This window comes from Flavobacterium cupreum (assembly GCF_003996965.1).
GTDB lineage: Bacteria > Bacteroidota > Bacteroidia > Flavobacteriales > Flavobacteriaceae > Flavobacterium > Flavobacterium cupreum.
This window is the reverse complement of record NZ_QWDM01000009.1, coordinates 57672-115342: the sequence shown is the minus strand read 5'-3', so window position 1 is coordinate 115342 and position 57671 is coordinate 57672. Positions and strand designations below refer to the sequence as shown.

General features: G+C 40.0%; 37 protein-coding genes, 2 pseudogenes and 1 riboswitch (2 of these 40 cut by a window edge). Of the genes and pseudogenes, 19 read left to right on the top strand and 20 right to left on the bottom strand.

Features of this window, described 5'->3' with window-relative positions; all coding sequences use genetic code 11:
* The 8 genes from D0817_RS15155 to D0817_RS15120 form a co-directional block, all read left to right on the top strand.
* Positions 1-4718 carry the final stretch of a non-ribosomal peptide synthetase gene (locus tag D0817_RS15155; RefSeq protein ID WP_127339226.1) on the top strand. Its footprint begins 5458 nt before the window's first position, so the window shows 4718 of its 10176 coding nt (coding positions 5459-10176); its start codon lies beyond the left edge, outside the window; its stop codon occupies positions 4716-4718.
* 49 nt (positions 4719-4767) lie between these two features.
* The gene (locus D0817_RS15150; protein ID WP_127339225.1) at positions 4768-6573 is read left to right on the top strand and encodes an outer membrane beta-barrel family protein; all 1806 of its coding nucleotides are present in this window, start codon (positions 4768-4770) and stop codon (positions 6571-6573) included.
* Positions 6574-6585: 12 nt separating this feature from the next.
* Positions 6586-7275 (top strand): thioesterase II family protein, encoded by a 690-nt coding sequence (locus tag D0817_RS15145; RefSeq protein WP_127339224.1) that lies wholly within the window; start codon positions 6586-6588, stop codon positions 7273-7275.
* A 21-nt stretch (positions 7276-7296) separates the two neighbouring features.
* Positions 7297-8946: a cyclic peptide export ABC transporter gene (locus tag D0817_RS15140; RefSeq protein ID WP_127339223.1), complete on the top strand. Its 1650-nt coding sequence runs from the start codon at positions 7297-7299 to the stop codon at positions 8944-8946.
* 75 nt (positions 8947-9021) lie between these two features.
* Entirely contained in the window at positions 9022-13467 is a 4446-nt protein-coding gene (locus D0817_RS15135; RefSeq protein WP_127339222.1) for a non-ribosomal peptide synthetase, read from the top strand.
* 14 nt (positions 13468-13481) lie between these two features.
* On the top strand, positions 13482-14117 hold the full coding sequence (locus D0817_RS15130; RefSeq protein WP_127339221.1) for a 4'-phosphopantetheinyl transferase family protein: 636 nt from the start codon (positions 13482-13484) through the stop codon (positions 14115-14117).
* Positions 14118-14142: 25 nt separating this feature from the next.
* Positions 14143-16083 (top strand): alpha/beta fold hydrolase, encoded by a 1941-nt coding sequence (locus D0817_RS15125; protein ID WP_127339220.1) that lies wholly within the window; start codon positions 14143-14145, stop codon positions 16081-16083.
* Between the two features lie 168 nt (positions 16084-16251).
* Positions 16252-16704, top strand: a complete 453-nt coding sequence (locus D0817_RS15120; protein ID WP_127339219.1) for an Hsp20/alpha crystallin family protein — start codon at positions 16252-16254, stop codon at positions 16702-16704.
* Positions 16705-16758: 54 nt separating this feature from the next.
* On the opposite strand, the gene D0817_RS15115 is transcribed toward D0817_RS15120, so the two are convergent.
* The 3 genes from D0817_RS15115 to D0817_RS15105 are packed head-to-tail and all read right to left on the bottom strand — an operon-like array spanning position 16759 to position 20392.
* Complete coding sequence (locus D0817_RS15115) at positions 16759-18333, bottom strand: Na+/H+ antiporter (RefSeq protein ID WP_127339218.1); 1575 nt, start codon at positions 18331-18333, stop codon at positions 16759-16761.
* Between the two features lie 11 nt (positions 18334-18344).
* The gene (locus D0817_RS15110) at positions 18345-19931 is read right to left on the bottom strand and encodes a PAS domain S-box protein (RefSeq protein ID WP_238160886.1); all 1587 of its coding nucleotides are present in this window, start codon (positions 19929-19931) and stop codon (positions 18345-18347) included.
* A 56-nt stretch (positions 19932-19987) separates the two neighbouring features.
* The gene (locus tag D0817_RS15105) at positions 19988-20392 is read right to left on the bottom strand and encodes a response regulator (RefSeq protein WP_127339216.1); all 405 of its coding nucleotides are present in this window, start codon (positions 20390-20392) and stop codon (positions 19988-19990) included.
* A 306-nt stretch (positions 20393-20698) separates the two neighbouring features.
* Here D0817_RS15105 and D0817_RS15100 point away from each other — a divergent pair, with 306 nt between their 5' ends.
* A complete protein-coding gene (locus D0817_RS15100; RefSeq protein WP_127339215.1) occupies positions 20699-21325 on the top strand; it encodes a YciE/YciF ferroxidase family protein in 627 nt (208 codons plus the stop codon).
* A 173-nt stretch (positions 21326-21498) separates the two neighbouring features.
* Positions 21499-21876 (top strand): response regulator, encoded by a 378-nt coding sequence (locus tag D0817_RS15095; RefSeq protein WP_161568439.1) that lies wholly within the window; start codon positions 21499-21501, stop codon positions 21874-21876.
* Positions 21877-21933: 57 nt separating this feature from the next.
* On the opposite strand, the gene D0817_RS15090 is transcribed toward D0817_RS15095, so the two are convergent.
* Entirely contained in the window at positions 21934-22359 is a 426-nt protein-coding gene (locus D0817_RS15090; protein ID WP_127339213.1) for a response regulator, read from the bottom strand.
* Between the two features lie 16 nt (positions 22360-22375).
* Positions 22376-23407 (bottom strand): exodeoxyribonuclease III, encoded by a 1032-nt coding sequence (gene xth, locus D0817_RS15085; RefSeq protein ID WP_238160885.1) that lies wholly within the window; start codon positions 23405-23407, stop codon positions 22376-22378.
* Positions 23408-23494: 87 nt separating this feature from the next.
* On the opposite strand from xth, the gene msrA reads away from it, so the two are divergent.
* Entirely contained in the window at positions 23495-23986 is a 492-nt protein-coding gene (gene msrA, locus D0817_RS15080; RefSeq protein ID WP_127339212.1) for a peptide-methionine (S)-S-oxide reductase MsrA, read from the top strand.
* A gap of 411 nt (positions 23987-24397) precedes the next feature.
* Here the strand turns inward: msrA and D0817_RS15075 are convergent, their stop codons facing one another.
* The 4 genes and pseudogenes from D0817_RS15075 to D0817_RS15060 form a co-directional block, all read right to left on the bottom strand.
* Complete coding sequence (locus tag D0817_RS15075; protein ID WP_127339211.1) at positions 24398-25015, bottom strand: cysteine hydrolase family protein; 618 nt, start codon at positions 25013-25015, stop codon at positions 24398-24400.
* 31 nt (positions 25016-25046) lie between these two features.
* Complete coding sequence (locus D0817_RS15070; protein ID WP_127339210.1) at positions 25047-25880, bottom strand: alpha/beta hydrolase; 834 nt, start codon at positions 25878-25880, stop codon at positions 25047-25049.
* A gap of 343 nt (positions 25881-26223) precedes the next feature.
* Complete coding sequence (locus D0817_RS26640) at positions 26224-26691, bottom strand: sigma-54-dependent Fis family transcriptional regulator (RefSeq protein ID WP_497756096.1); 468 nt, start codon at positions 26689-26691, stop codon at positions 26224-26226.
* A pseudogene (locus D0817_RS15060) lies at positions 26668-28191 on the bottom strand (sigma 54-interacting transcriptional regulator); the annotation flags it as partial. The gene D0817_RS26640 and the pseudogene D0817_RS15060, both read right to left, overlap by 24 nt.
* Before the next feature lie 196 nt (positions 28192-28387).
* On the opposite strand from D0817_RS15060, the gene D0817_RS15055 reads away from it, so the two are divergent.
* The 3 genes from D0817_RS15055 to D0817_RS15045 all read left to right on the top strand — a co-directional run bounded on the left by D0817_RS15055 (position 28388) and on the right by D0817_RS15045 (position 33664).
* Entirely contained in the window at positions 28388-30844 is a 2457-nt protein-coding gene (locus tag D0817_RS15055; protein ID WP_127339207.1) for a sensor histidine kinase, read from the top strand.
* Positions 30845-31304: 460 nt separating this feature from the next.
* Entirely contained in the window at positions 31305-32759 is a 1455-nt protein-coding gene (locus D0817_RS15050) for a catalase (RefSeq protein ID WP_127339206.1), read from the top strand.
* A gap of 47 nt (positions 32760-32806) precedes the next feature.
* A complete protein-coding gene (locus D0817_RS15045; protein ID WP_127339205.1) occupies positions 32807-33664 on the top strand; it encodes an alpha/beta fold hydrolase in 858 nt (285 codons plus the stop codon).
* A 224-nt stretch (positions 33665-33888) separates the two neighbouring features.
* On the opposite strand, the gene D0817_RS15040 is transcribed toward D0817_RS15045, so the two are convergent.
* On the bottom strand, positions 33889-34569 hold the full coding sequence (locus D0817_RS15040; RefSeq protein ID WP_127339204.1) for a metal-dependent hydrolase: 681 nt from the start codon (positions 34567-34569) through the stop codon (positions 33889-33891).
* Between the two features lie 350 nt (positions 34570-34919).
* On the opposite strand from D0817_RS15040, the gene D0817_RS15035 reads away from it, so the two are divergent.
* Positions 34920-35687 (top strand): alpha/beta hydrolase, encoded by a 768-nt coding sequence (locus tag D0817_RS15035; RefSeq protein ID WP_127339203.1) that lies wholly within the window; start codon positions 34920-34922, stop codon positions 35685-35687.
* A 135-nt stretch (positions 35688-35822) separates the two neighbouring features.
* A complete protein-coding gene (locus tag D0817_RS15030) occupies positions 35823-36641 on the top strand; it encodes an alpha/beta fold hydrolase (protein ID WP_127339202.1) in 819 nt (272 codons plus the stop codon).
* Between the two features lie 138 nt (positions 36642-36779).
* Here the strand turns inward: D0817_RS15030 and D0817_RS15025 are convergent, their stop codons facing one another.
* Entirely contained in the window at positions 36780-37565 is a 786-nt protein-coding gene (locus D0817_RS15025) for an SDR family oxidoreductase (protein ID WP_127339201.1), read from the bottom strand.
* 77 nt (positions 37566-37642) lie between these two features.
* Positions 37643-38208: pseudogene (locus tag D0817_RS15020) on the bottom strand (Crp/Fnr family transcriptional regulator).
* Between the two features lie 261 nt (positions 38209-38469).
* Here D0817_RS15020 and D0817_RS15015 point away from each other — a divergent pair.
* The gene (locus tag D0817_RS15015; RefSeq protein ID WP_127339200.1) at positions 38470-40869 is read left to right on the top strand and encodes a TonB-dependent receptor; all 2400 of its coding nucleotides are present in this window, start codon (positions 38470-38472) and stop codon (positions 40867-40869) included.
* Positions 40870-40952: 83 nt separating this feature from the next.
* Here the strand turns inward: D0817_RS15015 and D0817_RS15010 are convergent, their stop codons facing one another.
* Positions 40953-41963: an OmpA family protein gene (locus D0817_RS15010; protein WP_127339199.1), complete on the bottom strand. Its 1011-nt coding sequence runs from the start codon at positions 41961-41963 to the stop codon at positions 40953-40955.
* Positions 41964-42329: 366 nt separating this feature from the next.
* Positions 42330-42429, top strand: a riboswitch (SAM riboswitch).
* A 282-nt stretch (positions 42430-42711) separates the two neighbouring features.
* Here D0817_RS15010 and D0817_RS15005 point away from each other — a divergent pair.
* Positions 42712-43695 (top strand): TlpA disulfide reductase family protein, encoded by a 984-nt coding sequence (locus D0817_RS15005; RefSeq protein ID WP_127339198.1) that lies wholly within the window; start codon positions 42712-42714, stop codon positions 43693-43695.
* A 28-nt stretch (positions 43696-43723) separates the two neighbouring features.
* Entirely contained in the window at positions 43724-45196 is a 1473-nt protein-coding gene (locus tag D0817_RS15000; RefSeq protein ID WP_238160884.1) for an aminotransferase class V-fold PLP-dependent enzyme, read from the top strand.
* Between the two features lie 76 nt (positions 45197-45272).
* On the opposite strand, the gene D0817_RS14995 is transcribed toward D0817_RS15000, so the two are convergent.
* The 7 genes from D0817_RS14995 to D0817_RS14965 form a co-directional block, all read right to left on the bottom strand.
* Positions 45273-45557: a hypothetical protein gene (locus D0817_RS14995; RefSeq protein ID WP_127339196.1), complete on the bottom strand. Its 285-nt coding sequence runs from the start codon at positions 45555-45557 to the stop codon at positions 45273-45275.
* 150 nt (positions 45558-45707) lie between these two features.
* Positions 45708-46220 (bottom strand): DUF421 domain-containing protein, encoded by a 513-nt coding sequence (locus D0817_RS14990; RefSeq protein ID WP_127339195.1) that lies wholly within the window; start codon positions 46218-46220, stop codon positions 45708-45710.
* A gap of 120 nt (positions 46221-46340) precedes the next feature.
* Positions 46341-46727, bottom strand: coding sequence for a hypothetical protein (locus tag D0817_RS26055; protein ID WP_193555362.1), 387 nt, complete (start codon positions 46725-46727; stop codon positions 46341-46343).
* Positions 46728-46755: 28 nt separating this feature from the next.
* Positions 46756-46983, bottom strand: a complete 228-nt coding sequence (locus D0817_RS14980) for a hypothetical protein (RefSeq protein WP_127339194.1) — start codon at positions 46981-46983, stop codon at positions 46756-46758.
* 247 nt (positions 46984-47230) lie between these two features.
* Positions 47231-55795 carry a hypothetical protein gene (locus D0817_RS14975; protein ID WP_127339193.1) on the bottom strand — a complete coding sequence of 2855 codons (8565 nt, stop codon included), beginning with the start codon at positions 55793-55795 and terminating at the stop codon, positions 47231-47233.
* Positions 55796-55797: 2 nt separating this feature from the next.
* Positions 55798-57297, bottom strand: coding sequence for a hypothetical protein (locus D0817_RS14970; RefSeq protein WP_127339192.1), 1500 nt, complete (start codon positions 57295-57297; stop codon positions 55798-55800).
* Positions 57298-57301: 4 nt separating this feature from the next.
* A protein-coding gene (locus tag D0817_RS14965; protein ID WP_127339191.1) for a hypothetical protein crosses the window boundary here: on the bottom strand, positions 57302-57671 show its end. It continues 3116 nt past the right edge of the window; 370 of the gene's 3486 nt are visible here — the last part of the coding sequence; the start codon falls outside the window, past its right edge — the gene reads right to left on this strand; its stop codon occupies positions 57302-57304.

Sequence of the window (57671 nt, the reverse complement as noted above, 5' to 3'; positions counted from 1 at the left end):
CCGGAGGTGATATTTGTTCCGAAAAACTGGCTGAATCGTGGAGTGGTATTTGTGATTTTTACAATAAGTACGGACCAACGGAAACAACTGTGACGTCGATAGAATTTTTATATACCAAAGATCAGCCGTTTTCTATTGGACGTCCGATTTCCAATACGCAGGTGTATATCCTGAACAATGCCTTGTTGCCGACGCCATTGGGAGTTTCAGGTAATCTCTACATATCGGGAGCAGGAGTGACGCGTGGTTACTGGAATAAACCGGAACTGACCGCAGAAAAGTTTATCGAAAATCCGTTTATTCCCGGTACCAGAATGTACGATACCGGAGATGTCGGGCGCTGGCTGCCGAATGGCACTATTGAATTTTCAGGCAGAAACGACCATCAGGTAAAAGTAAGGGGGTTCCGAATTGAATTGGGCGAAATAGAAACCAGTCTTTTACAGTATTCTACTCGTATAAAACAATCGATCGTTCAGGCCAAAGAAGTCAACGGTGAAAAAGTACTGGTAGCCTATTATGTGACTAACGAAGCCATAGACAAAGCAGCGATCAGAAATTATCTGTTAGAAAAACTGCCGGAATATATGGTACCTGCATTTTATCTGGACCTGGATCAGTTCCCGCTAACGCCAAACGGCAAAATAGATCGTAAAGCATTACCCGGTATTAGTGGGGAAGATGCGATTCGAAAAGAATATGTTGCGCCACGAAATGAGACCGAGCAAAAAATGGCCGAAATCTGGCAGGAAGTGCTCGCTGTTGAAAAAGTCGGGATGACCGATAATTTCTTTGAATTGGGCGGACACAGCCTTATTGTGGCACAAGTCATCAACAGGCTTAACAAACAATTGAATAAAACAGTTTCGTTCCGGGACTTTTTCGCTAACCCCACCATCGATGCGCTGGGTAAAACGCTGAACCAAAATGAGTATACAGCCATTCCTCAGGCAGAAATCAGGGAGAGTTACCCTTTAACGGCTTCCCAATACCGATTCTGGATCCTGAGTCAGTTAGAGGGAGGATCGCTGGCGTACAATATGCCGGCAGTCCTAAAATTAACAGGGGAACTGGATGCCGATAAATTTAAGGAAACCTTTCAGTTATTAATTCAAAGACACGAAATATTACGAACAGGCTTCAGGAATACTGCTGAGGGACAACTGCGCCAGTTTATAAAAAGCACAGCAGATATTGTTTTTGAAGTAACAGAAATAGATTTCAGCAATAAAGCAGGGCAGGAGACACTTGTTGCAAACTATCTGAAAGAACAAAATGCACTTGTTTTTAATCTGGAACAAGCTCCTTTACTAAGAGCTTCCTTAATTAAAACACGAGAAAAAGAACATCTCTTTTCACTTTGTATGCATCATATCATCGGTGACGGATGGTCAATGCAGCTAATCGTGTCCGAAGTGGTCAAAATATACAATAGCCTCGTGCAGGGAATTCCGGTTGATTTACCGCAACTGAACATCCATTACAAAGACTATGCGGTGTGGCTTAATGAAGCGGTTCAGCAGGAAAAATACCAGAAATCCAAAGAGTTCTGGTTAAACGAGTTCAAGGGACAATTACCGGTACTGGAACTTCCGAGTTTTAAGAAAAGACCGTTGGTTCAAACCTATAACGGGGATCATAAGTCGCATCAATTCTCTGCAGCACTTTTAGAAAAACTAAAAACGTTTTCCAAAGCGCAGGACGTGACCTTGTTTATGACCTTAATGGCCGGTATAAAAACGTTATTGCACCGTTATACCCGTCGGGAAGATATTATTGTCGGTACGCCAATAGCAGGCAGAGAGCATCCGGATCTGGAAAACCAATTAGGATTGTATCTCAACACACTGGCCATTCGGACAAAGTTTGAAGAGGAAGATGACTTTTTGGCTATTCTGAACAAAGAAAAAGAAACCCTTTTAAATGCCTACCAGCACCAGGAGTATTCATTTGATGAATTAGTAGAAAACCTGAACCTGAAGCGCGACCTGAGCCGCTCGGCTTTGTTTGACGTGCTGGTAGTGCTTCAAAACCAAAACCAGTTGAAAAACCTGGCAAGTCCCGCCGCATTAGAAGGCATAGAAGTTTCCGGTTTTGATTTTGAAAATAAGATCGCCAAGCTGGACATTACCTTCACTTTTGTCGAAACCGACCAGCTGATCCTGAACATTGATTATAATACGGACATCTATGACGCCCTGTTTATAAATTCCGTATTTGGTCATCTTGAAAACCTGTTAAACGAAGCAATTGACGACCCTAAACAAGCGATAGACGGACTTGATTATCTGACCATTGCAGAGGAAACCAAATTACTGCTGGAGTATAATACGACCTCGTCAGTGTATTCGCAGGATAAAACGATGATTAGTTTGTTTGAGGATCAGGTGGCAAAAACTCCTGAAAACAGTGCCGTTATTTTCGAAAATCAGTACTTCACCTACAAAGAGATCAATGCACAGGCCAATCAGTTAGCGCATTATTTAAGAGCGCATCACCAAATAAAAACCGACGATTTAATAGGCATTAAATTAGACCGCAGCGAGAAAATGATTATCACCCTTCTGGGAATCCTGAAATCAGGTGCGGCTTATGTGCCTATTGATAAATCGTATCCACAGGAAAGAATCGAGTACATCGAAAAAGACAGTAATTGCAAAATTGTAATTGACGAAAACGTACTGGAATCGTTCTATAAGAGTCAGGAACAATATTCTGTATTAAATCCTGAAAGCACTACTAGCGCTAAGGATCTGGCATATATCATTTACACTTCCGGAACTACAGGCCATCCGAAAGGGGTTATGATTGAACATAGAAATGCAACAGCGCTGATTCACTGGGCAGCAACGGAATTTAACAGCAGTAAATTCGAAACCGTATACGCGGTAACTTCGTATTGTTTTGATTTATCTGTTTTTGAGATATTCTATACCCTTTCGATCGGTAAGACTATAAAACTCTTAAAAAACGGTTTGGAAATCAAAAACCATATCGATAAAGACAAGAATGTTTTAATCAATACTGTGCCTTCTGTGGTGAAACAGCTTTTAGATGATGGTGTTTCTTTCGAGTCCGTTAGCATTTTAAATATGGCCGGAGAACCCATAGCGCACAACACCATACAAAGACTGCCTTTAGACCAGATCGAAGTATACAATTTATACGGCCCGTCTGAAGATACGACGTACAGTACCTATTTTAAAATCAGACAAAAAGAGTATCTGTCGATCCCAATCGGGAAGGCAATTTCGAATACACAGCTGTACATTTTAGACTCAAAACTGCATCCGGTACCAACGGGAGTATTTGGTAAAATATATGTTGCCGGAGCGGGTGTAGCCAGAGGATATCTGAACAAACCGGAACTGACAGCAGAGAAATTTACAGCAAATCCGTTTAAGTCCGGCAGCATCATGTATGACACCGGAGATTTAGGGCGATGGCTTCCGGATGGGAATATTGAATTTTTAGGAAGAAATGACCAGCAGGTAAAAATAAGAGGATTCCGGATTGAACTGGGTGAAATCGAAGCCCGCCTGGCAGAATATTCAGAAGAGATCAAACAAGTAGTGGTGGAGGTAAAACAAGTAAATGCGGAAAAGGTATTAGTAGCCTATTATACCGCCCAGTCCGAAATAGACAAAGCGGCGATAAGAAACTACCTTTTAAACAAATTACCGGAGTATATGGTGCCGTCCTTCTATGTAGTTCTGGATAACCTGCCCTTGACTCCTAACGGAAAAACTGACCGTAAAGCGCTGCCCGGCATTAGTGGGGAAGACGTAATAAGAACAGCCTATATCGCACCAAAAAGTGAAACAGAACAGAAAATAGCCGCCATATGGCAGGAAGTTCTGGGTCTTGAAAAAGTCGGGATTACCGATAATTTCTTTGAGTTGGGCGGAAACAGTATTTCGGCCATAAACACCATCTTTAAAATGAACCAGGAATTTTCGACCAGCTATCCGGCGGATTCCCTGTTTCGTTTCAATACGATCGCCGAAATCATACAATATCATCTGACGAACCTTTTTGATTCGGATAAGGATTTTTATGAATATGGAAACCGCCAGGCCCAAAATACCGTTTTTGCCTTTCCTCCAATAGCAGGTTACGGAAGTGCTTACAGGGATTTATTCCGGAATAATGAAGATTCCGGATGTATAGCCTTCAATTTTCCGGAAAACGAAGAGAATCCGGCAGGGTATTACGCGCAAAAAATCAATGAAATTCAGGAAGACGGCGACATCGTGTTATTTGGCTGGTCGGCAGGAGGTATCTTATCCTATGAGGTTGCCGCTTATCTGACAAAGGAGTTCAACCGAAAAGTATCCCGAATCATCATGTTTGATGCCGTAAAGCTGGATGAAGAAAAGCTACAGACAGAACTTGCAGCTGACGGATTTGACCTGGGAACGGAAATCGATGAAAACATGCAGGAACTACTCGCTCAGGCCAAAGAAAAGCGAATTGGGTATATCAATTACCTGATGCGTCTGAATTATGAACGCAAACTACCGTCCGAACTGGTTCTGGTAAAAACAGAAAACAATAATGATAAAAATTGGGAAGAAAATTTTGAAACCGTGCACTATATCACCGGAAAAGGGGAACATCAGAACATGCTGGAAGGAAGTAATCTGAATCACAATAAAAAAATATTAAATAAAATTATTGCAAAAGAAGACATTCTCACCGCCATTTTTCAGGAGTAACTTCCTGAAAATTGGTATTGAAGAATCCAATAAAAAATACAAATTGTACATGAAATATATATTATTTTGCTTGCTGTTCCTTCCGTTTTTCGGCTTTTCACAGACTGGCACTGCTCTGAAAGAACCCAATTCCACAGAAGATTTGGGGGAGTATTTTGGAGGTGCCGTAAAGTCCGTTTACAAACAGCATAAGTTTCCCAGTTTCAACAACAGCATCAATCTGGTCTACAATCGCGGAAGATGGAAAGTCAACTCGAGTATCAGTTACGGGCGGGAGAAATTTTTTCGGGAAAATGATGTCAGTACTTTTTTTTCCGATGCGTCATTTATTGGTTCCGGAACAACCGATTATGACTTTAACAGTTTTGTGACTTTTATAGATGTGCAGTACCAGATTTCAAAAAAGACAAAAATAAATGTCTCTTCCATGAATGATACCTACGAGAATATATTAGATACCAAAACCAATATCGATATCTATAACACTTCGGATGTTTTAGACCGTTATTATACAGGCACCAAGAAATTAATCTCGAATCTGAAAAGAAATTCGCTGAATGCGCTGTTACGACATGATTTTAATGAAAATGAATTTTTAACTATCGAAGCAGACTGGCTCCAAAGACCTTGGGACTACAACCAAAATACCTATGGTCAGGATTATGATGTAAATGGTGCCGCAGTGCCCAATCGCAACTATACCGTTTATCATGACGGCCGCACAGACTTGAATATCTATACCCTGAATGGCTTGTATCATGTCCCGACCAGGCTTTTTGATCTTACCGTTGGGGGCAAATGGATTTATATTGAATCCGATTATATCATCAGGAATTTCAGGAAGTACGATGCGGATTATGTGCAGAATTTAGCGTTGTCGCCCACTTGTACCTATATTGAAAACAGACAAATTGTATTTTCAGATTTCAAAAAGAAATTTGGAAAACTGGATCTTCAGCTGGGGTTTAAACTCGAAAACACCTTAATAAACGGTGATGTTAATGACGTTAATTCTAAAAAAGAGCTGGACGATAACTATATAAAGCTGTTTCCGTCAGCCAGTGCAAGCTACAATTTTGATGAGACAAACAAATTAAGTTTTGCCTTTTCGCAGTATTACAACAGGCCATTATACCGGTTTATAAACCCGTCCCTGGGCATTTATAATGCGTATGAGACGTATTTGGGAAATCCGTTTTTAAAGCCGTCGCTGACCAGCAATTTCAATCTGGTCTATGCGTACAAATCCCAATATGACTTAGGTTTTTCCTATTCGAAAACAAAAGACAATTTCTGGTCTTTACCCAATTATACCGCCGACCATGTCGTAGAACATCAGGTAGTCAGCTATATGGATTTAAATACGTTTCAGGTGGCTGCCAGCGGAGTCTTAAAATATACGAATGCTGTTGAAACGAATTTCCAGTTACAGGGATTCTACAAGCTGAATAAGTCATTGGTATCGGGCATAGAAGATCTGGATGTCTGGGGCTGGTACGGTACGGTCAGCAATCAGGTGTATTTCGATCCGGAGAAAAACATTTCCGCGAACCTGAGTTTTTGGTACCGTTCTAAAAACATCAATCAGGAAGCCCTGATCAGCAAACAAGGCGCACTGGATTTCGGAATGAAATTTTTATTGCTCGAAAAAGCGTTCATCATCGAAGTGAATGTGACCGATATGCTGAAATCAATGAATGAATACAAAGTATCAACAGTAGACAATGTCAGGCAGACCTTCAGGAATTACCAGGATCCAAGAGCCTTTAGGATTTCGGCCACCTATAAATTTGGAAACAGGAAATTAAATTACGCAGAACGAATAGCCGAAAATGCAACCGATCATTCCAGATAAAAACGAAAAAATATGCAGCTTTTTTTATTACACTTTGCCGGAGGAAATGTTTATTCATTTGAATTTCTCAGAAAAGAGATTAAAAATTCCGATTTCATTCCTCTCGAATTACCGGGAAGAGGTAAAAGACACAGAGAAAACCTGGTGACGAATAAAGATCAGGCTATTGAAGATTATTGCCGCCAGATTCAATCCTTAAGAAACGGAGAACCCTATATGATTTACGGCCACAGCATGGGAGCGACTTTGGGGCTTTCCGTAGCGGCAAAAATGGAAAGGAGCGGAGACCGTCCGAAAGCACTTATTGTTTCCGGAAATCCGGGGCCGGGAATCAAAAATAGCAAAGATTTCCTGTACCATGAACTAGATGATTTTAATTTCAAAAAAGAACTGCTGAGGCTGGGCGGAATCTCCACGGCTATAACCGAAAACAAAGACCTGTTCGATTATTTTCTGCCCATCATAAGAGCCGATTTTGAATGTCTGGAAAAAGACTTTTTTTCCGAAAAGGGATTAAAAGTAAACATCCCGATCTATGCGGTAATGGGTGCCGGGGAAGAAACCTGTGACCGGATCGAAAACTGGAAAAATTTCACCAGCCATACGTTCACATCTGAAATATGGAACGGCAATCATTTTTTTATTCACAACAACGCTGCTGCACTGGCCCATCTTTTACAACTCTCATGCAAAAACAAATAATCCATTCAAATACAAACTATTATGTTTAAATTAAAGTTTTCCTATGTTGTTTATCTTTTGCTTTATGCAATACCCAACACGATTCTGAGCTTTGGAATCGTTTATATCATTAATAATGTGATATCCGGAAAAACAGATTTCTTAACAGATTATATGGGTATTGTGTTTGTCTCCACAGTCGTATACACCTATCTGCTGAATATCATCTTTCAGAAAAAAATCAATAAATACTCTTTTGAAGTACTGTATGAAAACGAGAAAAAGATATTCGATAAAATATTAAAAGCCCCGTTAATCACCCTCGAAAAACTGGGTTCGCAGCGCTTTTATACAGCCATAGAAGATTTAAGGATCTTCGCAACTTTTCCCGAAGTGGTCACCCATACGATGAATTCATTGCTGATGTTACTGCTTTGCATGATTTACCTGTTTACATTATCTGTTTCGGCGGCTTTGGTGGTGGTGGGTTTAATCATCCTGATTGCCGTAACCTATTTTCTGGTAATCAGTACGATGTCGCAAAAAGTGGCAACTCTTAGAAAATACAACGAGCATTATTATAAATATGTAGACGATGTCATAAAGGGCTTTAAAGGCTTTAAGCTTAGTACCGGCAGACGGGAAAAACTAATGAAGGAACACTTGTCACCCAACAGGGAAAATGCCAAAGTACTGGACTTTAATATCAACTACGTTTTTTTATCCATCAATTTAATAAGTCAGTACGGGCTGTACCTGGTGATTGGAGCCATCCTGTTTTTATTGCCTGAGATTGGAATATTAAAAAGAGAAGATGTGATCTCGTATGTGGTGATTCTGCTATTTGTTTCAGGGCCTATCAACAACCTGATTAATATGCAGAATGTTTATACCAGACTTACCGTAGCCAACAACAGGATAAAAAATTTCCTAAAGGATTTTGACAGTACAGAAGCAGCCGTAACCCTTAAAACGGCAGACACGGAAGCTTTCACTTCGTTACGATTTGATCAGATTCATTTTGCCTATGAAAATAATGCTGCCGAAAAAACATTTGCCTTAGGGCCTGTAAACCTTTCCATAGCAAAAGGGGAAATGATCTTCATCATTGGCGGAAACGGCAGCGGTAAAAGTACTTTTATCAACATCCTGACCGGTTTGTATCAGCCTACGGAAGGAGAAATAATCGTAAACAACCAACAAAACAGTACCGGAAAAACAACCACACAAAACCTGATCTCAGCAGTTTTTACCGACAATCATATCTATTCCCATAATTACGATCCCTATGCCTTAGAGAATAACAGGGAATACAGGGAGCTGCTGCGAATAATGGAACTCGACAAAGTGATTGCCGATGACAAGGAAGAATCTGCAAGACGTCCATTTTCTAAAGGGCAGGGCAAAAGAATGTCCCTGATTTTTGCACTGCTGGAAGATAAGCCAATTCTCGTATTAGACGAATGGGCCGCCGATCAGGATCCGCATTTCAGGAAATATTTCTACGAAAACTTACTGCCGAAGTTAAAACAGGAAGGCAAAACCATTATCGCCGTAACGCATGACGATGCTTATTTCAAATATGCAGACCGAATCTTAAAATTTGATTACGGAGAAATTGTAAAAGACTTCAACGTAAAAGACGAAGCCCTGCACACAGAAAACTTATGGCATGATGAAGTGCAGCGCTAGAAGATAAATGGGGCAAATGCTGCCATTTCACAGATCGCATTTTTATACTACAGACTATTAAATACCACATTTTTCATGAAACTGACGCTTCCACAACAAGATGTTTATTTCGAACAATTATTGTTTCCCAATGATCCTATTTATAACATTGGGGCCAAAATCGAAATTAAAGGAGTACTAAATACAGACGCTTTCAGAAAAGCCTATACCGCGCTTATTGATCAGCACGATACGTACAGAAGCATACTGGTAAAAGACGGGGAAGAGATAGCAATCAGAGTGCTGGAAGAACATCAGTCACAATTGGGGTTTGCAGATTTCTCCGATCGCGTGAATGCCGAATCAGCAGCGGCCGATTATATGCAAAAAGAGTTTATGAAGCCTTTTGATTTATTCGATGAAAATCTCCTGCATGTTTTTACGCTGGTTAAGGTGAAAGAAGATTTCCATTACCTGTTTTCGGTGTACCACCACATCATTACCGATGGCTGGGGCACGTCCTTAATGTTTCAGAGACTGGTACAGAATTATAATGAAATCTATGAATCCGGAGATGTTATAACTACCTATCCTTTCAGCTATAAGGATTTTATGGAAGATGATTATGAGTATCAAAATGCCGAAGCTTTTTTGGAAGATAAAAAGTATTGGGTGGAGAAATTTAAAGTACTGCCGGAAGCGCTGCTGGAAAAAGAATTTTTAGCTGATGGACCAGAAAATAAAAGCAGCCGTAAAGAGCTGGTTATTAAAAGAAACATGTACAATCAGTTAAACGAACTGGCGGCAGAAAATAAATGCTCTTCCTTTCATGTCATTTTAGCCGTTTTGTATACCTATTTCGGAAGAAAACACCAAAATAATGACTTTGCCATAGGGCTGCCGGTTTTAAACAGAAGCAAAGCGAAATACAAGAAAACAGTAGGTCTTTTTATGGGCATCTCGCCTTTGCGAATGGCACTGGATTTCGAGACTACTTTCGAAGAATTAATCACGCAGATCAAAAATCAATTGAGGAACGATTACCGTCACCAGCGTTTTCCGTTAGGCAAACTCATACAGGAACTTCAGGTTTTTACGGAAAAAGAAAAAATATTCAATATTACGCTGTCTTACGAAAAGCAAAATTATGCTACGGATTTTACGAACACCCAGACCCGTGTGATTCCGCTTACGCACCAGTCAGAGCGCGTAGCACTGGCGATTTATATCCGCGAATTTGATGAACTGGAAGACGTGAAAATTGATTTCGATTACAATCTGAACTATTTTAATGAGTCCCGGATCACACAAGTGGTGCATCATTTTGAAAACCTGCTGCAGCACATTTTGGTCCAGCCCGGCAAAAAGTTAAAAGAACTGGACTATGTAACGAATGACGAAAGAAATCAGGTTTTACAAACATTCAATGCAACAAAAACAGCGTATCAGAAAGATATCACCTTTCTGGACTTATTTCAGCAACAGGTAGAAAATTTCCCCGGTAAAGAAGCTTTAAAAGACGAGTACAGATCGTACTCCTATGCCGAACTGCATAAATTATCGAACCAGATCGCGCAATATCTTATTACCACCTATGGGAAAAAAGACAAATCGCCAATTGCCGTTTTATTGGAACGATCGGCCAATATGGTGGTTGTTTTGCTGGGGATATTAAAATCAGGAAGGTCGTATATTCCGCTAGATCCCGCTTTTCCCGAAGACAGGCTCAATTATATCATTGGCAACAGTCAGAGCAAAATACTGATAAATGAAAAAGACTATAGGCTCAATACAGCTGCTGATGTACGTGTCATAGCCTTAGAAAACATTTTGGACGGAATCGAGATCTTCAACGGGACTCCCGGAAAAGCAGTTTCGCCTGAAGATACGGCCTACATCATCTACACCTCAGGTTCGACAGGAAATCCAAAAGGAGTAGACATTGGGCATAAAGCATTGCTTAATTTTTTAATCAGCATACAGCAAAAACCGGGTGTTGGATTACATGATACTTTCTTTTCGGTAACGACCTATTCCTTTGATATTTCAATATTAGAGTTTTTCGTGCCCCTGATATCGGGAGCTGCTTTATATGTGGCGAATCAGAATGTTTTGTCCGATCCGAATCTGATTATCGAAAAAATAAAGGAAATACAACCGACAATCATTCAGGCGACACCAAGTTTTTACCAGATGCTGTTCCATGCCGGATGGCAGGGCGGCGAGCGATTGAAAGTACTATGCGGAGGCGATTTATTAAGTGAAGCACTGGCAGAAAAACTAATCAGCAGCACTTCAGAGTTGTGGAATATGTACGGGCCGACAGAAACGACGATCTGGTCCAGCATCAAAAAAATCAGTCATTTTAAAGAGGCATCAAACATTGGAAAACCCATAAACAATACGCAGTTTTATATCCTGGATGAATTCTTAAGCCCTAAACCTGTCGGAACGCCCGGTGCCATTTACATAGCAGGCGACGGACTGGCGAAAGGATATTATAAAAATGAAGAATTGACCAGACAAAAATTCATTGCAAACCCGTTTGACAGCACCAGTTTGCTCTACGAAACCGGAGATGTCGGAAAATGGAATGACAACGGAGAGATCACATTTTTAGGCAGAAATGACAATCAGGTTAAAATCAGAGGGTACAGAATTGAACTCGGGGATATTGAGTCGCAATTGAATCAGATAGAAGGGGTTCGGAATTCGGTTGTAATCGCTAAAAAAGGAGAACAGCAGGAAGCTTTTTTAGTCGCTTACTTTTTAAAAACCGAAGAAACGGAGGTAGAAAAAATTCATACCACATTAAAAATAAACCTTCCGTATTATATGGTTCCTAACGTGATTATTCCTCTGGAAGAATTTCCGCTTACGCCCAACCAGAAAATAGACCGAAAATCTTTGTCACAAAGAGCCATTCTGCAGGAAACCAATTATGATGATTTTAAAGCTCCCGTTTCGGTCTTAGAAGAAAAACTAGCCGGATACTGGAAACAAGTATTAAACAGCGCAGCACCGATAAGTGTAAAGGATAACTTTTTTGCCTTAGGCGGACATTCCCTCAACGCAGTTAAACTGATTGGATTAGTAGCCGCGGAACTTTCCCTGACGATTTCCCTGAAAACTATTTTCGACTATCCAACAATCGAATTGCTGGCGCATCATTTACAAAAACTCGTTCCCAATTCAGTGGTCGCACTGCCAAAATCAGAATCTAAACCTTTTTATGCGGTAACCCCGCCTCAGTACAATATCTGGCTGGCCTCCCAGCAGGAAAACACGGCAGCAGCCTACAATATGTTTGCCGCTTACAGTGTCGAGGGAATTGTGAATTTGGACAAGATTTCAGCTGCCCTGCGCAAAATCATTCAAAAGCATGAAATCCTGAGAACCAATTTTATTGAAATAAACGGAGTGCCGCATCAAAAAATTAAGGCGTTCGAAGACGTAAAATTTACCCTTTCTACTGCTCAAACAACAACGGAAAAAGCAGCTGAAATCATAAATGAATTTAATGCCAAAACATTTGATTTAGAAAAAGACCTGCTGCTACGAGTACAGCTACTTCAGACAGGGGAAAATAAATCGGTATTGCTTTTTTGCACGCATCACCTTATAATGGATGGTTTATCGCTGGAAATTTTCATTACTGAATTTATTGAAAATTATAAGGAGGGCAGTTCTTCGAAAACAACAAAAGAAAACGATGTACAATTTCAGTTTAAAGATTATTCGGAATGGTTTATTAAAACAGCGGAAGATATTGCTGAAAAAAATGAAATATTCTGGAAAAAATACCTTCAGGATTATCAGCCTGTAGCTTCATTTGAAAGGGATTTTGACAATAAGCAGAACGGGCAGGGAGGAAGCAAATATGAGTTTGAACTGACCACAGACACTACTTCGGCTTTAAAGAAACTGGCCCTTGACGAGCAGGTTACTTTTTATACCGTTTTGGCAGCAGCATTGAATGTGCTGATCTGGAAATTTTCGGATCATACTGACATTTGTATCGCCACCGCCAACTCAGGCAGAACTCTTCCGGAACTCCACAACCAAATCGGAATGTTTGTGAAAACCCTTATTGTAAGGACACAACTGGAGCAGGACCAGACCTTTCTGGACGTATTGAAGCAAACGCAAAGTAATATATTGGCGATTAATGACTATCAGAACGTTCCCTTTGATAAAATACCCCAATCTGTTTTTGACACCATGCTGGTGTATCAGAATCCGGAGTTTTCCTTTGAAAATATCAATGCATTAGGCGATTTAAAACTGACTTCTTATCCTGTCGAAAGCACGTACAGCAGAATGCCGCTGGTGTTTAATTTATATGAGAGCGACAACAGGCTGAAAGGAATCATAGACTACAATTGTGATTTATATGACAGGGATACCATTCAGATGATTGCTGTTACGTACACAATTCTCTTCAATGAAATAGTTAAAAATCCGGCAGCCAGACTGGATTCAATCGATACTAAAATGGAACTGGAGAAAAGTACGGTACCTGATTTTGATTTTAATTTCTAATACCCGCTACAGCTTTGATTAATATCTATTATTCGTATTTGTCGGAAGGAAATCACGAAAGCCTGTTAAGAAACCATCTGCCGGATTTTCCGGAAAACTATCAGGCTAAGATCAGCCGGTTTCGGAGGTGGCAGGATGCCCAGGCATCAGTTCTGGGACGGATATTGCTGTTCACGGGCCTGAAAGAAGCCGGATTTTTAGGCCCCGCTGACAAAGAGCTGAAATACACCAGTTATCATAAGCCCTATTTTGAAGATCATCCCGTGCAGTTTAACATCTCACATTCCGGAGAAATTGTGGTTTGTGCCTTAAGTGATGAGGGTGAAATAGGAATTGACATAGAAATCATAAGCGATATCCTAATCGATGACTTTAAGTTCCAGATGACCGAAAATGAATGGGAAAGAATTAGCACTTCCACGAATACAAAAAATGCCTTTTTTGAGTACTGGACACAGAAAGAAGCTGTTATAAAAGCACATGGCCACGGATTAACAATTCCGCTGCAATCCTTTGAAATCACTGACTACAGCACAATAATCCAAGGCGAAAAATTTTATCTGAAAGAAATAAACATAGATAAAAAGTACCAATGTGCCCTTTCATTAAAAACAACGATTAAGGATGTTGTGTTGAAACACCTGTCGTAAGCAATAATTAACTAAAAAAACAAAAATGAAAAACCTATTACTATTATTTTCACTGCTTGGTCTGTTGCCCGTTTGTTTGTTTTCCCAAACAGATGTTTTTAAATACGAAAAAACAACCACTTTTTTCCCCGAAGCAGCAGCTATCAATAACGAGAATATTGAGTGGGGATACCTGACAGTTCCTGAAAATTGGGACCAGCCTCAGGGTAAAAAAATCAGGATAGCCGTGGCTATTCTAAAAAGCACCTCAGCAAAAAAAGACGATCATCCTGTTCTTTATATTGAAGGAGGGCCAGGTGCCGGAGGGATTAAAGGAATATGGGGCTGGCTTAAAAATCCGCTACGAAATAACAGTACCATCATTTTTGCAGATGTAAGGGGCACGGGTTTTTCGCTTCCTAAATTTTGCCCCGACCTCGGAAAGAAGTTCCTGGAAATACTGGCCAAAAACCAAAATGCCACTCAGGATGAACAGCAAAAAACGATTGCAGCAATGGCCTGCAGGCAGGACCTGTTAAACAGGGATATCGACATAAATGCCTACAACAGCAAAGCAATAGCCAAAGACCTGAATGCTTTAAAAAAGGCTTTGGGGTACTCCAAATGGAACACTTACGCTGTTTCGTACGGAACCTATACGGCCCAGGTCTATGAAAATGATTTCCCTGAGGACATTCAGTCCCTGATTCTGGATTCTTCAATTTCGGATATTTCCGGCTACTATAACCAGAATACGACAAATTACATCAATAGCCTTGAAAAAGTCTTTAGTGCGTGTAAAGATGACCCAAATTGCAATAAACAGTTTCCTGATCTGGAAAACGTTTATTATGAGACTATAGAAAAATTAGAAAAACAACCCATCACCGTTAAAGTAGATGAGAAGGTCATTCCCAGTGGTGAATTTACCTATAATGTGGAAGATTTTAAAATTGCCATCCAGCAATCCCTGTATCAAAGGAAATTAATCGAAGTACTGCCCTTGCTGATTACCGAATTTAACAGCGGCAATAAAAACACTTTAAGTGCACTGGTCGCGTCTTTTTCAGGTGCCCTTGGATTGGACTACGGACAGTACTATTGTGTGAGCTGTAAGGAAACTGTTCCGTTTAATTCGATGGCAGCGTTTAATGCAAATTCAGATAAGTATAAAAAATTAAAAGGCGGGCTCTCCTTTTATAAATCAGATTTTTTAGTCTGTGACAAATGGAATTTAGGGGCAGCAGGTGCGCCCGGTACCAAAAATGATTTGTCGAACCTGTCTGACCTGACAGCTCCTGTTTTGGTGCTTGCGGGAGCATTTGATCCCATTACTCCGGCTTCAAACGGAAAGGTAACGGTCGGGCGGTTTAAAAATGGATTTTTAGTAAATGCCCCTGTTTACGGGCATGCGCCGGGCTTTTCTAAAATCGGGGGTGAAATTATAGCCGGTTTTGTAAGCAATCCGAATAAAAAACCGGATGTAAACGGATTCCAGTCCCTTAACAAAGTAAATTTTATAACAGATGTAAAATTGAACGGAGGGGTTTCAAATTTTGCCAATAGCCTGAATGGCTTTAACCTTTTATTTTTTGCACCCTTGCTTATTGCCTTTCTCATTTTACTGGTGGCTGTTTTTGGATTGCTGTACCTCTTCATCAAAAAAGAAATCGCGACCAAAGCCAATAAATGGATCAGGGTTTTAATTGTAATTACTGCCTTATCGGGACTGTTTACTATGATAGGATTTGTACTGGCGGTCAATGATACCGCAAAAGACAATTTTTATATACTGGCCTTCGGAATCCGCAGCCAGTTTGATTACCTGTTTATTGTACAGTGGTCTTTTATTGTATTTACGATCATTTCCATACTTTATTTTGCTCTTAAAATTAAATCCATTTCAAATGCAGCCGTTCTGTCGACAATATTGTTTTCTTTGGTTATTCTGGGAGTTTACTTTCAATATTGGGGATTTTTGCTTTAACAAATAAGCGGCTTAGTAGACATAAAAATGACAATTTTTCAGACTCAAAATGAAAAATTGTCATAAAAATGCGATATAAAGCGTTTGGCATTTATTTTGTTTTTCTATGACTGCACAACAGGTGCAAGTTCTAAAATTTATGGTATAACAATTTTAAAAATTAAAGTTATGAATCTTATTAAAAGAAACGGAAGCCGCTTACCGGCTTTACCCAGAGTATTTTTTGATGATGTTTTTGGCCAAGATCTTTTCAATTGGGAAAACAGCAATTTTTCAACAACAAGAACCACGCTGCCATCAGTGAACATCAAGGAAACGCCGGAGCGCTATGAAGTGGAAGTTGCAGCACCGGGTATGAACAGGGAAGACTTTAAGGTTACCCTGGAAAACGGACAGCTGCTTATTTCTTCCGTGAAAGAAAACGAAGTGAATACGCAACAGGAAAATTTTACCCGCAGGGAATTTAGCTATCAATCCTTCCAGCGAAGTTTTGTACTGCCTAAAAATGTAGTGGACGAGGATAATATAAATGCTCGTTATGAAAACGGAATTTTAGTATTGTCGATTCCTAAGCTGGAGCAGGCAAAACAAAAAGAACCAAAGCTGATTGCCATCTCTTAACGTTTTAATTACTTATTTAAAAGCTGCTTTTTTAAGCAGCTTTTTTTATAAGATTTAAATATAACGCAATTTCTCTTCTTCAATATCCAGATAATGCATTTGCCTTCTGATGACCGATTCGTCTAAAGACTGATCTTCTTTGTTTTTAGTAATTAACCATTGTCTTTGGTGGTTTAATAAATCAAGGTAAATGACTTTAAGTTCCTGTCCGATAGATTCATCATCGACTCCGTTAGTATGCTGTTCCCATTTTTGAATTAACTGTTGCAGGGAAGCATTACTTTCGAGCTGATCGCTGTACGTAGTCCTTAAATAATCGGAAGCATGTTCGGCTAGTTCTTTTCGCAGGAGATGATACGCTTCATCGCGCGGTACTGCATCGTCGAAAGTGGTAAAGTTAATTTTTCGGATAAAATAGGGCAGTGTCAGTCCCTGAATTAAAAGCGTCAGCAGAATAACAATAAAAGTAATAAACAGAATCAGGTTGCGCTGCGGAAAACCATTACCATTATTCAGGTAAACCGGTATAGATAAGGCCGCTGCCAGCGAAACAACACCGCGCATTCCGGTCCAGCCCAGTATAAAGGGCGTTTTTAAACCGGGATTTCGGCTATCGGCAACAGTGATAAAATTGCGGGCAATCAGCGTCACAAGTACTGCACCGTAAGAAGATAATATCCGGCTGACGATCAGGACAAATGTAATCAGTACTCCATATCCAATAGCGGATAAAAGGCTCACTTCTTCAAGGCCGCTGGTAATTTGTGGTAAATCTAATCCGATGAGCATAAACACCAGACCGTTTAATATAAAACAAAGGCTTCCCCAGACATTTATGCCCTGCAGGCGGGATTTGCTGCTCAGGAAACGATGCCTGTTATTCGCTAAAAGCAAACCACCACTGACCACGGCTAAAACCCCGGAACTATGCACTTCTTCGGCGGCCAGATAGATGATATAAGGCGTAAGCAATGATAAAACAATATCTGTATTGGCATCGGTAGGCAGATATTTATGCGCTTTCATGAACAGCCATCCGATGAGTAAACCAATGGCCACACCACCAATAATCATCCAGCTGAAACTCATTGCGGCTTTGTAAAATATAAATTGTTCCGTTGCAACGGCAATCATGGCAAATCGGAAGATAATTAAGGAAGAGGCATCATTCAGCAAACTTTCTCCTTCTAAAATAGAGGAAATAGTTTTGGGCACCTTCACAAATTTCAAAATAGCACCGGCACTGACTGCATCCGGCGGCGAAACAATTCCTCCCAGTAAAAAACCTAATGCCAGCGAAAAGCCCGGAATAACATAATTAGCCACTAATGCTACCGAAAGTGCCGAGAGAAAAACGACTACAAAAGCAAAACTGGTTATGATGCGACGCCAGCGCCACAACTCTTTCCATGAAATTGTCCATGCCGCTTCATACAATAAAGGAGGAAGGAAAATAAAAAAGATAAGCTCAGGCTCAATATTGATAACGGGCACACCCGGAATAAAACTGATCGCCAGTCCTCCCAAAACTAATAAAACAGGATAAGCCACTTTTATTTTATTAGCCAGCATAATCAGCAATAAAATAACGATCAGTATACCGACATAAAAAGGAAAGTTTTCAAGCATTTTTTTTTGGTTTAGGAGAAAGGAAGATAAACTGTAAATTCTGTTCCGACGCCAACTTCACTATGAACAGTTATGGAACCGGAATGGTTTTCAATAATTTTCTTGCACAATGCCAGACCGATCCCGGTTCCGCTTTGTGTTGAATTTAATCGTTGAAAAAGCTTAAAGACCTGATCGCTGTATTTTGCATCAAAGCCAATTCCGTTATCGCGAAAAATTAGCTTTAGATACGTTGTACCCTCTTTCAGATGAAACTGTTTTTTTTCCTCTTCCGTATAACTGGTACTGCACAATATCGATATGGTACCGCCAATGTTCGAATATTTTAAGGCATTGGTCATAAAATTGGAGAAAAGCTGGTGCATCTGAATGGACACAGCGTTTATTACAGGAAGATCATCGTGGACTATAGAGATATTTTTTTCAAGGATCCAGAGCTCACAATCTTCCTGGACATTCTTCAGAATTTCATTCATATCCGTTGGAACAAACATTTGGTGGCCCTGGGCAATTTCAGAATAGGCGAGAACGTCCTTAATTAGCATGGTCATTCGCGTGGCAGATGATTCTATCTTTTTAATATCGCGCAGGGCATCCTCATCTTTAATTTTATGCGAAAGCATTTCAGCAAAAATTCGGATTTTACGTAACGGTTCCTGAAGGTCATGCGAAGCAATGTGCGCGTATTCCTCCAGTTGCTTATTTCGAAATTCGATATTGATCGCATTTTCCCTTAGCTGATCCTCAAGCTGTTTTCTTTCGGTCAGGTCCCTTGTTACTTTTGAAAAACCTATAATATTATTATCGTCGTCATGCAGGGCTGTCAGAACGACAAACCCCCAGAATTTTTCGCCATTCTTTTTGAGCCTCCATCCCTCATGCATGGCCTTGCCTTCACTGGCAGCCCGCTGTATAAGAGTTTGCGGCAGCTGTCGTTCCCGGTCTTCGATAAGGTAAAACAAACTAAAGTTTTTGCCGATAATTTCTTCTTCCGTATAGCCCTTAATTTTTTGGGCCCCGAGATTCCAATTTTGAACATTTCCGTCAGGATCGAGCAGTAGTATGGCATAATCCTCAACTTCCTCTACCATTTTATGATACCGGTCCTCGCTTTTTTGTAAAGTTAAGGTTCTTTCGATCACTTTTTCCTCCAGCAAATCCTTGTAGATTTCCTTGGTGTCCGTGAGTTGTTTTTCGTGTTTACTTTTGTCGGATATATCGACCAGCATCGTAATAGCTCCTGTTATTTCACCCGCACTGTTAAAAATCGGATTTGAGTGTGGCAATACATATACGCGGTCTCCATTGGGTTTTTCAATCACAATTTCTTCTCCCTTTACAGCCCGCCCCTCTTTTAGTGCAAGGGTCATCGGATATTCCTCAATAGTCAAAAGAGTTCCATTACGACGGTATACTTTCCATGAGCCGCACCACATAGCAATACCCCGCTCTGGCTGTTGTCCCCAGAGTAGAGTGGCAGCCTGGTTGAAAAATGTAATGATTCCCTTACTATCGCAGGCATATACTGCAGTAGGCAAGGACTCTAAGAGCTGGTTGTGATTGTAATATTCTGTTTCTGAACTGTTTAAAGTATTCATGATTGCCATATAAAAGTAAATATAAGGCAATTATTAAAATTAAACAACTGTTAAAATTACAAGCTCAGTCGGTAGCCGGAAAGTTTACCTTCAAAAAAGGAGGTAAGTATAGACACTAATTCATTAAGACTCGTTGGTTTTACAAGGTAGTGCGAGGCACCAAGATTCAGCGTATCTTCAATATCCTTTGAATAAGAAGAAGTCGTAAAAATGATAATCGGAACAGTATCTAAACGGGCTTGTTTCCTTAATTCAGACAGACAGGCACGCCCATCCATCAAAGGCATATTAAGGTCGAGGAAAATATAATCAGGAATAAAATCAGATTGTTTTCTTAAAAGATCTAAAGCATCTTCTCCATTAGTGGCTGTAATACAGTTACTTTCAGCATTTGCCTTTAGGAGGGCCAATGCGAAAATATCTCTGTCATCTTCGTCGTCATCAATTAAAAAGCACTTCATACGCAGTTTTGTAGTAATTAAGTTAAGATTTGCAGGGACAAAGATATAAAATCAGAACATACATATGCTAATCCTGAGACGAAATACTACGTTGTTTTTAAGAGGAGTAAAACCGCGCTTTTTCGCTGCATCCGACAGGTTTAATAAAATAACAGTGTCCATTTTTTATAGCCGGTAAGAGCCTTTTTGAATATATGCTGATTTATAGAGGTTTAATATTTGAATACTGTAAAAATATTGGGATATTCTGTAAAATAATCACTTCGGTGATTTTGTAGATTTGATTTAACTTAAAAAAATAAATTTATGAAAACTGCAACTAAAAATACAACAGCTACAAAAAGTAAAAGTACAACTGCAACAAAAAGCAAAAGTACCACTGCAACAGCAGCAAAAGCAACTCCTAAGGGAACAGTAAAAGCGAAACCTTCCGCAGCGGACGGACTAAGAGAATTATTTGTAGATTCCTTAAAAGATATCTACTGGGCTGAAAAAGCATTAACCAAAGCATTGCCGAAGATGGCTAAGAATGCGACTTCTGAAAACCTGATTAAAGCAATTAACGACCATCTTGCCGTAACACAGGAACAGGTATTAAGACTGGAAAAAGTATTTAAATCAGTTGGAGAAAAAGCAGCAGCCAAAAAATGCGATGCTATGGAAGGTCTGATTAAAGAAGGAGAAAGTATCATGGAAGAAACAGAATCAGGGGCTGTTCGTGATGCCGGTATTATCGCTGCATCACAGAAAATAGAGCACTACGAAATTGCTACTTATGGCACTCTTGCTGCATTTGCTGCCACATTAGGCGAAGATGACGCTGTATTGTTGCTGGAAAAAACGCTGGCCGAAGAAAAAGAAGCCGATACCTTATTGACCGAGGCAGCTTACAATACAATCAACTTCGATGCAAGTGAAGAAGATCAAAAATAAATTCAAATTGAAAATCCAAGAGTAAGTTTGATTTTGATGGAGACCTGTACCATTTTTTTGTAAATGGTGCAGGTTTTTCCTTGCCTTATTCCAAATAGACAACCACGAAACGTCATAAGTGCGTTTATTCGAATAACTGTATGGAGGTTCATCCGTACATTTTACAAAGATTTATGTTATATAAAAGTATATTGCTGATCGATGATGATCTGGACGATGCTGAGATATTGTTTGAAGCAGTTAAGTCCTTAGAAGAAAAAGTTATCTGCCGTATTGTTACCAGTCCCGTAATCGCAATGGAAGAACTGAAAAATGGGCAAAATCTGCCGGAACTAATATTTCTGGACCTGAATATGCCGGTTATCAGCGGACCTGAATTTTTACAGCAGCTCAAAAACGACGCCGCCCTGGAGCAAATTCCCGTTATTGTATATTCTTCGCATACTATAGAAATCATGCAAAAATTAACGCAGCAGTTTGATAAGGTGCGTTGCATCAGTAAACCTAATGACTATAAGGAACTCGTTTGTGTACTTCAGGATATTTTATAAAATACCGAAATGTGGGTTGGGTGATTGCTAAATAAATAGCGCCCCCGATTTTAAAATTTAAGTGGTACTGGTAGGTGTAAGGCTTGTAATCCAGTACCTCATTATATTCTCGATCGTCTCTTTATAATCATTGAAATCGGCTTCTTTCCTAAAAAAGCCCTGTACATGACAATCGTAGGCTTTACTAACATTTTCGGGACTTTTTGAGGTAGACATAAAAATATAAGGAACACATTTTTTGCTCGTTTCCGGACGGGACAAAATCTTGTTCCGAAGTTCAAAGCCATCCATTTTTGGCATATTGATATCCGACAATATCATAAACGGATAAACAGCGGGACTTGACAGGTAATCCAGTACAAGCGTCGGATCTTCAAAAAAGACCAGTTTGTTAGGGTATTTCAGGCTGTCAAAAATATCCTGAAGGAATATTCTGTCGTCTTCGTCGTCTTCGATTATAATAATATCTGCTTTTCTTCTCATAAAATAAAGGTAGTAATTATTTAATAGGTTTCTTCGCTGGCGGCAGTTTTATTTCATCAATTTCAATCCACACGGGTGCATGATCACTGCTTTTTTCCCATCCGCGAACATGCTTGTCCACCCCGGCGGATTTCAGTTTCTTTGCAACCTGCGGACTCAGCAGGAAATGGTCAATGCGAAGTCCGGCATTACGGGAGTAGGCATTTCTAAAATAGTCCCAAAAAGTATAAATTACTTCATCAGGATATAATTTGCGTATGGCATCGGTCCAGCCCTGATTGACGATATCGGCAAAGGCCTTGCGTACTTCAGGCAGAAAGAGTGCATCTTTCAGCCAGCGCTCGGGCTTATATACATCAAGTTCAGTGGGCATCACATTAAAATCGCCCAGCAGGATCACCGGTGTTTTTAAACTCAGCAGCGTAGAGGCGCGGTGGGCCAGACGTTCGAACCATAACAGTTTGTACTCCAGTTTCGGACCCGGAGCGGGATTTCCGTTGGGGAGGTACAGGCAGGCAATTACGAGACCATCAATAAGGGCTTCCATATAGCGGCTCTGCACATCGTCTTTGTCGCCGGGAAGGGTCCTGGTGATTTCTTTGATTTCCCTATTGCGCGCCAGGATCGCCACGCCGTTCCATTGTTTTTGGCCGTGCCAGATGGCATTGTATCCTGCGTTGTTAATGGCTTTTTCGGGAAATTTATCCTGCGGTGCTTTCAGTTCCTGAAGGCAGACAATGTCTGGTTTTGTTTCCTCAAGCCATCTGAGCAGTACCGGAAGACGTCCGTTGACCCCGTTGACATTATAAGTAGCTATTTTCATTACTTTGCTGTGATTTAAAGCTTTTAAAATTAATTCTTTAGTTGGAATTTTTCTTATACGAAAAAAGGGTTTTGTTATTAAATTTACACAGCATCTGTAACCATAAAAGCAAATAGTCGATTCATTCAGACAGAAAGAGATAAAGTTGACTATTTGGAAAAAATAGTAAAAGCCAAATACACTTTGTTTGAAAAATGTACGGAATGTAGATAATCCTGTAAACAACACAACCAATAATCAATTATCTTTGATAGCACATTAATGAATACAGTAAGGGCGAAAAAAGCCCGTATAATTTTTAAAAGTGAAATCATGGAAAACTTAAAAAAAGCGTATATAGCCGGTGGATGTTTTTGGGGTATGGAAGACCTTTTTCGGGTACGCCCGGGGGTAAAAGATACCGAAGTGGGATACTTAGGAGGACAAAATGATAATCCAACCTACCAAAATCATCCGGGACATGCTGAAGGCATAGAAATTACCTACGACAGTACCGTTACAAATTATAAAGAGCTGCTGGACTACTTTTTCAGGATGCATGATCCAACAACAGTAGACAGGCAGGGCAATGACAAAGGTTCAAGCTACAGATCTGCCATTTTTATTCAGAATGAAGATGAAAAACAGATCGCCGATGAAGTAATTAAAATCGTTGATGACTCAGGAAAATGGCCCGGGGAAGTTGTTACCACCCTTGAACCCTTTACAAAATTCTGGGTTGCTGAAGACTACCATCAGGACTACCTCGTTAAAAATCCGAATGGCTATACCTGTCACTTTGAAAGGTTCGGTACTTTTTTGTAATATGTTGACAAAGAATATACTGTTTCTTCTGGTAGAGCAGGGAAGTATACGTTATAAAAATTACAATTGAATTTTAAAATAGGCAAAGTGAAAAGGCCCGGATGGAATGTCCGGGCCTTTTTGGCTTTATACCGATAATTTCACGACTGGAACTATAGTTTTTCTGTGTGAAAGTAAAAATGAAAATCAGGTTTCACACACTTTCTGTGTGAAAATGAAAAATAAAATCAAGTTTCACACACTTTCTGTGTGAAAATGAAAAATAAAATCAAGTTTCACACAGCAATAGGAGCAACATAAAAGCCCTGTATTCATTATTTTTTTTAAAGTAACTAACTCCTGCTAAAGTGACGTTTTAAAATGCAGTATTCATAACCGAAGTCATAATGCTTTCGATCAGCCTTTCGATAATTAAAGGTTTATTTGTTGTATAAATTCTTCCGTACCATACAGAGCATGTCCGTAATTAGGAAAATTTGTTTCAACAGTAGCTTTTATCTCGTCCCAGTTAAATGCGGCTATCGCATCTTTTATAAGCGTAACATGATACCCTAATTCGACGCCATACCGCGCTGTTGAATCAATGCACGTATTGGCTTTCATCCCCGCAAGCACTATGTGTTCAATACCGTGCTGACGGAGCAGAAAATCTAAATCGGTATTAGCAAAACCACTGGCTGTCCAGTGATTTTGTGCCAGTAAATCACCTTCCTGCATCATAAGCTCAGGATGAAACCCGGCACCCCAAGATCCCTTTTCAAAAAGAGTAATGTTGCTGCTGCCCTGATGCGAAGGGGATAAAAACTTCCAGTTCAGATAATCCCCCTTTTGGGTATTATGATGCGGTGCGTAAACAATCCGGATCTTTTTTTCTCTTGCAGCAATTAGAAGTCTTTTGATATTTCTGACAAGTCCGGTTTCTTCCACAGTTTCTTTAGTCAAAGGAAATAGTTTCCCTCCTTCAGAAAGGAAATCATTAAAAGGATCTATCAGAATAATTGCCGTTTTTTGTAATGGATATAAACTCATGATTTTTAATTTTTAGATAGTAATGTTTCAATCAATAAATTGTATTTGACAGTACTTTGCCAACCGTATATTTTGGGTCAGGCAGGACAGCATCAATCCAGCAGAGAATATAGTCGGCATTCTCTTTCCAGGAATCTAAAAGCAGTACATTGTGATTAGTCCCTTTAAATTCCTTGTAATCAATAACAGAGCCATTTCGCCTGTATTTGTTGAAATTTCGTGTGATCAGATGCGGGGATAGAAACTGGTCTTTGCTTCCCGCCACAAACAATAGCGGAGCATGATTTTTCTTAAAGTCAACAGCTGCATCAGCAGTTAGTCCGCCTCTCGCTACTGTTTTCGATTCCGGAATCACATATTTTTCGTATGCTTCTTTTTGAACGCTTAATGGCAATCCGTTTACAAAAGCATATTGAAATTTAGGAAAAGACATCAGGTACGTTTTTTTTACCGAACTGAAGAATCCCAAAACTTTCCAGCCCGATTTTAAAAAAGTAAATTCATAAGGGATTACACCCAAAGGAGGCACCGAATGTACTGCAATTCCTGCAGCTGCCAAATCGCGATTTACCAGTATCTGTGCAATCATTCCGCCCAAAGAATGACCAATGATGATCGGTTTCTCCGGAAACGATTTTGCTATACCGGCATAGTAGTCAATAAGTTGTTGTAAGGTCAGCATGGCCAGACCAATATCATAGGGCTGACGATCCCGAAGTTCCTTTGCAGTGCCATCCTTAAACGGCCAGGGCGGCGCGAGAGCGTTATATCCTTTTTCACCGAAGTATTTGATCCATTCGTCCCAGCAAGTGTGGCTTACGAATGCACCGGTAATTAACAGTACATTTTTAGAGTTTGCTTTCATACTATTTAGTTTAGTCCCAGGCATATAGAAAGATTGATTTTTTCATAATGCAATTGGTTTTGGTTGTTAATAGTATAACAGAAACCAATAGGCATGCCAGTCGATAAAACGCAGTAATTCGGCTGTATTGCCCTTTTTTACGTATTATATTTCGCTAAAAAAAGAGGTTTGTTTGTGAGATTTCGCAATAAAAACGCCATACAGGATTTGGATTAATCCGTAATTGTAAGCGACAAGGTTTATTGCCTTATCGTGATTAGAAAATCTGATTCGGCGCTTGTGTAGTTAAGGCCATACGTAAAATAGTAGTGATATAGGAAGAGAAATGTTATTGCAATAGCTACTAATCTCTTTTAATATCCAGTTTCCTGATTCTTGAGTTTAATGTCGAAGGGTTGATATCAAGAATTTCTGCGGCACCGCCAGCGCCTGAAACTTTTCCATTGCATTTTTTTAGGATATACGAGATGTAATCCCTCTCGTTTTCGATAATAGTTTTGATTGAAAATGATTCAGCTGCGACTTCAGCATGCATTTTGGAGGAAGAGAAAAGCTCTATTTCCTTCACCATATCACTGTCATTTAGCAGTACGGTACGCTGTATCACATGTTCAAGTTCCCTAATATTGCCGGGCCAGTTATACTCTATAAGCTGCTGTAGTGCTGTAGCCGAAAGGACAGGTGCTTTTCTGCCTGCTTTCTGACTGTACATCTCAATAAAATGCTGGGCCAACTTAGGAATATCTTCTTTTCTTTTCTCCAGCGAAGGAACTAAAATCGGAAAGACCAGCAAGCGATAATATAAATCCATTCTGAATCTTCCCGCTGCCACTTCGTCTTCCAGATTTTTATTAGTGGCGGCAATAAGGCGCACATCAATTTTCATGGGGGAATGTGACCCGATACGTTCGATTTAATTTTCCTGCAAGACCCGCAGTAATTTTACCTGCAGTGCAGGGGACATTTCACCAATTTCATCCAGAAAAATAGTGCCCCCGTTGGCAAGTTCGAATTTACCTATACGTCTTTCAAGGGCTCCGGTAAAGGAACCTTTTTCATGGCCAAAGAATAACGATTCTGCCAGATTTTCAGGAATGGCCCCACAATTGATTATGACAAGAGGTTTGTCCTTGCGACTGGATAAAGCATGAATATTTTGTGCAATTTTCTCTTTGCCTGTACCGCTTTCTCCTAAAATTAGTACAGAAGTGTCGGAAGGCGCCACACGTTTTATATAATTAAAGACAGTAAGCATTTGCGAACTGTCGCCAATAATTCCCTCAAAGCCGGTTTCTGCAATTTTTGCCTCTTCTTTTTGTAAAGGCTTTATCTTCTTGACATACGATTTCTGTTCAATGGAATAAAAACGGGCTATTAATTGCGACAGCGAACTTTCTAAAGTAGCTAATAACTTCAGATTTTCATCAGAGTAGGCATTGAAATTTCTACTGTAAAAAGTAAAGGAAAAATGATTTGAATCTCCGATTGAAAGCGGGAAAACCAAATACGATTTTATTCCGAAATTGTGTGAGATTAAACCTTTTATCGGTGCAGCCTGAAAATTTTTAATTAAAGATTCTTCGCTGTACACCCCTGGTACAATAGCTATAGAAGATTTTCTGTAGGTTTCATTGAGTTCTTTAAGCGGTATTTCAGTAATTTGCGAAAGTTTCTGAACGGTAATAATCTGATATTGCCCGATATTTTTACGGATGATTCCTAAATTCGAATATTGGTCCGTATTTTCAAAACCAACTTCCAGGTAATCAAAGGTCACAAAGGTCTGTATGATTTTTGCAAACGCCGGCAAAGCGTCTTCAATATTTAAGTTGGAACGGATCAGGTCTGTTATATTGTTTTTTAGTTCTGACTGCTGCAGCAATTGCGATTCAAGACTGTAATCGAGGCGGAAAAAGGCAATTTCCAAAGTCGTCAGGATATCCTGTTCCCTAAAAGGTTTTACAATAAATCCGAAAGGATGGGTCGTTTTGGCTTTATCCAGGATCTGTTTGCTTGAATTGGCTGAAATAAAAATAAACCCGATACATTTTTTTCGCAGGATATGGGCCAGCTCAATTCCGTTTTTATCTCCTTTCAGCATGATGTCCAGCAATACAAGATCGGGTTTTTGAGTCTCCAGTATTTCCAGGGCCTGATCTACCGATCGCACAATTCCGATCACCTCATAATTGGCTTTTTCCAGAATTAACTGCAAATCATGTGCTTCAATAAATTGGTCTTCCACAATTAAAATTCTCTTATGAACTGTCGTTTTATAAGAGTCCGCAATTTCTTTAAAAGGCGTTTCCATCGGTTAGCAGCAATTATGTTTATGTTTTTAAAGAATGTAAAATTAATTAATTATTACTCTTAAAATGCTAAAAGTATCAGGTTAAATTTATTAAAATCAAATTTAGGGTAGATTTTATTCAGTATAGTTCTTAAAATCATGCGTTTTTGTTTTTATATTTGCTTCGTTTTAACCAAAAATTTAATACGATCCTGTCATGAAACAAGCGCTTCTCCTGTGTTTTAATCTCTTTATTGTAGTACAAGGCTTAGCGCAAAGTGCCGCTGTCAATAAGTATGATCTAAAGAAAAAGAGGCTTTTAATTCAGGCCTGCTCGATGTATTTGTACAATGCAAACCAAGGAGCAATAGATGTAGACAGTTCCGTAGTATTAGCTTGTCAAGCGTATAAAATTCCGGTTTCATTAGCTTACGATGAAGGTTTTAACAGCGGGTCAGGATTGATTGGAAACGATTTGATTGCAAAGGGCAATACCATTTCTGCCCAGAAGTTTTTGGCAAAAACCAAAAATGAAGACCGGATTAAATTGTTACTGCAACTGGGTAATTTGTATCTTTTTAAGCCCGGTACCCAACCGGAAGACCTTCAAAAAGCACTGAAATATATTAAAGAAGCCGTAGCGCTAAGTAAACAGCTGAAGATGAAGAAATTGGAACATCAGAGCGTCGTGCTGTTGGCCAAATATTATGCGCAGGCCAATAATCCGGCAGAAAGTAAAAAGTATTTTACAGCCGTAATCAGTGACTGCCGCAAACAAAATGACAAACCGGAACTTGCCGCTGCCCTGGATGCGCAGGGAATGCTTTTGTCTAATTTGGATCCTGAAAAAGAAAAGAATCTTGAAGAAGCACTTTCCATCTACACAGAATTGGGGATGGAAGAGAAAAGAATCGAAATCTATATGAAGATTACCACCATTTATTTCTGGACGGGAAAAATAAACGAAGCCAAAAAAAGACTGTATCAAAACTTAGCCGACCTTAGAAAGATTGGGTTTACCCACGAACAATTTGGAGAAACAACGATTTCCTATATTGAACTCAATATGCATAATGTCAAAAGTGCCTTATATTATGCCTTAAAAAGTGTAAAAAGAATGGAAGCTGAAAAAGATTACACGCTTGCAGACATTTTTTATACCCGCCTCGGTAACGTTTATAATACAATTGGCTACAATGAAGAAGCATTAGAACTCTATAATAAAAGCATAGAAGTGGGGCAAAACACCCTGAATAGCGGTACCTGGTATAAAAGTTTTTTCAGCGCAGTTGCAGCGTTGTCGATGAAAGGAAAAAACAAGGAAGCTCTTGCCTATCTAAATTCAGTTACCTTGAAATATCCGCCCACAAATGCATTTGATAAAATGTCGGTTGCCTTTAACAAAGCCAACTGTTATATTGCTTTAAACAACACTGTTCAGGCTGAAAAATGTTTTAAGGAAATGGAAATTTATGCCCGGCAGTTAAATACTCCGGAAACTTTCAGGGAAGTCGTCCATGGATATACTTTAATGGCTTTGTTTTATGCCGAAAGCAACCGTCCGAAGCTGGCTAAACTTTATACGGATAAAGTTTTGGGACTGCGCACCAAATTCAATAACAATTATGACTCGGATCTTCTTCAGTATTTATTGTTTAAGAATGATTCTTTAAGCGGCAACTATGATGGTGCTATGAGACATTTTCAGAACTACAAAAAGATAAACGATTCGATTCTTGGCACTTCAAAAAAGAAGGAAATTGAGGAACTGAAGATTGCCTATGAAACCCTGAATAAGGAACAAAAAATTAAACTTCTAAGCGAACAGACCAAACTACAGGAAAGTAAATTGCAAAAATCAAAATTGTTAAATACGGTATCAGTGTGGAGTTTAGTATTGCTTTTAGTAATCATTGGACTGCTTTACAACCGTTACCGCTTAAAGCAGCAAAATCATTCGAAACTGGAGCTTAAAGAAAGAGAAATTAATCTGAAAAATATCAATCTGAGGCATTTGTTAGATGAGAAGGAATGGCTTTTAAAGGAAGTCCATCACCGTGTAAAAAACAACCTGCAAACCGTGATAAGCCTTTTGAATTCGCAATCAGCCTATCTGGATAACGATATGGCCCTGTCGGCAATTAAAAACAGCCAGCACAGAATTTATTCCATGTCGCTGATTCACCAGAAATTATATAAATCAGATAATATTTCAACGATTAATATGCACAGTTATATTATCGAGCTGGTTGAATATTTTAAAGAATCCTTTAGTACAGGACAAAGAATCCGTTTTGAAGTAAAAGTGGCCCCGTTAGAACTCGATGTCGCGCAGGCGATACCCTTGGGACTTATTTTAAACGAAGCGATTACCAATGCTATAAAATATGCATTCCCGGAGGAGAGAACCGGTATGATTTACATTACACTGGAGGAAAGTATAAACGGCCATTATTTACTGACCGTTGCAGATAACGGAATCGGAATTGAAAACAAAGGAACAGAAACTAAAATTAATTCTTTTGGAATGAGGCTGATTCAGGGTCTGAGCGAAGACATTGACGGAGATTTTACGATGGAAAAAGATAACGGAACTATTTTGAAAATTAACTTTTTACCCGAATTTCCTATCAGCAAAAAGTTTGAAGGCCCGGAGCAAAGGAGGGAAGGTTAGTAAATTTTAAAACTCCAATTCCAAATTCCAATTTTAACCGCAAAGCACGCAAATTTTTTTGCTATTCTTTGTCTTAAAAAACGCAGGGATCGCAAAGTTTATATCGTAAACTTTGCGATCCCTGCGTTTTTGCTTGCGTCTCTCGCGGTAAAATCACTACACACGGTTCGCGTTTTTTTTCGTAAGCAGCTCCCGCTAAAACTGTTGGTTATCATATTTAGTAAATGTCAGGTGCAATTTAGTGAAATATAAAAACAAGAGCAGGTATTATGTTGTTTAAACTGTTGATTTTCTTATGGTTATTGAAATGGTATACAAATTGTTTTTCTGAATTTAGAAGTGATACTAAACACAAAAAGGAATCAGTTGCCAATTTAGTGGGGCTGGAATACAGCAATACGCTGAAGTTTAGGCAATCATTAGATACCAAATTCAGAAAAATAAATTAAAAATTGTAACCATGGAAAACAACAAACTAACCACCTCCACAGGAAGTCCTGTTTCGGATAACCAAAACATTCAAACAGCGGGAAAGCGAGGGCCTGCATTGCTTCAGGACGTTTGGTTTTTGGAAAAACTGGCCCATTTTGACCGGGAAGTTATACCCGAGCGACGTATGCATGCAAAGGGATCAGGAGCCTACGGGGAATTTACCGTTACGCACGACATTACACGTTTTACCAAAGCCGATATCTTTTCGGAGATTGGAAAAACCACGCCGCTTTTTGTGAGATTCTCCACGGTTGCCGGCGAGCGCGGGGCTGCAGATGCAGAACGCGACATTCGCGGGTTTGCCATCAAGTTTTACACCCAACAGGGAAACTGGGATCTGGTAGGCAATAATACGCCGGTATTTTTCCTGAGAGATCCGCTTAAGTTTCCGGACCTCAACCATGCCGTAAAGCGCGATCCTAAAACAAATCTCCGCAGTGCCGATAACAATTGGGATTACTGGACCTTATTGCCGGAGGCCCTTCATCAGATCACCATTAATATGACCGACAGGGGACTGCCTAAATCCTACAGGAACATGCATGGTTTTGGAAGTCATACGTATAGTTTTATAAATGCTCAAAACGAAAGGTTCTGGGTTAAATTCCATTTCAGGACAGAGCAGGGCATAGAAAACCTTTCTGATGAGGAAGCTGCTGATGTAGTCGGCAATGACAGGGAAAGCCATCAGCGCGATCTCTTTGAAAATATTGAAAAAGGCAATTTTCCGCAATGGAAGTTTTACATTCAGGTAATGACTGAAGAACAAGCCTGTAATTACCATATTAACCCTTTTGACCTGACTAAAGTTTGGCCGCATGGAGATTTTCCGCTGATCGAGACAGGGAAATTTGTCCTGAACAAAAATCCTGAAAATTATTTTGCAGAGGTGGAGCAGGCAGCCTTCAATCCGGCAAATATTGTTCCCGGAATCGGTTTTTCACCGGATAAAATGCTGCAGGGCCGTCTTTTTTCATATGGTGATGCCCAGCGGTATCGTTTGGGCGTCAATAATGCCCAGATTCCTGTGAATGCTCCAAAATGTCCTTATCACGCTTTTCACAGAGATGGCGCCATGCGCGTCGATGGAAACTACGGCGCTGCCAAAGGTTACGAGCCTAACAGCTTTGGCGAATGGCAGGAGCAACCCGGGTATAAGGAACCGGCACTGCCTGTATTTGGTGAGGCCTGGCAGTGGGACCATCGGGAAGATACGGATTATTATTCGCAGCCCGGTAATCTTTTCAGATTGCTCACTGTAGACAAAAAGGAACTGCTTTTTTCAAATACGGCCAGGGCTGTGGGCGGTGCGCAGAAGTTTATTCAGATCCGCCACATTCAAAATTGTTACAAAGCCGATCCTGATTACGGAGCAGGTGTTGCCCGGGCGCTGGGAATAGCAATGAGCGAAGTACTATCCTAAGTGAAGAAGCACAGTATCGATTTATAAACAAAACAAAATAAAATTTTATGACAACTACTAAAACCAATGTAGAAAATTCGGCACTAGGGAGCGTAACGCAATATGCCGAACTAGAAGGAAGAACACTCGCATACCGCTCTATAGGAAAGGGTGCGCCTCTAATTTTGAGTAACCGTTTCAGGGGAACACTGGATACCTGGGATCCTTTATTTTTGGATTCACTTGCAGAAAATAATCGTGTGATCACTTTTGATTACACGGGAATTGGCTATTCAACCGGTACACTTCCAACGGATTTGGCTGTTGTAGCCGAAGATGTTAAGGACCTGGCCTTATACCTGAAGCTGGAAAAAACAGCTGTGTTGGGCTGGTCATGGGGCGGGCTGATTGCACAGGTTGCTGCTCTAAGCTATCCCGGGCTGATAACCAATGCAGTCGTGATCGGTTCAGTACCTTTAGGTAAAAGGACAGTCGAGATTGCTCCTGCCTTCCTTCATGCCGCTGTAAAGCCGCTTAATGATTTTGATGATGAGATTGTTTTGTTCTATGAGCCAAAATCCCAGCGATCCATTGATGCAGCGAAGGAATCGTACGAAAGGATTTCCAAAAGGCTTGACGTAACCAAAATACCATCGACAATGGAAGTTTTCCAGCTTTATTTTCAGGGAGGGGGAGCTGCCGCGGAGGATAAAGATGAACTGAGAGAAAAACTAAAAACAACGGCTGTTCCAATTTTAGTGATTTCAGGGGATAATGACATCAGTGCGGCAGTAGAGAACTGGTTTCCGTTGCTTCGGGATCTTCCCACCACGCAGTTAATTATTCTCCCGCATGCCGGTCACGGTCCGCAGCATCAGGAACCCCTATTGACTGCCGGATATATAAAAACGTTTCTTGGCCAATAAGCCATTCACTTGGAAGTAAAAAGCGCTTCGTTTGTCATTTCGACCGAAGGGAGAAATCACATCCAGATGCAACATTCTGTCGATAGAGAGTATGATTAACTTCTTCTGTAAATCTCCTTCGTAGAAATTACATTGAGTTAGAATTAATCCAAAAAAGCCGGAATTATTAAAATTCCGGCTTTTTTATTGGAATTTGGAATTTAAAAAATTTGGAATTTAAAGAATCACAAATCTATAGTATCCCCAATTTTGGGCAGGAAAAGCTGAAGACCTGCATTTTTAAAACCCGCTTCTGCTTTTTGATGGTCCATGACAATGAAACCGAAAGTGTCGTAATGAACCCCCAATATTTTAGTGACCCCCACTAAATTAGAGGCTTCAACAGCTTCCTGCACACCCATGGTAAGTCCGTCGCCAATAGGAAAAACGGCAAAGTCGAGTGTGGTGAATTTTGGAATCAGCTGCATGTCCAGCGTCAGGGCAGTATCGCCACTGTAATAAAAATTTCCGTCGATAGTCGTCAAAACAAACCCGCAGGCAATGTCGCCGTAGCTGCCATCGATAAAGCTGCTGGAATGCTGGGCAATCACGCATTTGACGGATCCGAAATCAAAGTCGTACTGGCCGCCGGGATTGATAGGGTGTGCATTTTCGATTCCATTTTTCAGAAGCCAGTTGTAGATTTCAAAATTGCCAAGAACTTTAGCCCCTGTGTTTTTGGCAATTCGCTCCACATCTAAAATATGATCATAATGGGCGTGGGAGATAAAGATGTAATCGGCCTTTATGGAATCAACATCAACCTCTTTTGCTAATTCATTTGGTGTAATAAAGGGATCAAATAGAATGTGTTTTTCATTCGCATACACCGAAAAACACGAATGTCCGTAATAAGTTACTTTCATAGTACCAGGTTTAAAAAATTTATAATTCTACATAAAACAGAAAATTTACAGTCAAGTAATATGCCATTGATTTTTGCGGCACCTCCGGAAACAAATACAGTGGTCATGATTGGTTCATTTCCCAGTGTATAAAACGTTTTTGTGTCGTGGATGCTTCAGAGAATGAAAAGCTAAAAATACATTCTGTAACAGCTGACTTTTTATATTTCATCATAATGGCATTATTTAGTGAAATATAGCAAATGAATAAAGTTAATAATTTTGTAATCAATTGATAGTTAATTATTTAGTATTTTAGCATAGTTGTTGTCTTCAGAATTCTGCTCTATTAATAACTAAATATTTAATGTATGAAATCGAAAAGTATTATCCTTATACACGGGAACTTTGTGAACGAAACAAGTTGGGCAAAGTGGAAAGACTGGTATGAGCAAAAGGGATATACCGTTTACACTCCGGCAAACCCGGGCCACGACGGGAATCCTTCTGCTTTGAGAAAACAGGTTCATCCTGATTTGATTAAGACAGGCTTTATTGATGTGGTCAGCAACATCATAAAAATAATAGACAGTCTGCCTGAAAAACCGCTGATTATCGGGCATTCCATGGCGGGAATGGCAGCCATGAAATTACTGGAACTGGATAAGGCCGCAGCGGTAGTCAGTATCGACGGAGCTCCCCCAAAAAATGTATTTCCACCCTTTACGACATTAAAAGCAGTATTACCTGCCTTTGGTTTCTTTTCTTCCGAAAAATATTTTCTGGGCAGCCGGGAATGGTATGATAAATGTTTTTTCAACACCTTGCCGGAAAAAGACAGGGAGAAAGCTTTTGACAGTTTTGCTGTTCCGGAAAGTTATAAAGTAAGCCGTGAACTGGTCTTGAATTCATTTTCTAATATCGACTTCGCTAAACCGCACAAACCTATTTTATTTATTGGCGGGGGCAGTGACCATATTTTTCCATCTTCTCTCACGACTACGCTTGCAAAAAAATACAAAGACAAAAACAGCAGGACAGACCTGAAAATTTTTCAGGGCAAAAGCCACTTTATTTGCGGAGAAGAAGGCTGGGAAACGGTAGCGGACTACATCATAGACTGGTATGAAAATTTATAACGAGCTGAAAAAATATTTTAAAACGATGGTTTCTTTACTAACAGGCAGGCTTATGAGTAAACCTTTATTAAAGTGATCGGGAAGTATATAAAAATTCAATTTTAAAAAGAGTACTAACAAACAAAAAAAAGCAAAATGGATAAAATTACAGTAAAAGACGGAACAGAACTCTATTACAAAGACTGGGGAACAGGACAACCTGTTTTTTTTCATCACGGCTGGCCATTGTCGGCAGACGACTGGGATGCACAAATGATGTTTTTTTTAGAGAAAGGCTTTAGGGTGATTGCCTATGACAGAAGAGGACACGGACGATCTACCCAAACCTTTACCGGAAATGAAATGGATACCTACGCAGCAGATGTAGCAGAACTCACCGCATTTTTAGATTTGAAAGATGCCATACATATCGGGCATTCCACCGGAGGCGGTGAAGCGATCCGATATGCGGCAAAATATGGTAAAGACAGAGTGTCGAAAGTAATACTCATCAGTGCAGTTACGCCATACATGGTAAAAGACGAAAATAATCCGGATGGGGTACCGATTGAGGTGTTTAACGATATTCGTTTTAACACGGCAAACAGCAGACAGCAATTTTATCAGGACATCACTTTTCCTTTTTACGGATACAACAGGGAAGGAGCGGACATCAAAAAAGGCATTCAGGACAACTGGTGGCGTCAGGGAATGATGGGCGGCATCAAGGCACATTTTGATTGTATAAAAGCATTTTCAGAAACCGATTTTAGCGAAGACCTGAAGAGCGTTGATGTACCGGTACTTATACTGCATGGTGAAGATGATCAGATCGTTCCCTATAATGTTACGGCACTGCGCGCAATCAAACTGGTTAAAAACGGAAAGTTAATCACCTATCCCGGTCTTTGTCACGGAATGCCCACAACAGATGCCGAAACGATTAATTCCGACATACTTGATTTTATTAAGTAATGGAGTTATTGCGGTGTGCTAAAGGTTTACAATATATCTGATAAGACCAGGCTCTGCTGGAGCTGACAGGCTCTCTCAAAAATTACAAACCTCCAAAGTCATTTGATTTGGAGGTTTTTTTGTTTATGAATCTGCGGTTTACCACGGAATTTCGCCTGTTTGCGGATTGGTTTCTTCGCTGAAAAATTTGCCCGAAGGCCCGTCTTTGTCAAGTAAGGCGTATTTTATAATCCGTTTTGCGGCTTCTTCAACGTTTCCTCCGTTGTGGTTGGTGAAATCGGTTTTTGTATAACCCGGACAAACTGCATTTATTTTAAAAGCCGTATTACGCAATTCATAAGCCAAATGAACAGTGTACATATTCATAGCCGCTTTTGATGAACCATACACGGCATACTTTGCATAGTCATACGCCGGCCATTCCGGATTGCTTTGCAGCGAAAGAGAACCGACACTGGTACTCACGTTTACAATTCTGGGCGCTGCCGATTTTTGCAGTAAGTCCATAAAGGCCTGCGTAACCCGTGCTACCCCAAATACATTCGTATTAAATGCCGCCATAAACTGATCTGTCGATGCCTCAAGTGCCGTATAGGGCATACCGCCGTTGATGCCGGCATTATTGATAAGTATATCTAATTCACTTATTTTTTGACCAATCTCTTCGCGCGCAATTTTTACCGATTTTTGATCTGTAACATCCAATTGTACGGCTTCTGCATGAATAAGTCCTTCCGATTTTAATTTTGCAACCGCGTCCCGTCCGTTTTTTAAATCACGGCTTCCTACAAAAACATAAAAACCTTTTTGCAGCAGTTGTTTTGCTGTTTCAAAGCCTATACCTTTATTGGCTCCTGTAATTAATACCGATTTGCGAACTTCTTTTAATTGGCTTTTCTCGTGTTCCTGATTCTTTGTATTCATTTTTATTATTTTTACGTTAACAAGGCAAAATTGCAACGTAGAAAAAGGAAACCCTTTACCATTTGGTAAAAACGCAATCAGCGAATATTCTTCCTGATTCTGCTTAAGGATTGTTGTGTAACGCCGAGGTAGGAGGCAACATAAGCCAGCGGAACACGATTAAGGAGATTGGGATAATTTTTCATAAATTCTAAATAGCGGGTGGTGGCATCCTGGGAAATAACGGGCCCTTTTCTGGACTTTATATAAAGACAATTTTGAAACATCTTGTTTTTAATACTATCCCAACCCACTATGGTTTGCGAAAGCTCTTCCCAATCCTCTTTTGAAAAACAAGCAGCTTACAATTGGTAGCAGCCTGTAAATATTCGGAAGAGTGGGTGTTTGCTTCAAAATTGACATAGTCTACCACCACACTGTTTTCGTTTATAAAACAACGTGTGATTTCCTCTCCTTTATTGTTGTAATAACAGCCCCGAATAATACCTTCGAGAATAAAACCAACCTGACCCGGAATTTTTCCCGCTTCAGAAAAATAGTCCTCTTTTTGAAGTTGGATTTCCATTGATTTTTTCTCAATAAGCGCTAATTGCTGGCTGTTTAAATTTCCAAACTGCAAAATATATTCATTCAGTTCCTTCATACAGCCAAGTTCCTGAAAATTATTCTTTTTTCATTTATCATTTGGTAAAAAATAATGATAAAGAAAATTTTGCCATTTAATTTCATAATTAAAGACACCTTATTCCTAAAAAAAAATGAATCTTTCTTTTTTTAATTAAAAAAAATGTCAAATAAGAGGTTAAACCGGTTTCATGTTTCATTATCTGGAATAATTATAAATAATTTGGTTTATTTTAACACTTCGTATACATTTGCGCTATTAAAAACAATTCTAAATAACATGAAAGTAAAAATATTTCTTCCGCTACTGAGCTTCTTTATGGTGTTGCTTACAGCTGCCACTTCATTTGCACAAACGGGAACTATTAAAGGTACAGTGGTTTTATCTAATGATGAAATTGCCGATAATGTTTCGGTAACTATTAAAGGAACCCACATCGGAACTGTTACAGATGCTCAGGGAAACTACGAGATCAAAAACATTAAGCCGGGGACCTATACACTAAAGGCAGCTGCAGTAGGATTTTCATCGAAAGAAAAAAGTGTTACTGTTACTTCTGGAAGTGAAGTGACAGAAAGCTTTGCTTTGGTAACTACATCTGAAGCACTTACTGAAGTATTTGTTAAAGGAAACGCAAACAAATACACCAAGTCAGAAAGTGAATACGTGTCGAGAATGTCGGTTAAAAACCTTGAAAATTCGCAGGTATACAATGTAGTGACAAAAGAATTAATGAAAGATCAACTGGTAACCAACCAGGATGAAGCGTTGAAAAACGTTCCGGGTATCTACCAGTTATGGGGAGCTACGAACCGTGCCGGTGACGGAGGTTCCTGGTACTCACTACGTGGATTTATTACGCAAAGTTTAGTAAGAAATGGTGTTGCCGGAAAGGTAAACAGCAATTCTGATGCTGCAAATTTAGAGCGAATTGAAGTAATTAAAGGACCTTCTGCTACCTTATTCGGAAACGTACTTTCATCTTACGGCGGACTGATTAACCGTGTTACTAAAAAGCCATACGAGAATTTCGGAGGTGAAATTGCTTACCAAAGCGGAAGTTACGGGGCTAACCGTTTAACAGCTGATGTTAACACTCCTCTAAACGACGATCACACCGCATTATTCAGATTGAATGCTTCTTACAATACAGCCAATACTTTTCAGGATTTCGGCTACTCAAAAAGCTATTTCGCAGCACCCTCTTTCTCTTATAAAGTAAATGACAAGCTTACCCTTTCTGTCGATGCCGAAATTGGGAATCAGGATAACTCAGGTATGCCTTTAATTTACCTTGGCGGAACACCGGCTGCTATCGGAATCAGCAATGCAAAAGATATCAACATCAACTACAAAAGATCATTTTTAGGAGATGAGTTTGTGACCAATACCAAAACATTCAACGTTTTTGCACAGGCCAGTTATAAAATCTCTGACGAATGGACTTCACAGTCTATATTCAGCAGCAATTCTAATAAAGCGGCAGGTCCTCAAACCTGGTTCTATCTTTTGCCAAACGAGCAGTTATCAAGAAATGCCTGGAATACCAACGGAAAAGACAATGCACTGGAATTCCAGCAAAACTTTAATGGAGACTTCGTTCTTTTCGGAGCATTAAGAAACCGTTTATTGGTAGGTGGTGACTTGTTTTACGGTACGAATAAAATCGGATTTCAGAGTTTTCAAAATTATGCCCCTTACGACGTAGTAAATTATAACGGAGCCACTCCTAATTATTACGATTTCAACCCGATAAACGTAAATGCCAGGCTGGTTGGAAATGGCAGTAATGCCCTTTACCTGAGTTCTGCATCTATATCAACTTACAGTGCGTATGTTGCAGATGCCATTAGCGCAATAGATGACAGATTGATCCTTTCGGCAGCAGTTCGTTATGACTATTTTGAAAATAAAGGAACATTTGATGCGGCTTCAGACACGAAACCGGACAGCTTCTCACAGAATGCATTCTCACCAAAGTTTGGTGCAGTTTTCCAGATTATAAAAGATCAGTTGTCTGTATTTGGTAATTACCAGAATAGTTTTACCAACAAAGGATTCTTAAATGCCAATGTTGGCGGTACTCTTGTGATGAAACAATTTGATCCTGAAAAAGCAAATCAGTTTGAAGGGGGTATAAAAGTGAATGCTTTTCAAAATAAAGTAAGCGCTACCGTTAGTTACTATAACATTAAAGTTAAAGATATTGTAACATCAGACCCAACGTTACCAAATGCAAGCATCCAGAATGGTACGCAATTCAGCAAAGGTTTTGAGGTGGAGGTTACAGCCAACCCAATTCCGGGATTGAACCTTCTTGTAGGTTATTCTAAAAATGAATCTGAATTAAACGATTTACGACCTATAACAGCAGGACCGGAGAATTTGATCAACTACTGGTTCAGCTATAACCTTCAGGCGTCTAAGCTGAAAGGATTAGGTTTAGGATTTGGAGGTAATTACGGAGATGCTACATTTATCTACAACAATGGTCCGGGACAGACTTTTGAACTTCCATCGTATTCTGTTGTAAATGCTGCATTGTACTACGATCAGCCTAAATACAGAGTTTCGTTGAAAGTAAATAACCTTACAGACGAATTGTACTTCAACGGTTACAGCACAGTCAACGTTCAGGCTCCACGCACCATGATGGGAAGTGTAACGTATAAATTCTAATCGAATTTAAAAACAGCTAATGACAAAAAAAGCCTTTTCGTGATGAAAAGGCTTTTTTATTGTTTTCAGGTTTATTTTTTATATTAGATTTTAACCAGTTCTACTCTTCGGTTTTCGGCTTTATTTTCTTCTGTATTATTTTCTTTCAAAGGCTTTTCAGAACCAAATCCGGCGGCTTTTAAACGTTTGGTATCAATTCCTTTTGCTGCCAAAGCATACATGACGGTATTGGCCCTGTCACTGGAGAGTTTTTGGTTTTTAACAGCGGTGCCAGTGTTATCCGTATGGCCTTCTATTGATAATTTAAGGTTTGGATTAGCAGTAAGCAAGGCGAAAATTTCGGCTACAATTTTTTCTCCATCCGGCTGTAAAGTAGCTTTGTCCGTAGCAAAATTGATATGCAGAATGGCTTTACCTGTTTTGTCAATGTCACTTTTCATTTGTTCGGCTGAATATTTTTTGATGGTTTGTTCAAAATTTTTGAGTTCCATGATAAAAACATTTCCCTGTGCCGAATTGGACTGAACGTTTACCATATATTTTTTACCCCCGTTTTTGAAAGCGTAAACAGCAAACGGGGCATCACTTTCCCTTAAAAGGCCACTGGTACCGTGCTTTCCGGTCCACATATTTTTTTCCAGTTTTGCTCTTTGATTTTCATCCTCCGGAAAATCACCCTGGTATATTTTTTTCGCACCTATTTTGTCAAGGTAGTCGTAAACACTTTTATCAAAAAGTTTTTGATTGAAATCTTTACCTTCTGCATCTTCAAAAGCTAAAATTCCCAATTTACCCTCGGTAGTATAGATGTTATTTCCAATAAAATTTTCCATTGTTTCGTACTCAAAAAACTCAGAAAGGCCCTCTTTTGCGTGGGCTATCCGAAGTCCGGCAGGAGCAGTAATAAAAGGGAAATTGCCAATATTTTGTAAGTCGGGAATCTCATCCCAGTTTATTTCCGTTGACGCTGCTTCGTTACCGGTGGCTGGCGTAGAAGGAACCTGCGTTTTTGGTTCCGTGTTTTCAATTTTTTCTTCTTTTTTACAGGAAAATAAAGTGATTGCTAATAGGGCAACAAGGACTGTTTTTTTCATTTTTAAATTATAGTTTAGATGCGCAGAATAGAGTATACTAACTTCTTGTTTTAGGCCATAAAAAAAATTCAGTTATACTGTTTCATGCTGATTTTAAATAGTTTTCATTTTTAGTATAGCTAATATAAAACTATTTATCAGAAGCTTTATTGTTTTTTAAGGACAAACTATTCCTTCCGTAGCAATTTTTCAACGAAATCATTCTGGAAGCAGAACTGTTTTTTATTGAATTGTAATGTGTTTAATTACACTGTTTTACGATCCTAAAGAGGGTGATTTTATACAAAAACTAAAAATATTTTAAATTAACTCTACTAAGTTTATAGAATTTGTATATATTTGCAACAGCAGAAAAAAATTCTGTGTGACTTATCCAGAAAGACGGAGGGAATAGGCCCGATGATGTCTTAGCAACCTGTTGCCAAATAAGGTGCTAAATCCTTCCGCTGTAGCGGACAGATAAGAAAGATTGCTTCAATCTGAATAAGGTCATCATTGTAAAATTATTTATTATTTAAAATGAAAACCAACTCCTGTTTTTTAAATACCAGTTATGAGTTTTGAATTCACTTTTCGACGAAAACAGTCTTTCCGGTTTCCGAATGCGAAAGCACTAATTAATTCCCCAAATTTTTAAAAGCATTTGCTAAAGGCCTTTTGACATGGCTTGCAGGAATTCTTTTTCCCAACTTAAACTAGAATAAAATAAAAAAATCGTATTCAGCGTTTCACTTAACCATCAAAAAAAATGAAAAAAATACTAGCAGGTTTTGCCTTATTTCTTGGAGCAGTACAGATTCAGGCACAGGAAAGTAATTTACAATTAAAAGGAACTGTTGCCGATACAGTGGTGTCGTATGTTTATCTGCAAAAGTTTCACAATAAAATGTTTACCACAATAGATTCTGCAAAAGTCAAAGACGGAAATTTTAGTTTCAAAACTAAAGTCAAAACACCGGAATTATATGGTTTAAGTGTCAACACAGCAGAATCGCCCTTATATATTTTCCTTGAAAGAGATCCCATTACCGTACAATTAAGTCCGAAGAAATATTATTATACTTCTGTAGTGGAAGGCTCTGAAAGCCAGAATTTGTTTGATGCGTACCGAAAAGCGAAAGATCCCGAAATCAGTAAATTCATTACAGAGCACCCTAAATCAATAGTTTCAGCTTATGTTTTGTACAGAAACTGGTCGTACAGATTAACACCGGAACAAATTACCGGAAACATTGCTTTACTCGATAAAAGTCTACAAGGCACCACTTACGTGAAAGAGCTCAAAGAACTGGTTACGGTTTTAGACGGATTGGCGGTTGGAAAAAAAGCGCCCGATTTTACAGCTAATGATCCACAGGGAAAACCGGTTCGTCTTTCTGAAAACCTGAAAGGCTATACTTTAGTAGACTTCTGGGCTTCCTGGTGCGGACCCTGCCGAAGAGAAAATCCAAATGTAGTCGCAGCTTACCAGGAATTTCACGACAAAGGCTTTAATATCGTCGGCGTTTCGTTGGATAAAAAGAAAGAAAACTGGATTAAAGGAATTCAGGAGGATCATTTAAGCTGGCTGCACGTTTCCGATTTATTGTTCTGGAACAGTGCGGTGGCCAAATTATATGGTGTAAGAGCCATTCCCGGGAATTATTTAGTCGACTCAAAAGGAATTATCGTAGCAAAAAACCTTCACGGGGAAGAATTACAGACCACGCTTCAATCGCTTTTGAACAAATAAAATTTACTTAATTTAAATGATAAAGGAAATGAATGTTATTGAGCCAACAGAAAAACCAATTGAATTAGAGTGTTATTTCTCTCAGTTTAGAGCAAATACAATAGGAGTACACCATTGTTTTAAATCCGTTTATGGAAAACAAAACCTGCTGTATGCAGATTGGGTGGCCAGCGGAAGATTATACGCTCCGATTGAGGACATTATGCTTACTAAAATTGGTCCGATGATTGCCAATACGCATTCGTTTTCCAGCCAGACCGGAAAAGCTTCGACGTATGCCTACCAGTACGCGAGGGAAATTATTAAAAAGTCGGTTAATGCCAATGAAGCTGATGTTCTGGTGACCACAGGAACCGGAATGACAGCAGCCTTATCAAAACTGCAAAGAATAATGGGGTTGAGAACCAGCGATGAAGAAGACAAACCTGTTGTTTTCATCACACATATGGAGCATCATTCCAATCAGGTTCCCTGGTATGAAAGCAATGCTGAAGTTGTAATTTTACCTCCTGGTGAAAATAATCTGGTTGATCCCGAAATTCTTTCCGCAGCAATTAAAAAATACGCGGGCAGAAGCTTAAAGATAGGTTCGTTTACGGCTTGTTCGAATGTGACGGGAATTATTACGCCGTATCATGAATTGGCTAAAATCATGCACCAGCACGGCGGACTTTGTTTTGTTGATTTTGCTGCTTCGGCACCCTATGTAAAAATCGATATGCATCCCAAAGATCCCGAACAACAGCTGGACGCTATTTTCTTTTCGCCGCATAAATTTCTAGGCGGACCCGGAACTTGTGGTATTTTGGTTTTTAATGAGAACTTATACAAATCTGATTTTCCCGATAATCCCGGAGGAGGAAATGTCAAGTGGACGAACCCTTTGGGCAAATATTGTTACAGCGATGTCATAGAAGTACGGGAAGACGGTGGAACTCCGGGGTTTCTTCAGGTGATCCGGGCTGCCCTGGCATTGGAATTAAAGGAAAAAATGGGCGTGGAAAACATCAAAAAAAGGGAAAAAGAACTGCTGGATCATTGCTTTTCAAGACTTCAGAAAATAAAAGGGCTTTCTGTCTTGGGGGATCTGCAAACGGAACGAATTGGATGTGTTTCTTTTGTCATTGAAGATATTCACTATAACTTAATCGTACGGCTTTTAAATGACCGGTTCGGCATCCAGGTTCGTGGCGGCTGGTCCTGCGCCAGTACGTATGCGCATTATCTTTTTAATATCAACGAGAAAAAATCGGCAGAAATTACCAACGAGCTGCTGGAACGAAACCAAACCAATAAGCCGGGCTGGGTGCGTTTGTCACTGCATCCGATCATGAGGAATGAGGAACTGTCATTTGTCTGTGATGCAATTGAGCAGGTGGTTCTACATTATAAAGAATGGCAGAAAGAGTATCAATATAATCCGGCCACCAATGAATTTGAAAACCATAAAATCAAAGAAACCATAGCTGATGAAGTAAAGACATGGTTTACGTTAGCGTAAACCTAATTGGTATAAAAAAAATAAACCTGATAACTTTTTAAAAGCTGTCAGGTTTACTTCTGTTTTTATTTCAATTTTAGCTCATCATTATAAAAGTTCCGGGCTCCTCGTCACTTTCTTCTTTCCTCTCCTCATCGGATTCCTCTTCTTCCCAGTCATTTTCATCATACTCCGATTCGAAATCATCTTCAAGGTCCTCTTCCAGTTCTCCAAGCTCTAAGTTGTAATGATTACTGGCTGCTAATGAAGATGCAGCACCGCCTTCCAGGTAATCATCATAATGCAGGAGCAACTGTTCTTCGTAAGAGGTAAGATCACCTGCAGATTCATCAAATGTGTATAAGTAATTTTGGGATTTCATATATATCAGTATTAAATTAATTGCTTTTCCAGTTGCCTGACCTTTGTATTAGGCACTTTTAAAGGTACAGTTTATACAAGGGGTGCATTTATATAATTTTTGCAAATGATTGTTTAATTTTCATCACAATCGCGTATAAAAATGGATTGCCTAAGGTTTAATATCATCTAAAGAACTAATTCCGTTTCCTTCTGATTTCCGCACTACTGTGATTTGTCCGTTCAGTTCCATGACAACAGCTTTAACGTCTTCAATCTGATCGATGCCCGAATTTCTAATTGTTGAAAATACTTCCCCTTTTGTTATGGCTTCTTTGGCCATGGCTTTTTCTATGAAGTTTCCATCATAGAAAATCAGGCTCGGCATTGCATTAATAAGTTTTTCCATTTTCCGGGACGAACGTGCTGTTTTCGCAAAAATGTATTGTAATATAATAATCAGGAACAGCACAATAGCACCCTCTATGAGAGGTACAATGGCCAGCATCATATACGACAATGTCGATCCCAAAGCGACTGTTACTACAAAATCAAAGGCATTAAGTTTGGCCAGGGTACGTTTGCCTGAAATCCTGACGAAAAAAAATAACGTGATAAATGCAATGACGGTAGCAAGGACAACATGCCCGATGCTTTTCCAGTCTTTAAAAAATAGTTCTTCCATATCCTGCTCATTAATTGCTTCGCAAACAAATTTTCCAAGTCATAAAAATGAAAACCCCGGTAATAGTTACTACAGAGGTTTTCTTTATATAATTCAATTATACTAGTGCTTTGAAAGTGCTTAGTCTATTTTCAGACTGTCATCCGTAAAGGTTTCCGGTTCCGGTTCACGGTCGTTTTCATCATAGTCTTCTACAAGATCATCGTCCAGATCATCTTCTTCCAGATCATCTTCTTCTAAATCATCTTCTTCTAAATCGTCTTCTTCCAGTTCACTATCATCGAAATCCTCTTCGGTATCTTCCTGATCGTCTCTTTCTAGTGCATTGGAGAATTCATTATCGAGATAATCACCACTGGCTGCATCGCCATTGGAATCTAAAAATTGCTCTTGTTGTGTCTCTTCGTCGCCAAGCTGCTCTTGTTGGTACTGGTCTACATAGCTTGGGTTGTTCTCATTGAAATTAGGTTCGTTTGAATCATAATCTCTGTTGTTATCTGTAATCATAGTATTTATATTTAAGTAGTTAAAAATCCTAACTGTTAGTTGCTGCGCTTCCGGTACTTCCGGCGCCGCCCGAATTGTTGTTTCCTTCTTCTTCTTCATGACGATTCGGATCTGTTCCGTCTTCATGACGTTCGTCTTCCCAGTCGCCGGTGTTGGCCTGTTCACTAGGGTTGTTATCGTCTGCCTGACTTGCCAGTTGTGCATGATATGGGCATTTTTGAAGTTCTTCGCTGGTGTAATTGTTTACATTTTCCATGACTTTATATTTTTTAGTTTTTTTAATATGCTAAAATTAGAGCATGACTACAGATTTCGACTTACAGGAAAAGTAGGATTTGTTATCAAATTAACATGCAGTGTGTCATAACTTTAAGAGGGTATGGTTACTCATATTCGGTAATTTACCAATGATTTGAATTTATTATAAAAGCAGGAATCCCGGATATAGACCCGGGATTCTTTTTTATTTCTGCTTTAATTAAAAGTAAAAAAAAAAACGTTTATTATGGTGTTATAGCCGTTAGCGGCAATGTAAACGGAATTTGCAGTATCGGCACATAACTGTCTGTTACGGAATAAGCGGTTAACATAAAAGTGAATGTTCCGGCATTAGTTTGCGGATTATTGTTTTCGATCCAGCTGTTTATTCCGTTAGTAATGAGATCGGCAATGCTTTTTCCGTGGTCAGCTATGGTCAGTTCAGTAGGAGTGACCAGCAATACCGGCACGTCTATGGGGAAAGTTGTTTCCGGAATGACATAACTGTAATCACATTGCATTTTTATGGTAAACTCCGTAATAGCCTCATTTATGTTTTCTGTTAAGGAATCAAACAATGCCAGCAGCTGTACATTAAGCGTACGGGTTGGCGCTACCGGATAGGCAGTTGTTCCGATGGTGTTGATCGCTATAGCACTATTGGCATTTAATAACGGAATCAGTTTGTTGTAGAACATCACCTGAGGCGTCTGGTAGATAAACAACGGATTGGTGGTCTGCCATGTTCCATCTTCATTCTGTAACAATTCTTCGTTTCTGATCACGGCAACACTGCTCCAGGCGTTTTGTGCACTTAGAATATCAAGTCCGTTCAGCAGAACGGTTCTTGACGGATCGTTATTTCTGTCCTCGTATAAGAGGTAAATACGATTTCCATCGTTGTCCAGAGTGTAATACAGATATTCATTTTCTTCGCCTTCAACTCCTTCACTTGTGTACCCCGCAATGGCAACATTGATAGCAACATCAGCAGATTGTTCGTTATTAGAAACAATGCTTACCACTAAGTATTCTGTTGCTTCCTGTGCACTTTCTGTAATGGTGTACGCAAGCGTATAAGGCGGCGCGGGAGCAGTAGCGCCTGTTTTAGCCTGTAAAACCGGTTTTCGTGGGTTCACCTGATTGGTAATGGACCATTGCTCCGCGACCTGATCTATAATATCAATAAAGGCGAGCATAGCATAACGTGCGTTGACAGCCAATGCAGAATCAGCATTTAAAGTGGCAGGCGTAAGAAGGGCAAGGCAATTATCAAAATCAGCATTAATTAAAGGATACGAATCAATAAATTGTGCCAGTGCCTGATACAGGTTTACATTAGGAGTATTTGCACTTGCATAAAAACTTTGGTTTTCATCGGTAACGTTAAATTGAATTTCCGTTACAATAGTATCCTGTGCTGCCGAAGGATTTTGGTACGTGTAATAATACTCCCATAAACGGGCTTGCTGTACGGTGATCGGTTTTCCCTGGTTTGTTTCATTGACCGGATAATCAAAGTTCTGTGCCGATATTGACGGTGGCGTCGGGTAGGCGCGCAATGGCACCGGAATTGTTGTTTCGCCTACATCACTCATCCCGGCAAGCGGGCTTTCTTTCTGGTCAACATCGCCATCAAGCGGAATAATAAACGTCAGCCACGAAGAAGCAAGATAATCGGCCAGATCGGGGATTTGTGTAATATCAAATTCCAGATGGCTTACGCTATATTCCATATCCCCAAAAGAAAAACTGCGGCTTTCTGCGGCATCTTTGGCTTCAAACATATACGTTAGCCATGAGCTGCCATCGGCGGTCGGGACTTTTGCTGTTGACAAGGAATACTCGGTTGATTTCGGAATAGTATCCGATCCGGCCATCGAAGGATCAAGGCCCAGCATTTTTCCGTAAAGGGAAGGAACATAAGGATATTGCGGCGGTACATTGTTTGAATAGGCATAGGCAGTACCTTTATAAGATGAACTGATACTCGCAGTAGTCTGAACAGAGGCTACATAACGGTAGGCGTTGGCAAGTTGTATAAGGATCTGCTGTTTCCATTTTTCCTGTGCATTGCCAATATTTGACGGTTCTTTTCCACCGCCGGGTTCTATAATAAAATCAATAGTCCCTTCAATAGCTTCTGCCAGTTTTTGTTTAGCATCCAATATACGCTGCAGGTAATCAGGATCCCCCTCAAATACAGCATTGGCAGTCAGTAGAAAGGCAGGGACGGCATATGTAGGACTCAGGAATTTATCCACGGCCTGTAAAAACTGCAAGCCCCAGCTGTCCATATCAATACTGCTGTAATTTTTGGTAACACCATTGTCTGCCGGATAAGGCTGGCCTTGCTGGTAAGTGGCTATTTTAGCAGAGAAAGACTGTAAACTCGTCGCGAGTGGAATAGGGGCAAAGTAATACACCTGTTCCTTATTAAAATCAAATTTAAGGCCGTTAGCGCCCGTACTGTCAAAACGTACCATCCAGAGCGGTGCATTTGCTGTAGTGTCACTGTTTCCTTTTGTTAAATTGGCTCCGGTAGCGGCTTTTAGTACGATACCTGTATTCGGCTGGTTGATAAAAGCAGCTTCAAATTGCTGCGCAAAATAAGAAAGGGCCAGCATACCGTTTACGCCGTTATCTGATAAAGGCTGAATGACGGTATTGGACAGTGCTACTCCTGGAACATTGGCAAAATTAGGATCTAAATTCGCAATACGCTGCATCGTCAGACTGGTAGAAATCAGTGAAATTTCAGGTAAGGTGGTGATATTAGCCGTGGTTACATCGGTATTGATGGTATACGTTTGCACCGCAGCAGGCTGCTGACCGGCGATGATTGCTTTTAAATAAGCAATTATTGGATTGATAAAATGAGTCAGCAAATCACTGTTGGCGATGTTATGATCGGTTGCCGTAAGTACGCCTTGAGCATTTGCCTGATCTTCAACTGTTGTAGTATAATGAATTACCATATCAATGTTATCAAGCTGATAATAGATATTCATATACGTAATCATATCAATCTGTGCATTATTTTCTGCTCCGTTTCCTATATAACGGACTGTATTGAAATTAAAATTCAGACTAAGGTTTGGTTTGCCGTTAACCGGGCTAAACAAATAGGATACCGATACGGATGGCCATTGACTGATTGCAATAATGGCATCTGCATATAATAACTGCATGGCTGCATGTAACGGAGTCGTACCATTAGGCGGTACATTTCCAAACATATCCTGCCAGTTAAGTACCATTTGCACCGTCGTTCCGATACCCGCATACGGATTTGGATATTCAGGATCTGTTTCGGCTGACTGTACATATTTGTAGTAAGGTACAACAGCACTGTAATTCCAGTCTTCCGTATCGTCATTAGCTGAAGGGTTTCCGCTTTTGGTATTGGCAATAGCTTCATCATCCATCGAATCTACGGGTCCGGCAGGTGTCGGATTTATATAGTCAGGCAGGGAAGGGACAGTCAGTCCGATCAGGTTGAATTGCGTTTCCAAATAGATTTCATCTTCTTCGATGGTCGGTACCGGTTGTGTGGGCACATATTCCCCCGGATTTTTGCGCGAAACTTCATAACCGACTGTTCCCGGCAATAAAGTGGCAACACGGGTGGTATACTGTTGTGCGATTGGTGCCGTATCCGGTGACTGTACATAAACAGAAGTATTGGAGGTATCAATAGCATCTCCTATGACGACACTGTTTACAAACGGGCTTAAGATTAAATCATCATAGGTAATCACCAATGTCATATTGGCCATTCCGTTACCTGCGAAGAGCGTATCGGGCAATCCTTTATTTTCGCTGTTGTTATAGTAGAAGTAAAAACCACCACTACGGACAATACTGCATTCCCATAAGAGTTTAATAAAGTCTCCGGCATTATTAAGTGTATTGTAATTTCTTTCAGGAACTTCAAGAACAGGATTTCGCAACAACATTCCTTCTGCAGGATTAGTTTCTGTTGAAAGATTGGCCTGTACGATGGCCGTTTTAAGAGCACCATTCGCATCTGAAATGTAGCCTCCTTCGGAATTTTGTGTCGGATCTGGCTGGTACAATACCTGAATCTGCTGAATGGTTTTGCTTCCGTCACTATCATTATTGGTATTCAGGTACGTCAGCAGTTCCTGCAAATAAACAGTTCCCGCATCATCGGCACCGACCAGATTGTACATATTATTGGACAATGGTGTAACCTGTCCGTCTACGGCTGTTATCTTCTGCAAAGAGAAATTAACAACTGTTCCCCAGGTGTAATTTGTTACGTTGGCCTTGCTGGTTCCGGCACTGGTCGTGGTTAAAGTTTTGACATCAAAAAGCCAGTTTCCGCTTTCTGCAAAAATGGTTGTTAAGTTGGAAGGTAATTTCCACAACACAGGTTTATTTGTGATACCGTTGTAATAATCGCCGGGATACTGCCAAAGTGCGGGAGCTCCTAATGAAAATGTCTGTGGGGTATCATTATAGTTGATCAGCGCACTTGGCCCGTACGAAAGGGTTGGCGACAACGTAATCGCTGCCACATCATGTATGTGCTGAATCTCGCTATCATCAATAGTTATGGTGAGGGTGTTATCAGTACCTGAAATCATATTAATCCAGGACACATTTGGATTTTGCAGGAGTACCGAATATTTGTCACCTGCTTTTAAGGTGGAAGGAATAGCAATCTGCTGACCTGTCAGTACATATAACGGCTGCGTTATTCCTTTGGAAGCATCAGGCGGCTGAGGCAATCTCAGACCGTGAAGCATAAAACGGGATGCCATACCTCCAATTCCCTGCACACTGTCTGCTACGGCAGTGGTTACCACATCACTAACTTTTGCTGAAAATGTTTCCTGTTGGTTCAGGTAATCAGACGCTGCCTGCAAGGCCTGTTTGGCAAGCAAAGCGATAAAATCCGTAAACATAAAGGTCGGGAAGGACAGATTATGCTGTTCTTCATAAGTAGGATCCGATACATTGCTGCAATCGGAAGAATCATAATATTCTGCCGTAATACCAGACTGGTAATCCACACCCGAAGAAGCAAGGAGCACCGTTATATCGCTGATATAATTTTGGGTACCGGTCATGTTTTGCGTAGCAAAGTTCACCGCTGTACCGGCAGTGCCGTTCAGATCGGTATTCAGGATCAGCTCAGGTACGACGGGGAAAACGGCTGCATCCATCGTCCCGCTTTGGGTGGCATCAACAGCGCGGATGTTCAGCTCGAAATAGGTGCTGAAAAAAGTCTGTATATCATCGTGTGCCGCATTTATATAATTGAATGGCGCAACATGGTTGGGTCTTGTATTAAAATAACAAAGAAGGGTATCAATCTGATCTGCCGTTATAGTTTGTGCTTTCAGCCAGTCCAGACCTGTATTTTCATTTGTATTTCCAATAAGGGCATTAATAGCCCAGTAGAGTACGCCTTCGGTCAGGGCAGAAAGACTATTGTCGTCTGCGTCTGTGTTAATATACAGCATCGACGCATATTGCGGCCCGGCAGCTCCTGTTTCTCCGGATACCGTAAGTTGAGGGAAAAACAACAGGTCAAGAGGCACTTTTACAGCGGGCTGAATCGGCTGCCATTTCAGGTATATTGGCGCTGCTGCCAGTTTCAGCAGTCTGGCATTTCTGTCGGCCAGTTCGAATGGTGCCGCAGCTCCTAATCCTTTTACAGGACAATAATTCCATGGTGCCAGTGCCGATGTGTCACTGCCGATGATAAACGAGGCACTAACGGTGGCACTAAAGTGTAAGGATACTTTAATGGAGAATAATCCCAGATTAATTTTAACAGTCAGTTTGACGGAAACACCGGCTTCGAAGGTAATCGGGATCGGTTTGTAACTTTCAATAACCATGGTGATATAGGCATAAGCCATAATGTCGAGTCTCGCCGATATAATGGCAAAATTAATTTCACCATAAATATGCCCGGTCAGACCAAAAGTCCCTGTAATTTTATAATACGTTTCATCATGGGTATCTAAAGAGGTATTGGCACTGAAAAAGCCCAGTACACCCTGAAAAATACCCACTGCGGTTAAAGAAAGCCCTGCTTTTAAGATCCCTTCATCAACGGTTTTTCCAACCCCTAACGAAAGCCCTAAACCAAATTCAATAACGGGGTTAAAAACGCCGCAGGTTGTAGTCGGTACATTACTTGAAGTTGCGCCGCTGAGGTAGCCGAAATAGAATCCGCCAAACCCCAGAAAAGGGAATACCTGTACAGAGAACGAACGCGAGAAATCGGTAATGCTGGCAGGAAAGCCAAAGTCAAGGTAAAAATTACCATTGGTATATACTTTTACGCCAATAAGCGGAAGCGTAACAGAAACGGCTCCAAATTCAAGGTGTCGGAACTGGTCCGGCAATTGAAGGTCAATCTGATACATTCCGATAGCATCGTTTATTTTTTTATAAAGAATTTCAAATTGCAGGTTTTTAAAAGCACCTGCATCGGGGCTGACTCCAATCAGCAAACCGTACATGTTAGGGTCGTTGAATACGGCTGCGATGCGATAGAACTTGGCCACTGTAAAATCTGTCCCTATCAGCCAGTTGCTGTTCTGGTCAAATACCAGAGTACCCGGTTTGGTGCTTTCGGAAATTGCCGGTACCGGTATCGCAGTTGAACTGTCATCTGATGAACTGGTAAAGGCAGTCTCTAACGCCGTAATTGCGGCATCTACTGAATCCAGCGCCGGAACATCATACATGCTGACATGCTGTCCCATTGCCAGTAATTTCAGGTCAAAAAACTCGCTGCCCATTCCCGGTACAGCGGGCATTTTTGTAGCATCACTTCCTTTACCGTCTTTTTGTAAGGGAGAGTCATTTTCGATAGGAAGCCCTAAGAACGTACCGTCAATAAAGATATAAACACCGCTGCCTGCAATCGAATCGTCTTTGGTAATTTTGAGCGCTTTTATATTAATGAAGCCTAAATCTACATTTACAGGAATGCTGGCTACAATGCTGCTTTGTGCGGAATCTTTGTAGCGGGTGTAGGTAAATTCGAAACCGGACAGATCGATACTGTTTAATAAATTCCATGGAGCAGGGAGGCTAAAACCGGGACTGAAGGTTCCTACCAGTGTGCTGACGATTTCTCCGAGTGAAATTTTATCAAATTTAATATCGATGATATCATTTTTAGCACCGCTGGTGTAGGTAATGGTACTTGCAAATTCGGGTATTTTTAAATACACTTCGGTATCGGGTGTACCAAATTTATAGCCAACAATAAACGTCAGCCCAAGCATTTTAGAGGCATCGGCTGTACCGGTAATGGTTCCGGAAGTTTTGCCCTCCGTGTATACAATATCTACATTGGCACTCAGGTCTAAATTAAAAGAACTGTATTCCAAATGCCACGCCACATCGCCTTTCACTTTGTAGGTCGATGATTTTGCTTTGTCATCAGGTAAAATATCAGTAAAACTTATATTTTTTATGCTTGGTAAATTGTCTTTTACCCAGCCCGGTATAGTATCGTAACCCATACCAAAAGCCTGCAAAAACGTAACGGCAATATCGCCTAATGAAATCACCTGATCTTTGCCGGTAGTGGCACCAAAGGTCCAGGCTTCTGCATCATAGCCTGCATATATATTCAAATCAACTCCGGAATCGGGTGTAGAAGGTCCAATATGAAAAGTTCCTGCTATTTTTCCGGTAGTTGCCCCCTGCTGGCTGTTAATTTCTAATGTTAAGCCCGTCATAATGAGACTCAGGTCCGGATTTGTTATGCTAAAAAAGGTCCAGTTTGAGACAATATCACAGTTGACGGAATAATCTTTTGATGTTGGGGCAATCATAACATTCAATGTGGTGATTTCCGAATTTAAATCAGGCGAAGCTGCCGACCAGAACATACTTAACAAATCCCCCAATTGAATAGTGCCTGAATCCAGGCTCACCTGCGCTTTAAAATCAGGTACTGTTGCGTTTAAAGTTAATAAATTGGATCCTGGCTGTCCAATAGTAAAACTTCCTGTAATAATAAAAGAAGTAGAAATTGTTGCTGCATTACCCGGATTTTGAATCATAGCAGTTATACCAATATTGGTGACGCTCATTTTGGGTAGGATCTGCCAGACATATGCCGGATCTGTGCCAATAGCAACTGCGATATAATTGACTTCATGTCCTACACTGTCGTACATGATATCGATTTCCTGCAGTCCCAAATCGGTTAAAGTACTAAAGGGCTGTGGTAGTGCCGCGGTTAGATTTACACCGCCTACGAGCTGGAAAAAATTTGATATATTAGGCAGTGGGGCATTAAAACTTCCCTGAAAAAGCCATGTGTTGTCCACAACAGGGTAACTCATTTGTACCGTAAGGCTAACTCCTGTATTGATTGTGCCTCCAATAGAACCAACAACAGTGGTACTGCTGTCGTAAACCAGAACTCCTATAAATGGATTTGAAAATGAAAACCAGTTTATTCCGGGAATTTCCCATTTACCACTATTCTGAGTAGCCGTCAGATCAGAAGAGATTCCTACGTCTGAATCACTGAAAACAAAAGTGGTCTGCATAGTAATGCCGTCCATGGAGTCACTGTTTCCGGTAAGGGTAAACTCAATAAGGGTATCGTTCCACTCAGCTGGTACTACTACTGCCTGAGTTATGGTAAAGTTAGTCCCGTCTATAATACCAGTATAAAAACTGCCTATTTTATCTGTGCTTAATACGTCAGGCACAAGGTTAAAAGTACCGTTTCCATTCGTTATTTGTGTTTGAATGGATTGATAAAGGCTTTTTAATGTAAGTGTATCTTGTACCATGTTTATTTTTTATAATGATTTAAATACTGCAACAGAAAAAACACGCCCATAAGCATTTTGTCTTCTTGTTGATTGTGGAAGAATGTACGCAATGATCGGAAATATACCTGTGGAGTTGTGTTTTCAGGCTCAAACGCTATAAGTATAGCCAGGGACAATAGGTCTGCCGGCACATCATAACTACCATCATTAAGATCTCTTTGCCATTCGAGGAGAGTTGACCCGATAATAAGACTTACTTCTTTCATAGCATTAGGCTCACTGGCAGCTGCTTCGGCATTTAGCGGAAGTGTAGGGTATAAGGTAAAATTTTTATTAAGGTGACTGGTTAAGGCAAAATAATCTTTACCAAAATTTAATAGAAGACTATTTGTGGCTGCTCCTTCAAAAACAGGTGGCATATCAGCAATGAGATAAAGATAATTGAATGCATATAGCGGTAAGTCCCCCATATTGATGACTAAAGTATTGTTGGGCTGATCTTCTAAAGCTCTGATAGCATCCGGTAAACCGGCATCATTGTATTTGTATGTACTGATTCTGGATGATAAATTATTTTTAGCAATCCACTCTTTAAGAGGATTATTTTCCAGTTCAGGGTTTGTGCCCTGAATCAGGCCTTCAAAATCAGTATAAACTTCATCCTCCAATTTTGAAATAATGACCATAATAGTCCCTTTAACTTTTTCGCCTACTTCATTGGTTTTATTTTGGGCAATGGTTATCCCTGTTGCTAAATTAAAAAGTACTGTAGCCGCAAGAATTGACGTGTTATCAAATAAATTTAAACCATATACAGGCATCATATTTGTTTTTTGAGCTAGCAATGATGTTGTGATAAGGTCATAAACAGGATATTTATCTGCATAAACAGATGTTTTAAAATAGTTGATATTTGCAGCATCCATTACCGGATCGGCTATGTAATATCCTCTTTTGGCAAAAGATAATGCTTCCAAGGGTTTAAAAGTATCAATGGGTTTATTTAATGGGATTTCATTTGCCCTTTGTATTACACTTGGGGCCAGTTTCCACTGATAAGGCTGTAATACTAATAAATATTCAACATAGAAGTATTTTGCTATATTCTCTTGAAGACCATCTACTCCTCCTGTAAGGCCTATCTTAAAAATTGGCTGTTCTGATGCTATGAATGTCTCTTCATCAATAAATATAAATGTTGCGTCTCCTATGATGACCGGTTTAAATGGGTCTTTCGGGTCGAATTGAGGAAAAAGTATTGCAATTTTTGCGATGTCATTTGAAAAATAAATAATTTCAAATGTTCCTTTCAATCCGAGTGAAACCATTCTGTATATAATATTTGCTGCTGTAGATTGATGTCCCAGGCCTCCACTTGAAAAAATTATAAACCGCAGTTGATTCTCCGCATTGGGATCTTTTACGAATAACTGTAAAGCAGCCATATTTTGATCAAATGCTTCCCCGTTAACGTGATTTGCTTCGGTGAGTAGTTTTGGTATAAGTGAATTAAATGGCATAATTTTAGTTTTTTACATATGATCCATACCAGCCTAAACTCTCGGGTTTTGCATTGGTGGCTGGGTTACCAAATAGCATAAAACATATATTTCCTCCCGGTGGAAAGGATAAACTGAATACTTCTAAAGCAATATTGTTAATTTTCATCAAATAGGCGGTGCCGGTTGTATCCGTTGCTTTTTGAATCATGATTGAACCAATATTTAATTTCAAGACGCCCTGTAAACTAAAAGAGGGTGCCTGCGGATTTACACCGGGCAATTTTACGCCTGCCCAGGCGCCTTTTGCACCCACACACCAGGCCATCATAAAGGTTGAGGTGAACCCCGCCGAACTTGCCAGTGATCCGAGAGTTCCCATATTCAGATTAAAT

Coding starts and splice junctions, on each gene's coding strand:
- D0817_RS15150 (WP_127339225.1), top strand. CDS start 4,768: ATGAAATATATATTATTTTGCTTGCTGTTCCTTCCGTTTTTCGGCTTT.
- D0817_RS15145 (WP_127339224.1), top strand. CDS start 6,586: ATGCAGCTTTTTTTATTACACTTTGCCGGAGGAAATGTTTATTCATTT.
- D0817_RS15140 (WP_127339223.1), top strand. CDS start 7,297: ATGTTTAAATTAAAGTTTTCCTATGTTGTTTATCTTTTGCTTTATGCA.
- D0817_RS15135 (WP_127339222.1), top strand. CDS start 9,022: ATGAAACTGACGCTTCCACAACAAGATGTTTATTTCGAACAATTATTG.
- D0817_RS15125 (WP_127339220.1), top strand. CDS start 14,143: ATGAAAAACCTATTACTATTATTTTCACTGCTTGGTCTGTTGCCCGTT.
- D0817_RS15120 (WP_127339219.1), top strand. CDS start 16,252: ATGAATCTTATTAAAAGAAACGGAAGCCGCTTACCGGCTTTACCCAGA.
- D0817_RS15115 (WP_127339218.1), bottom strand. CDS start 18,333: ATGCTTGAAAACTTTCCTTTTTATGTCGGTATACTGATCGTTATTTTA.
- D0817_RS15110 (WP_238160886.1), bottom strand. CDS start 19,931: ATGAATACTTTAAACAGTTCAGAAACAGAATATTACAATCACAACCAG.
- D0817_RS15105 (WP_127339216.1), bottom strand. CDS start 20,392: ATGAAGTGCTTTTTAATTGATGACGACGAAGATGACAGAGATATTTTC.
- D0817_RS15100 (WP_127339215.1), top strand. CDS start 20,699: ATGAAAACTGCAACTAAAAATACAACAGCTACAAAAAGTAAAAGTACA.
- D0817_RS15095 (WP_161568439.1), top strand. CDS start 21,499: ATGTTATATAAAAGTATATTGCTGATCGATGATGATCTGGACGATGCT.
- D0817_RS15090 (WP_127339213.1), bottom strand. CDS start 22,359: ATGAGAAGAAAAGCAGATATTATTATAATCGAAGACGACGAAGACGAC.
- msrA (WP_127339212.1), top strand. CDS start 23,495: ATGGAAAACTTAAAAAAAGCGTATATAGCCGGTGGATGTTTTTGGGGT.
- D0817_RS15075 (WP_127339211.1), bottom strand. CDS start 25,015: ATGAGTTTATATCCATTACAAAAAACGGCAATTATTCTGATAGATCCT.
- D0817_RS15070 (WP_127339210.1), bottom strand. CDS start 25,880: ATGAAAGCAAACTCTAAAAATGTACTGTTAATTACCGGTGCATTCGTA.
- D0817_RS26640 (WP_497756096.1), bottom strand. CDS start 26,691: ATGGATTTATATTATCGCTTGCTGGTCTTTCCGATTTTAGTTCCTTCG.
- D0817_RS15055 (WP_127339207.1), top strand. CDS start 28,388: ATGAAACAAGCGCTTCTCCTGTGTTTTAATCTCTTTATTGTAGTACAA.
- D0817_RS15050 (WP_127339206.1), top strand. CDS start 31,305: ATGGAAAACAACAAACTAACCACCTCCACAGGAAGTCCTGTTTCGGAT.
- D0817_RS15045 (WP_127339205.1), top strand. CDS start 32,807: ATGACAACTACTAAAACCAATGTAGAAAATTCGGCACTAGGGAGCGTA.
- D0817_RS15040 (WP_127339204.1), bottom strand. CDS start 34,569: ATGAAAGTAACTTATTACGGACATTCGTGTTTTTCGGTGTATGCGAAT.
- D0817_RS15035 (WP_127339203.1), top strand. CDS start 34,920: ATGAAATCGAAAAGTATTATCCTTATACACGGGAACTTTGTGAACGAA.
- D0817_RS15030 (WP_127339202.1), top strand. CDS start 35,823: ATGGATAAAATTACAGTAAAAGACGGAACAGAACTCTATTACAAAGAC.
- D0817_RS15025 (WP_127339201.1), bottom strand. CDS start 37,565: ATGAATACAAAGAATCAGGAACACGAGAAAAGCCAATTAAAAGAAGTT.
- D0817_RS15015 (WP_127339200.1), top strand. CDS start 38,470: ATGAAAGTAAAAATATTTCTTCCGCTACTGAGCTTCTTTATGGTGTTG.
- D0817_RS15010 (WP_127339199.1), bottom strand. CDS start 41,963: ATGAAAAAAACAGTCCTTGTTGCCCTATTAGCAATCACTTTATTTTCC.
- D0817_RS15005 (WP_127339198.1), top strand. CDS start 42,712: ATGAAAAAAATACTAGCAGGTTTTGCCTTATTTCTTGGAGCAGTACAG.
- D0817_RS15000 (WP_238160884.1), top strand. CDS start 43,724: ATGAATGTTATTGAGCCAACAGAAAAACCAATTGAATTAGAGTGTTAT.
- D0817_RS14995 (WP_127339196.1), bottom strand. CDS start 45,557: ATGAAATCCCAAAATTACTTATACACATTTGATGAATCTGCAGGTGAT.
- D0817_RS14990 (WP_127339195.1), bottom strand. CDS start 46,220: ATGGAAGAACTATTTTTTAAAGACTGGAAAAGCATCGGGCATGTTGTC.
- D0817_RS26055 (WP_193555362.1), bottom strand. CDS start 46,727: ATGATTACAGATAACAACAGAGATTATGATTCAAACGAACCTAATTTC.
- D0817_RS14980 (WP_127339194.1), bottom strand. CDS start 46,983: ATGGAAAATGTAAACAATTACACCAGCGAAGAACTTCAAAAATGCCCA.
- D0817_RS14975 (WP_127339193.1), bottom strand. CDS start 55,795: ATGGTACAAGATACACTTACATTAAAAAGCCTTTATCAATCCATTCAA.
- D0817_RS14970 (WP_127339192.1), bottom strand. CDS start 57,297: ATGCCATTTAATTCACTTATACCAAAACTACTCACCGAAGCAAATCAC.